Annotated in this window: 62 protein-coding genes, 11 tRNA genes and 4 riboswitches (1 of these 77 cut by a window edge); of the genes, 21 read left to right on the top strand and 52 right to left on the bottom strand. The window is 36.3% G+C overall.

Annotation, left to right across the window (positions count from 1 at the left end):
- The 3 genes from ACX5JI_RS06925 to ACX5JI_RS06915 all read left to right on the top strand — a co-directional run.
- Positions 1-1,054, top strand: the 3' portion of a protein-coding gene (locus tag ACX5JI_RS06925) for an ABC transporter permease (protein ID WP_459501044.1). Its footprint begins 104 nt before the window's first position; 1,054 of the gene's 1,158 nt are visible here — the last part of the coding sequence; its start codon lies beyond the left edge, outside the window; the stop codon is at positions 1,052-1,054.
- 265 nt (positions 1,055-1,319) lie between these two features.
- Entirely contained in the window at positions 1,320-1,691 is a 372-nt protein-coding gene (locus ACX5JI_RS06920) for a DUF1304 domain-containing protein (RefSeq protein WP_459500379.1), read from the top strand.
- 200 nt (positions 1,692-1,891) lie between these two features.
- Positions 1,892-2,602 (top strand): collagen-like protein, encoded by a 711-nt coding sequence (locus ACX5JI_RS06915; RefSeq protein ID WP_459500378.1) that lies wholly within the window; start codon positions 1,892-1,894, stop codon positions 2,600-2,602.
- A gap of 117 nt (positions 2,603-2,719) precedes the next feature.
- Here ACX5JI_RS06915 and ACX5JI_RS06910 read toward each other — a convergent pair whose 3' ends face one another.
- A complete protein-coding gene (locus tag ACX5JI_RS06910; protein WP_459500377.1) occupies positions 2,720-3,808 on the bottom strand; it encodes a DUF871 domain-containing protein in 1,089 nt (362 codons plus the stop codon).
- Between the two features lie 456 nt (positions 3,809-4,264).
- On the opposite strand from ACX5JI_RS06910, the gene ACX5JI_RS06905 reads away from it, so the two are divergent.
- Positions 4,265-5,467 (top strand): MFS transporter, encoded by a 1,203-nt coding sequence (locus ACX5JI_RS06905; protein ID WP_459500376.1) that lies wholly within the window; start codon positions 4,265-4,267, stop codon positions 5,465-5,467.
- A 151-nt stretch (positions 5,468-5,618) separates the two neighbouring features.
- Here ACX5JI_RS06905 and ACX5JI_RS06900 read toward each other — a convergent pair whose 3' ends face one another.
- Positions 5,619-6,050 (bottom strand): hypothetical protein, encoded by a 432-nt coding sequence (locus ACX5JI_RS06900; protein ID WP_459500375.1) that lies wholly within the window; start codon positions 6,048-6,050, stop codon positions 5,619-5,621.
- 343 nt (positions 6,051-6,393) lie between these two features.
- On the opposite strand from ACX5JI_RS06900, the gene ACX5JI_RS06895 reads away from it, so the two are divergent.
- Complete coding sequence (locus ACX5JI_RS06895; RefSeq protein WP_459500374.1) at positions 6,394-8,049, top strand: Na/Pi cotransporter family protein; 1,656 nt, start codon at positions 6,394-6,396, stop codon at positions 8,047-8,049.
- 298 nt (positions 8,050-8,347) lie between these two features.
- Here ACX5JI_RS06895 and ACX5JI_RS06890 read toward each other — a convergent pair whose 3' ends face one another.
- Positions 8,348-9,346 (bottom strand): YhdH/YhfP family quinone oxidoreductase, encoded by a 999-nt coding sequence (locus ACX5JI_RS06890; protein ID WP_459500373.1) that lies wholly within the window; start codon positions 9,344-9,346, stop codon positions 8,348-8,350.
- Positions 9,347-9,688: 342 nt separating this feature from the next.
- On the opposite strand from ACX5JI_RS06890, the gene ACX5JI_RS06885 reads away from it, so the two are divergent.
- Together ACX5JI_RS06885 and ACX5JI_RS06880 are read left to right on the top strand one after the other, a co-directional pair.
- Complete coding sequence (locus ACX5JI_RS06885; RefSeq protein ID WP_459500372.1) at positions 9,689-11,035, top strand: LCP family protein; 1,347 nt, start codon at positions 9,689-9,691, stop codon at positions 11,033-11,035.
- A gap of 401 nt (positions 11,036-11,436) precedes the next feature.
- Positions 11,437-11,877 (top strand): hypothetical protein, encoded by a 441-nt coding sequence (locus tag ACX5JI_RS06880; protein WP_459500371.1) that lies wholly within the window; start codon positions 11,437-11,439, stop codon positions 11,875-11,877.
- Between the two features lie 110 nt (positions 11,878-11,987).
- Here ACX5JI_RS06880 and ACX5JI_RS06875 read toward each other — a convergent pair whose 3' ends face one another.
- The 11 genes from ACX5JI_RS06875 to ACX5JI_RS06825 all read right to left on the bottom strand — a co-directional run bounded on the left by ACX5JI_RS06875 (position 11,988) and on the right by ACX5JI_RS06825 (position 20,358).
- Positions 11,988-12,767, bottom strand: a complete 780-nt coding sequence (locus ACX5JI_RS06875; RefSeq protein WP_459500370.1) for a sulfite exporter TauE/SafE family protein — start codon at positions 12,765-12,767, stop codon at positions 11,988-11,990.
- Between the two features lie 45 nt (positions 12,768-12,812).
- The gene (locus ACX5JI_RS06870) at positions 12,813-13,292 is read right to left on the bottom strand and encodes a DsrE/DsrF/DrsH-like family protein (protein WP_459500369.1); all 480 of its coding nucleotides are present in this window, start codon (positions 13,290-13,292) and stop codon (positions 12,813-12,815) included.
- 89 nt (positions 13,293-13,381) lie between these two features.
- Entirely contained in the window at positions 13,382-13,678 is a 297-nt protein-coding gene (locus ACX5JI_RS06865; RefSeq protein ID WP_459500368.1) for a rhodanese-like domain-containing protein, read from the bottom strand.
- Between the two features lie 13 nt (positions 13,679-13,691).
- Entirely contained in the window at positions 13,692-14,060 is a 369-nt protein-coding gene (locus ACX5JI_RS06860) for a rhodanese-like domain-containing protein (protein ID WP_459500367.1), read from the bottom strand.
- Positions 14,061-14,107: 47 nt separating this feature from the next.
- Positions 14,108-14,335: a sulfurtransferase TusA family protein gene (locus ACX5JI_RS06855; RefSeq protein WP_459500366.1), complete on the bottom strand. Its 228-nt coding sequence runs from the start codon at positions 14,333-14,335 to the stop codon at positions 14,108-14,110.
- A 27-nt stretch (positions 14,336-14,362) separates the two neighbouring features.
- Positions 14,363-15,493 (bottom strand): MBL fold metallo-hydrolase, encoded by a 1,131-nt coding sequence (locus ACX5JI_RS06850; protein WP_459500365.1) that lies wholly within the window; start codon positions 15,491-15,493, stop codon positions 14,363-14,365.
- A gap of 137 nt (positions 15,494-15,630) precedes the next feature.
- Positions 15,631-15,894 (bottom strand): metal-sensitive transcriptional regulator, encoded by a 264-nt coding sequence (locus tag ACX5JI_RS06845; protein ID WP_459500364.1) that lies wholly within the window; start codon positions 15,892-15,894, stop codon positions 15,631-15,633.
- Positions 15,895-16,047: 153 nt separating this feature from the next.
- Positions 16,048-17,715 (bottom strand): CoA-disulfide reductase, encoded by a 1,668-nt coding sequence (cdr, locus tag ACX5JI_RS06840; RefSeq protein ID WP_459500363.1) that lies wholly within the window; start codon positions 17,713-17,715, stop codon positions 16,048-16,050.
- A 189-nt stretch (positions 17,716-17,904) separates the two neighbouring features.
- Positions 17,905-19,320: a stage V sporulation protein SpoVR gene (gene spoVR, locus ACX5JI_RS06835; protein WP_459500362.1), complete on the bottom strand. Its 1,416-nt coding sequence runs from the start codon at positions 19,318-19,320 to the stop codon at positions 17,905-17,907.
- 76 nt (positions 19,321-19,396) lie between these two features.
- Positions 19,397-19,687 carry a hypothetical protein gene (locus tag ACX5JI_RS06830; RefSeq protein ID WP_459500361.1) on the bottom strand — a complete coding sequence of 97 codons (291 nt, stop codon included), beginning with the start codon at positions 19,685-19,687 and terminating at the stop codon, positions 19,397-19,399.
- 110 nt (positions 19,688-19,797) lie between these two features.
- Positions 19,798-20,358, bottom strand: coding sequence for a nitroreductase family protein (locus ACX5JI_RS06825; protein WP_459500360.1), 561 nt, complete (start codon positions 20,356-20,358; stop codon positions 19,798-19,800).
- 410 nt (positions 20,359-20,768) lie between these two features.
- On the opposite strand from ACX5JI_RS06825, the gene ACX5JI_RS06820 reads away from it, so the two are divergent.
- The 10 genes from ACX5JI_RS06820 to ACX5JI_RS06775 all read left to right on the top strand — a co-directional run bounded on the left by ACX5JI_RS06820 (position 20,769) and on the right by ACX5JI_RS06775 (position 29,086).
- Positions 20,769-21,353, top strand: coding sequence for a hypothetical protein (locus tag ACX5JI_RS06820; RefSeq protein ID WP_459500359.1), 585 nt, complete (start codon positions 20,769-20,771; stop codon positions 21,351-21,353).
- Between the two features lie 527 nt (positions 21,354-21,880).
- Positions 21,881-23,320, top strand: coding sequence for a spore germination protein (locus ACX5JI_RS06815; protein WP_459501043.1), 1,440 nt, complete (start codon positions 21,881-21,883; stop codon positions 23,318-23,320).
- Positions 23,317-24,399: a Ger(x)C family spore germination protein gene (locus tag ACX5JI_RS06810; RefSeq protein ID WP_459500358.1), complete on the top strand. Its 1,083-nt coding sequence runs from the start codon at positions 23,317-23,319 to the stop codon at positions 24,397-24,399. The genes ACX5JI_RS06815 and ACX5JI_RS06810 overlap by 4 nt, the downstream gene beginning before the upstream one ends.
- A 12-nt stretch (positions 24,400-24,411) precedes the next feature.
- On the top strand, positions 24,412-25,500 hold the full coding sequence (locus tag ACX5JI_RS06805; protein WP_459500357.1) for a GerAB/ArcD/ProY family transporter: 1,089 nt from the start codon (positions 24,412-24,414) through the stop codon (positions 25,498-25,500).
- 70 nt (positions 25,501-25,570) lie between these two features.
- Entirely contained in the window at positions 25,571-26,074 is a 504-nt protein-coding gene (locus ACX5JI_RS06800; RefSeq protein ID WP_459500356.1) for a PCYCGC motif-containing (lipo)protein, read from the top strand.
- Positions 26,075-26,196: 122 nt separating this feature from the next.
- Positions 26,197-26,445 (top strand): YhdB family protein, encoded by a 249-nt coding sequence (locus tag ACX5JI_RS06795; RefSeq protein ID WP_459500355.1) that lies wholly within the window; start codon positions 26,197-26,199, stop codon positions 26,443-26,445.
- A 435-nt stretch (positions 26,446-26,880) separates the two neighbouring features.
- Complete coding sequence (locus ACX5JI_RS06790; RefSeq protein ID WP_459500354.1) at positions 26,881-27,300, top strand: disulfide formation protein C; 420 nt, start codon at positions 26,881-26,883, stop codon at positions 27,298-27,300.
- A 12-nt stretch (positions 27,301-27,312) separates the two neighbouring features.
- A complete protein-coding gene (locus ACX5JI_RS06785; protein WP_459500352.1) occupies positions 27,313-27,720 on the top strand; it encodes a thioredoxin family protein in 408 nt (135 codons plus the stop codon).
- Between the two features lie 72 nt (positions 27,721-27,792).
- Entirely contained in the window at positions 27,793-28,008 is a 216-nt protein-coding gene (locus ACX5JI_RS06780) for a DUF1540 domain-containing protein (RefSeq protein ID WP_459500350.1), read from the top strand.
- A 136-nt stretch (positions 28,009-28,144) separates the two neighbouring features.
- Positions 28,145-29,086 (top strand): carbohydrate kinase family protein, encoded by a 942-nt coding sequence (locus ACX5JI_RS06775; RefSeq protein WP_459500348.1) that lies wholly within the window; start codon positions 28,145-28,147, stop codon positions 29,084-29,086.
- 10 nt (positions 29,087-29,096) lie between these two features.
- Here the strand turns inward: ACX5JI_RS06775 and ACX5JI_RS06770 are convergent, their stop codons facing one another.
- The 3 genes from ACX5JI_RS06770 to ACX5JI_RS06760 form a co-directional block, all read right to left on the bottom strand.
- The gene (locus ACX5JI_RS06770) at positions 29,097-29,366 is read right to left on the bottom strand and encodes a hypothetical protein (protein WP_459500347.1); all 270 of its coding nucleotides are present in this window, start codon (positions 29,364-29,366) and stop codon (positions 29,097-29,099) included.
- Between the two features lie 252 nt (positions 29,367-29,618).
- Positions 29,619-30,380, bottom strand: a complete 762-nt coding sequence (locus ACX5JI_RS06765; RefSeq protein ID WP_459500345.1) for a L,D-transpeptidase — start codon at positions 30,378-30,380, stop codon at positions 29,619-29,621.
- Between the two features lie 82 nt (positions 30,381-30,462).
- Complete coding sequence (locus tag ACX5JI_RS06760) at positions 30,463-31,329, bottom strand: SDR family oxidoreductase (RefSeq protein WP_459500343.1); 867 nt, start codon at positions 31,327-31,329, stop codon at positions 30,463-30,465.
- A 231-nt stretch (positions 31,330-31,560) separates the two neighbouring features.
- Here ACX5JI_RS06760 and ACX5JI_RS06755 point away from each other — a divergent pair, with 231 nt between their 5' ends.
- Positions 31,561-32,862, top strand: coding sequence for an NCS2 family permease (locus ACX5JI_RS06755; RefSeq protein ID WP_459500342.1), 1,302 nt, complete (start codon positions 31,561-31,563; stop codon positions 32,860-32,862).
- Positions 32,863-32,905: 43 nt separating this feature from the next.
- On the opposite strand, the gene ACX5JI_RS06750 is transcribed toward ACX5JI_RS06755, so the two are convergent.
- The 3 genes from ACX5JI_RS06750 to ACX5JI_RS06740 all read right to left on the bottom strand — a co-directional run bounded on the left by ACX5JI_RS06750 (position 32,906) and on the right by ACX5JI_RS06740 (position 35,136).
- Positions 32,906-33,109 carry a hypothetical protein gene (locus ACX5JI_RS06750; protein WP_459500341.1) on the bottom strand — a complete coding sequence of 68 codons (204 nt, stop codon included), beginning with the start codon at positions 33,107-33,109 and terminating at the stop codon, positions 32,906-32,908.
- A 283-nt stretch (positions 33,110-33,392) separates the two neighbouring features.
- A complete protein-coding gene (locus ACX5JI_RS06745; RefSeq protein ID WP_459500340.1) occupies positions 33,393-34,250 on the bottom strand; it encodes a patatin-like phospholipase family protein in 858 nt (285 codons plus the stop codon).
- A gap of 424 nt (positions 34,251-34,674) precedes the next feature.
- Positions 34,675-35,136 carry a MarR family transcriptional regulator gene (locus ACX5JI_RS06740; protein WP_459500339.1) on the bottom strand — a complete coding sequence of 154 codons (462 nt, stop codon included), beginning with the start codon at positions 35,134-35,136 and terminating at the stop codon, positions 34,675-34,677.
- 143 nt (positions 35,137-35,279) lie between these two features.
- On the opposite strand from ACX5JI_RS06740, the gene ACX5JI_RS06735 reads away from it, so the two are divergent.
- Positions 35,280-36,488 (top strand): MFS transporter, encoded by a 1,209-nt coding sequence (locus ACX5JI_RS06735; RefSeq protein ID WP_459500338.1) that lies wholly within the window; start codon positions 35,280-35,282, stop codon positions 36,486-36,488.
- Between the two features lie 124 nt (positions 36,489-36,612).
- On the opposite strand, the gene ACX5JI_RS06730 is transcribed toward ACX5JI_RS06735, so the two are convergent.
- The 19 genes from ACX5JI_RS06730 to tenA all read right to left on the bottom strand — a co-directional run bounded on the left by ACX5JI_RS06730 (position 36,613) and on the right by tenA (position 52,526).
- A complete protein-coding gene (locus tag ACX5JI_RS06730) occupies positions 36,613-37,185 on the bottom strand; it encodes a cupin domain-containing protein (protein WP_459500336.1) in 573 nt (190 codons plus the stop codon).
- A gap of 184 nt (positions 37,186-37,369) precedes the next feature.
- Positions 37,370-38,524 (bottom strand): KdpD-like non-kinase potassium sensor, encoded by a 1,155-nt coding sequence (gene kdpDN, locus ACX5JI_RS06725; protein ID WP_459500334.1) that lies wholly within the window; start codon positions 38,522-38,524, stop codon positions 37,370-37,372.
- Positions 38,525-38,579: 55 nt separating this feature from the next.
- Positions 38,580-39,161: a K(+)-transporting ATPase subunit C gene (gene kdpC / locus ACX5JI_RS06720; protein WP_459500332.1), complete on the bottom strand. Its 582-nt coding sequence runs from the start codon at positions 39,159-39,161 to the stop codon at positions 38,580-38,582.
- Positions 39,162-39,179: 18 nt separating this feature from the next.
- Positions 39,180-41,273, bottom strand: a complete 2,094-nt coding sequence (gene kdpB / locus ACX5JI_RS06715) for a potassium-transporting ATPase subunit KdpB (protein WP_459500331.1) — start codon at positions 41,271-41,273, stop codon at positions 39,180-39,182.
- Between the two features lie 13 nt (positions 41,274-41,286).
- Positions 41,287-42,954, bottom strand: a complete 1,668-nt coding sequence (gene kdpA / locus ACX5JI_RS06710) for a potassium-transporting ATPase subunit KdpA (RefSeq protein ID WP_459500329.1) — start codon at positions 42,952-42,954, stop codon at positions 41,287-41,289.
- Between the two features lie 19 nt (positions 42,955-42,973).
- Positions 42,974-43,054 carry a K(+)-transporting ATPase subunit F gene (kdpF, locus tag ACX5JI_RS06705; protein ID WP_000972376.1) on the bottom strand — a complete coding sequence of 27 codons (81 nt, stop codon included), beginning with the start codon at positions 43,052-43,054 and terminating at the stop codon, positions 42,974-42,976.
- A complete protein-coding gene (locus tag ACX5JI_RS06700) occupies positions 43,051-43,155 on the bottom strand; it encodes a signal peptide protein (RefSeq protein WP_459500328.1) in 105 nt (34 codons plus the stop codon). The genes kdpF and ACX5JI_RS06700 overlap by 4 nt, the downstream gene beginning before the upstream one ends.
- A 101-nt stretch (positions 43,156-43,256) precedes the next feature.
- A riboswitch (cyclic di-AMP (ydaO/yuaA leader) is annotated at positions 43,257-43,403 on the bottom strand.
- Between the two features lie 266 nt (positions 43,404-43,669).
- Positions 43,670-43,897, bottom strand: a complete 228-nt coding sequence (locus tag ACX5JI_RS06695) for a hypothetical protein (RefSeq protein WP_459500327.1) — start codon at positions 43,895-43,897, stop codon at positions 43,670-43,672.
- Positions 43,898-43,913: 16 nt separating this feature from the next.
- On the bottom strand, positions 43,914-44,312 hold the full coding sequence (locus tag ACX5JI_RS06690; RefSeq protein ID WP_459500325.1) for a hypothetical protein: 399 nt from the start codon (positions 44,310-44,312) through the stop codon (positions 43,914-43,916).
- Positions 44,313-44,408: 96 nt separating this feature from the next.
- Positions 44,409-44,555, bottom strand: a riboswitch (cyclic di-AMP (ydaO/yuaA leader).
- Between the two features lie 248 nt (positions 44,556-44,803).
- Entirely contained in the window at positions 44,804-45,625 is an 822-nt protein-coding gene (gene thiD, locus ACX5JI_RS06685) for a bifunctional hydroxymethylpyrimidine kinase/phosphomethylpyrimidine kinase (protein ID WP_459500324.1), read from the bottom strand.
- Positions 45,626-45,631: 6 nt separating this feature from the next.
- On the bottom strand, positions 45,632-46,648 hold the full coding sequence (locus ACX5JI_RS06680) for a thiazole biosynthesis adenylyltransferase ThiF (protein WP_459500322.1): 1,017 nt from the start codon (positions 46,646-46,648) through the stop codon (positions 45,632-45,634).
- Positions 46,641-47,411: a thiazole synthase gene (locus ACX5JI_RS06675; protein WP_459500321.1), complete on the bottom strand. Its 771-nt coding sequence runs from the start codon at positions 47,409-47,411 to the stop codon at positions 46,641-46,643. The genes ACX5JI_RS06680 and ACX5JI_RS06675 overlap by 8 nt, the downstream gene beginning before the upstream one ends.
- Before the next feature lie 2 nt (positions 47,412-47,413).
- On the bottom strand, positions 47,414-47,617 hold the full coding sequence (gene thiS, locus ACX5JI_RS06670) for a sulfur carrier protein ThiS (RefSeq protein WP_459500319.1): 204 nt from the start codon (positions 47,615-47,617) through the stop codon (positions 47,414-47,416).
- 15 nt (positions 47,618-47,632) lie between these two features.
- On the bottom strand, positions 47,633-48,742 hold the full coding sequence (gene thiO, locus ACX5JI_RS06665; protein ID WP_459500317.1) for a glycine oxidase ThiO: 1,110 nt from the start codon (positions 48,740-48,742) through the stop codon (positions 47,633-47,635).
- Positions 48,735-49,355, bottom strand: a complete 621-nt coding sequence (tenI, locus tag ACX5JI_RS06660; RefSeq protein WP_459500315.1) for a thiazole tautomerase TenI — start codon at positions 49,353-49,355, stop codon at positions 48,735-48,737. The genes thiO and tenI overlap by 8 nt, the downstream gene beginning before the upstream one ends.
- 10 nt (positions 49,356-49,365) lie before the next feature.
- Entirely contained in the window at positions 49,366-50,367 is a 1,002-nt protein-coding gene (locus ACX5JI_RS06655) for an ABC transporter substrate-binding protein (protein WP_459500314.1), read from the bottom strand.
- Positions 50,364-51,116, bottom strand: a complete 753-nt coding sequence (locus ACX5JI_RS06650) for an ABC transporter permease (RefSeq protein ID WP_459500313.1) — start codon at positions 51,114-51,116, stop codon at positions 50,364-50,366. The genes ACX5JI_RS06655 and ACX5JI_RS06650 overlap by 4 nt, the downstream gene beginning before the upstream one ends.
- Positions 51,113-51,862: an ABC transporter ATP-binding protein gene (locus ACX5JI_RS06645; protein WP_459500312.1), complete on the bottom strand. Its 750-nt coding sequence runs from the start codon at positions 51,860-51,862 to the stop codon at positions 51,113-51,115. The genes ACX5JI_RS06650 and ACX5JI_RS06645 overlap by 4 nt, the downstream gene beginning before the upstream one ends.
- A complete protein-coding gene (gene tenA / locus ACX5JI_RS06640; RefSeq protein WP_459500311.1) occupies positions 51,831-52,526 on the bottom strand; it encodes a thiaminase II in 696 nt (231 codons plus the stop codon). Before tenA ends, ACX5JI_RS06645 begins: the two co-directional genes overlap by 32 nt.
- Before the next feature lie 84 nt (positions 52,527-52,610).
- Positions 52,611-52,713: riboswitch (TPP riboswitch) on the bottom strand.
- Positions 52,714-52,774: 61 nt separating this feature from the next.
- Positions 52,775-52,886, bottom strand: a riboswitch (TPP riboswitch).
- 380 nt (positions 52,887-53,266) lie between these two features.
- On the opposite strand from tenA, the gene ACX5JI_RS06635 reads away from it, so the two are divergent.
- Both ACX5JI_RS06635 and ACX5JI_RS06630 read left to right on the top strand, forming a co-directional pair.
- On the top strand, positions 53,267-53,512 hold the full coding sequence (locus tag ACX5JI_RS06635; RefSeq protein WP_459500309.1) for a hypothetical protein: 246 nt from the start codon (positions 53,267-53,269) through the stop codon (positions 53,510-53,512).
- Positions 53,502-53,843, top strand: coding sequence for a hypothetical protein (locus ACX5JI_RS06630; RefSeq protein ID WP_459500307.1), 342 nt, complete (start codon positions 53,502-53,504; stop codon positions 53,841-53,843). Before ACX5JI_RS06635 ends, ACX5JI_RS06630 begins: the two co-directional genes overlap by 11 nt.
- Positions 53,844-53,903: 60 nt before the next feature.
- On the opposite strand, the gene ACX5JI_RS06625 is transcribed toward ACX5JI_RS06630, so the two are convergent.
- From ACX5JI_RS06625 to ACX5JI_RS06565, 13 genes are all read right to left on the bottom strand, one after another.
- A complete protein-coding gene (locus ACX5JI_RS06625) occupies positions 53,904-55,055 on the bottom strand; it encodes a DUF3965 domain-containing protein (RefSeq protein WP_459500305.1) in 1,152 nt (383 codons plus the stop codon).
- Between the two features lie 278 nt (positions 55,056-55,333).
- Complete coding sequence (locus ACX5JI_RS06620) at positions 55,334-55,753, bottom strand: CBS domain-containing protein (protein ID WP_459500304.1); 420 nt, start codon at positions 55,751-55,753, stop codon at positions 55,334-55,336.
- A gap of 310 nt (positions 55,754-56,063) precedes the next feature.
- Positions 56,064-56,135 (bottom strand) — tRNA-Glu (locus ACX5JI_RS06615).
- Between the two features lies 1 nt (position 56,136).
- Positions 56,137-56,211: transfer RNA gene (locus tag ACX5JI_RS06610), tRNA-Asn, on the bottom strand.
- 3 nt (positions 56,212-56,214) lie between these two features.
- Positions 56,215-56,291 (bottom strand) — tRNA-Ile (locus ACX5JI_RS06605).
- Positions 56,292-56,301: 10 nt separating this feature from the next.
- Positions 56,302-56,372: transfer RNA gene (locus ACX5JI_RS06600), tRNA-Trp, on the bottom strand.
- A 3-nt stretch (positions 56,373-56,375) separates the two neighbouring features.
- A tRNA-Thr gene (locus ACX5JI_RS06595) sits at positions 56,376-56,451 on the bottom strand.
- An 18-nt stretch (positions 56,452-56,469) separates the two neighbouring features.
- Positions 56,470-56,542, bottom strand: a tRNA-Phe gene (locus ACX5JI_RS06590).
- A gap of 9 nt (positions 56,543-56,551) precedes the next feature.
- Positions 56,552-56,627: transfer RNA gene (locus ACX5JI_RS06585), tRNA-Asp, on the bottom strand.
- A 3-nt stretch (positions 56,628-56,630) separates the two neighbouring features.
- Positions 56,631-56,707, bottom strand: a tRNA-Met gene (locus ACX5JI_RS06580).
- Positions 56,708-56,732: 25 nt separating this feature from the next.
- Positions 56,733-56,825: transfer RNA gene (locus tag ACX5JI_RS06575), tRNA-Ser, on the bottom strand.
- Between the two features lie 89 nt (positions 56,826-56,914).
- A tRNA-Ser gene (locus ACX5JI_RS06570) sits at positions 56,915-57,007 on the bottom strand.
- 12 nt (positions 57,008-57,019) lie between these two features.
- A tRNA-Ala gene (locus ACX5JI_RS06565) sits at positions 57,020-57,092 on the bottom strand.
- Positions 57,093-57,133 lie beyond the last annotated feature (41 nt).

The raw sequence follows: 57,133 nt of genomic DNA, 5'->3' as shown, positions 1-57,133 counted from the left end.
CGGAACAAACGCCAAGTTCCGTGAACAGATTGGGAAAGAAAAGAAAGATCAATTTTCCGTAAACTACACAACGGAAGATTATTCTGATATGGACGGAAAAATCTCCGCCAGCATGTATGACAATGTCTTAAAAATTTCTGGCGTTCAAGATGTATATCCAGACGTTAGAGGAAAAGAAAAAGTATATGCCGGAAAAAAAGAGTTAGATCTTGATATAATCGGCGCGAAAGGTGACTATTTTGAAGATACTTCTAGATTCCAGCTTGAGCACGGCAGATTTTTAACAGCGAATGATTTAGATAAGCCTGAACATACGATTGTCTTAAATAAAGATGCATTTAATAAATTATTCTCCTCATGGGAACCAAACTTATATATTGATATAAAAGGTACACCTTACAAAGTAGTCGGTGTCTATTCTATCAAAGCAATGATGAGTGGTATGGAGATGAAAGAAGGTATCATCTCTGCTGAGAACTGGCCTGTTCTCTTTGGAAAAAACAACTATGATGGGATAACAGTAAAAATTGCTTCAGGTCAAGATAAGGAATCGGTACAAACTGCTGTTGTTAACTCATTAAATGATGCGAAAAAACCAGAACACACAGGAAAATTCAAAGTACCAGACCCACAAGAAATGTTAAAAGAAGTTGATAGTTTCACAGGTATATTAAAAAGTGTATTCGGCGGTATCGCAGCCATTTCACTACTTGTTGGTGGCATTGGTGTTATGAATATCATGCTTGTATCTGTAACAGAACGTACACGAGAAATTGGTATCCGTAAAGCACTTGGTGCAACGCGCGGGAAAGTATTAATGCAATTCCTTATCGAATCTTGTATTTTAACAGCATTAGGCGGATTCATTGGATTTATGCTCGGTATCTTCTTCGCTTGGATCGTTGCCATATTTGCAGGATGGCCGCTCGTGGTTTCCGTAAAACTAGGTTTAATTTCAGTCGCATTATCTATGTTAATTGGTATTCTCTTCGGATTACTACCAGCTAACAAAGCGGCGAAACTTGATCCGATTGAATGTTTACGCTATGAATAAATAAGGCGCTCCAAATGAAATGATGCAAAAAGTGATTTCATTAAGCAATTCTTCAGGCATGAGCTCGGTATTGTACCGGGACTCATGCCTTTTCGTTTTCCCTTCCTACTTTTACCTCCTCACGTTGTCTCACATCATATAACGGAACTGCGCCATAATCACAAACAAATCCCTTGCCAAAAAAGCAAGTTGTCTATATATTATTGATATATCAACAATTGATATATCAAACGTTTTCCCAAAACAAAAAAGGAGCGAATGCTATATGGAAATATTAGCGGCGGTTTTAGTTGGAATCGTAGCATTAGAACATATATTTATTATGATTCTGGAGATGTTTTTTATTAATTCAAAGATAGCAAAACGAGCTTTCAAACTACCGAATCATTTAGAAGGAGATCCGAACGTAGCCGTTATGTTTGCAAATCAAGGTTTATATAATGGATTTTTAGCTGCCGGCCTTATTTGGGGACTTATACTCGGATTCAATCCAATCGGCTATATGATTCAATTGTTTTTCGTAATTTGTGTAGTGGTGGCAGCTATTTTTGGCGGTTTTACATCCAACAAGTCAATTATTGTGAAACAAGGACTTCCGGCTATTTTAGCACTGCTTGTTCTTTTGTTTGTAATATAGAACCCGATCCTTACTATAAAACCACATGATTTTAAATCATCCCCTAGGTGATGTTCCTTAATTAAATATGTTTAAACTGGTGAAATAAGGGCTCCCTTTTCATACCTATTGTAATTTTTGTTGGTTTTCCTCTTATACTTTGGTGTGTTTATTCATAGGTTATAAGGTATAAGCGTTCGATTAATAAGGGGGGACCAAAAATGAGTAAATTTAAAAATCAACCTGATATTCCGTTTCAATGTTTCATCCCTTCACCTGGAATTGGACCAATCGGACCAACTGGTGTAACTGGTTCAATCGGGCCAACTGGCTCAACCGGGTCAACTGGGCCAATAGGTCCAACTGGGCCTGTTGCACAGTCGTGTTGCCCATGTACTAATCTTCTTGACAATCCTGGTTTTGATGAACCAGCAGTAGTTGGAGAGCCCGTTCCAGGTTGGAATCCAATAGGAGCCGTTACACAAGTTGGTCCTCCGAACGCTCATAGTGGGCGTTATCTTCCAAATGGAGAACTTCGTCGTTTAGCTGTGGCGATTGGACCAAACGAGGGTATAAACCAGTCAGTTGATGTTGAGGCAGGTTGTTGTTATACATTTTCTTTTGCTGCGGATGTAAGGGCTATTACGAATCTTATAGCTTCTGTATCTTTTCCACAACTTAACCATGGATGTCCTCCTAGCCCTACAACTCTTGGTCCATTAGATATTCCACATATCGTACCAGTTAGGAACCAACCGCAATCTCTTTTCCAACATTATACCCTTGTTGTATGTATACCTCTTGGCGTGACTACAGCGTGTATTGCTTTCCAAAATACTGCTACAACCGGAGAAGGTGCAACAGCTTTTGTTGATAATGTTGTATTCCAAACTACTGGTGGCCCTTGTACTTCATGTATACAGAATTTTTAATGGACCGAGGTACTTACAGTTTTTATTGTAAAAGAACGGAGAAGAATTATAAAAACAATTAAAAAGGAAAACTACTAAAAGCAGTAGTTTTCCCTTCTCACCACATCTATAAAATAATTACTTCTTTAATGTAAATCCAAATTTATCCCAAGCTTGTAAATAATCTAATAAGAAAATTTCCTTTTCCGCAACACGGCCAACTACGTTTGTTTTCCCTGTGTTAACCATATCTTTTAATGCAATCTGTAATTCACCTTTATACTGACCATATTGTTCATTATCAATCAGTATATCACCACGTTTAATTGCTCTTGTGTTATGTGGCTTAAAGTCTTCTTTTTTATATTTCACACGACTTTGTGTAGAACGAATCATATATTCAGACACATCCCCGCGGTAAAAATGTGGTTCCTCTAATATAATTTTTCTTTCTAACTCTGTCGTTGTTTCACAAATCTCTATGTCAAATGTTTGCTTTTCTTTATTTATTTCTCCAAGTACCTTCAATTCTTCTTCTGATGCGTATGCATTCGCAATAATGACATCATCAATTAATTCTGTTGCAAATAAATGCTTTGCTTGCGTTGTCATTGGCAATTCACGATGTTGTTCAAGTGTACATAAACCTTCTGTTACCGGCCATGGACCGTATGTCGCATCAAATGATGTAATAAAAGCAGCCGTTCTCATCCCATAATCTTTAAATTGCTTTGAACATTTTATAAAATGTTCATAAGAAAGCCCAGAATAACGATGTGGGTAAAAATTATGACAGCCAATTAAGTTTTCACGGTTCGGACGATGGCTCATAATATTATCAACATATTTCGTACCATTACTCATATTAATCTCAATTTTCAATCCATATGGGTTATAAGTCATAATGGATTCTTCTAATCCTGAGAAACCAACATCTAGACGAATGCCATATGCACCTAACTCATGGAAGAATGATAGATCATTATACGAAATACCAAGCTGCTCAAAAACAGCTGGACTAATATCAACCAGCACTTGAAATCCTAACTCATTCGCATGCGAAATCGTTTCTTTAAACTCTTTCACAATCTGTTCTTTCTCGCCATCAACTGATAATAAACATGTGAATACACGTGTAAAACCATATTGATGTGCTAATGTTAAATATTCCTTATCTTTCTCTACTGTAGAATGTTCTGGATAAATAGAAATACCCAATCGTCTCATGCGTATGCGCCTCTTTCTTCATCATCATTTTGTAAACCCTTTCAAACAAATATAAAAAAATAGTAAAAACCCCCTACTACCTTACTATTCGTTTGAATTCGCTTTCTTTTATATAAATCCATTTTAATTTTTCGACATATGAGCAAACGATTCTCCACTTATGTTTTCACACATAGGGCTAGCCGTTTCTATACATGGCGGATGCTCTCGCCCACCTAAAAAGAGTTGTTTTTATTTGGATTTATATAAATAGAAATTATCTTATCATTCATAACAACTAGCAGACTATACATCTATACTTTACCTTTTTTAAGAACATTTGTGTAGTATTTACACAAATTTGTAAATTTTTTATCCAAAAAATTGTTATCCGCTTTCAATTCACCTTTCTTGACTGTTCGATTGGCCACTACATATACTCAAAAGAAAAGAGAAAAATATTTAGGGGATGAATATATGGAAGAAGCAGCACTTATCAAACATGAAGCATTATGGACGAAAGAATTTATTGCACTCATTTTTGCAAACTTGTGTATGTTTTTAGGATTTCAAATGTTAATTCCAACACTTCCTGTTTATGTGAAAGAAATTGGCGGTACAAGTTCAAATATTGGATTTGTTGTGGGAATGTTTACTGTAGCAGCGTTACTCATTCGACCGTTAACTGGGAATGCCCTACAAAAATATAGCAAAAAACTCATTTTAATGACAGGAACAGCCATTTGTCTACTTGCTATGGGTAGCTACTTGTTTGCCTCTACAATCTTCCTTCTACTTGCCGTTCGCATTTTACACGGGACTGGTTTTGGTATTACAACAACTACATATGGGACTGTAGTCTCTTACTTAATCCCAGCCGCGCGCCGTGGTGAAGGGATGGGATATTTCGGTCTCTCTGGAACTATGGCTATGGCACTTGGTCCTCTTATCGGACTATGGCTCATGCAAACTTACAACTTTACCATTCTTTTTGTATGCGCTCTATCTTGTACAATCATATCCTTACTATTAACAAAACTCCTGAAGATTCAAGCAACTGAGAAACCAATCGTGCAAACACACGAAACATTTTTAGATGGATTTGTCGAAAAGAAAGCTTTACTTCCTTCATTATTAATATTGTGTATTACATTAATGTACGGAGGGATTGGTAGCTTTATCACATTATTTGCTACGCAAGTTGGTATTACTGATATTAGCCTTTTCTTCTTATTTAATGCCCTTGCTATCGCTGTAACGCGTCCTTTCTCAGGAAAGATATACGATAAAAAAGGCCACACATTTGTTATTATTCCAGGTGTTATCTTAACATTTGCAGGGATTATCCTCCTATCGTATACAACAACAATACCAAGTTTAATTATTGCCGCTAGTTGCTACGGTAGCGGATTTGGTGCCATTCAACCCGCATTACAAGCTTGGATGATCGATCGTGTAGCCCCCCATCGTCGCGGTGTTGCTACGGCAACATTTTTCTCCGCATTTGACCTTGGTATTGGAGCTGGAGCCATTATTTTTGGCTTTATGGCACATTTTACAGACTACGCAACCGTATATCGCTACTCCTCTGTGTTACTGATCGCGTTTCTTTTTATTTACATTACAAATGTACGAAAGCAAAAACAACTCGATAAAAAACATGAAAAAGCTGTTGGATAATTCAGCAGCTTTTCATGTTATCTTTATTAACGGGCAGTAAGATCCCGATTGGTAAAGGCTAATAATCAGTGGGGGCTTCGTCTACCATTGATTATTAGCCTTCACTTTATCTATACACTGATTTCAAATGTACATATTCCAAAATAGTTGTTCAATCATTTACTCCCAATTCCAATACATACACTTTATTCTCCAATTCAAATATAAAATGCTCTGCACTAACGTACCAATCGTAATCACTTTGGACCTCATACGTAATTACGTGTCTACCATTAAAAAATGAGACTAATAACTCAAGAAATGTTTGAACCCTATTGTCTTTCTCTACCTCATGTAACATTTGATTATCATATTTTAAATAAAACTCTCTTTCAAAAAACCATCGATCTAATACTTCTTGTAACCGTTCTTCATAATTATTACATATTTCATGACTGTGATACTCTCTCTCAAAATATGTTTGAATAGTAGCAAGAATCGTACCTTGTTTTACTATTTCATGAAACTGAAAAGTATATCCATGATTCGTCATATGATTAACCTGTTCCATCGCTAATAAATAACCATTTATTTTATCTAACACAATTTTCCCCTCCAGTTATACATATATATTTATGTACTTACAGTTAAATCGCTTTTCTAAAATGAAATTTCTGGTTCTTTACATATCTACCGTTAAACTCCCACTTTTTTTGTTCAATGCATATTCTCATACATACAAATACTATGACTATTACAGGCAAATTGTACAGAATAACATTACATTTCATCCATAATTCCCCATAATGTAAACGGTCTTTTTTTAAGGTTACGTAAATTTTTTAAAGCTTTGTAAACTTAATGTAAAGTTTGCATTGATATCATTTACATCACCTCAAATTTTCGTTAATAATTACACCGTACATGAAATTTAAGGAGTGAAATGCGTGGAATTTAATGTTCAAGACATGATCTTCCAGTTTATTGGTGGATTAGGTATTTTCTTATTCGGGATTAAATACATGGGAGACGGACTGCAACAAGCAGCAGGGGATCGCCTCCGTGACATTCTCGACCGATTTACAACTAACCCACTTATGGGCGTACTAGCAGGTATGTTAGTTACTGTGCTCATTCAATCTAGCTCAGGAACAACCGCTTTAACAGTTGGACTTGTAAGTGCTGGATTTATGACACTAAGACAAGCTATTGGTGTTATTATGGGCGCTAACATTGGTACGACCGTTACAGCTTTTATTATCGGAATTAAAATCGGGGAATATGCTCTTCCAATTATGGCAGTTGGAGCAATCTTACTATTCTTCTTTAAAAATAAAAAAGTACAATCTCTCGGACAAGTTATTTTCGGATTTGGTATGTTATTCTTCGGTTTAGAATTAATGAGCACAGGCATGGAGCCGCTGCGTTCGTTACAATCATTCCAAGAATTAACTGTCAGCATGAGTAACAGTCCAATACTAGGAATTATCGTCGGGACAGTATTTACGTTAATTGTACAAAGCTCAAGTGCAACAATTGGGATCTTACAAGAATTATTCGGTCAAGGTGCAATCGATTTACAAGCTGCCCTACCAGTACTGTTTGGTGATAATATCGGAACAACAATTACAGCTGTATTAGCAGCAATCGGTACTTCTATTGCCGCAAGACGTGCAGCACTCGTTCACGTTATCTTTAATATTGTTGGTACCATTATCTTTACAATTTTCTTAGTACCATTTACAAATTTAATACAATATTTCCAAACATCATTAAACTTAAATCCAGAAATGACAATCGCTTTTGCGCACGGAACATTCAATGTAACGAATGCAATTATTCAGTTCCCGTTCATTGCAGTTCTAGCATGGATTGTAACAAAGATTATTCGCGGTGAAGATTCTTCTATTGACTTTAAACCGCAGCACTTGAATCCAATTTTTATTGAACAATCACCTGCCATCGCTTTAACAGAAGCTCAGAAAGAAGTAATTCGTATGGCAGAATTTTCATTACATGGTTTAAAAGAAGCAAACCAGTTTTTAAACACACAAGATAAAAAACATGCCAATACAGCAGCTCAATTAGAAGGTGCTATTAACAACTTAGATAGAAAAATTACGGAGTATTTAGTATTACTCTCTGAAAAACCACTCTCACCAATAGATTCAGAAAAACATTCTATTTTAGCATCTGTTGTTGGAGATATTGAACGCGTTGGAGACCATGTAGAAAACGTCGTAGAACTTGTGGATTCTCAAATTTCTAATCGCATCACACTATCAGATGAAGCGCTGGCAGAACTAAATGAAATGCTGGAACTAACAACGTCAACATTGCAAGATGCAATTGGTGCTTTAACAAACTTTGACACTGAACTTGCCCAAACAGTTATTACGAAAGAGCGTAAAATTGATCAAATGGAACGTGTATTGCGTAAACGCCATGTACTACGTCTAAATGAACGTAGTTGCTCAGGTGACGCAAGCATCATCTTTATCGATATGGTAAGTAACTTAGAGCGTATCGGTGATCACGCCGTAAATATTGCAGATGGCGTTTTAGGAGAGCAAGGAAAATTTTCATTAAAACAAACACTGTAGAAAAAAGACGATCTGGATAGGATCGTCTTTTTTCTACATATAGTGCTGGGAAACAGGAGTTAGGGGGCCTCCTGTTTTTTTGTCGTTTTTTGCTGGTTAGTCGATATCCTGTGTCGAATCGCTGATATATTTTAATTTGCGCCGATATATGATGAGAAACGATCGATATATTTGAAAAATCGTCGATAAAATTTCATTCACCACTTTATACGAACAACACTCGTCAGATCACCATGCTTCTGTTTATAATTTTGTAGCATTTCCCTTTCTCAGTCCCTATTCTTAAATGCATACGGTATTACAACATCTTCACAATCGTTCTTCCTTTTAACTTCCCTTGCAAAATAAGTTCAAACGTATCATTTAATTCTTCTAATGTGCATTCTGACGTATAAGATACTAAATCTAAATTCTTCCACTCATTCCCTAACATTGACCAAATCTTCTTTCTTAATGGCATTGGACATTGGACAGAGTCTATTCCAAGCAAGTTAATACCGCGCAGGATAAATGGATATACAGAAGTTTTAAATTCATGGCCTGCAACGTTACCACACGTCGTTACACTTCCTCCGTATTGAACAACTTTTAAAGCTGTTGCTAATGTATTTCCACCAACTGTGTCAATCACACCCGCATATATTCCTTTTAACATCGGTTTTCCCGATTGATCATTCATTTCATCACGATGAATAATCTCTTTCGCACCTAAATGAAATAGCATTTCTTTCTCTTCCGTTTTTCCAGTCGCAGCTACGACATCATATCCTAATCTTGCTAAAATACTAACTGCAACACTTCCAACTCCGCCTGTTGCTCCTGTAACAAGAATTTTCTCCATGTCAGGTGTAATCCCTGTTGTAATTAACTTGTGCACAGATAAAGCCGCCGTAAACCCCGCTGTTCCATACATCATACTTTCTGTCAATGACAACCCTTCTGGTAACGGTACAACCCACGATATAGGAACACGAATGCATTGACCAAATCCACCAGATGTATTCATCCCTAAATCATAACCTGTTACAATTACTTGATCCCCTTTCTTAAAGGAAGAATCTTGACTACTCATCACTTCTCCTGCCGCATCAATTCCTGGAGTATGTGGATACTTCCTTGTAACTCCCTTATTTCCAGTAGCTGAAAGTGCATCTTTATAATTTAATGAAGAATAATGAACACGAATTAACACTTCTCCTTCAGGTAAATCCTTTATTTCCCTCTTAATCAAGGTTCTTTCAAATTGATTTTCTCCCTTTTCATTTACAACAATTGCTCGAAATGATGTATGGTTCATTATGTCTATCTCCTTTACTCCTAACAAACAGTCTTTCTACTCTATATTATATAAGACCTATCGAACATGATATAATCACCCTCTTGAACATATTTCAACAAATCTTACTTCTTTATGATTTTTTCATAATATGTATTTCTATTTTTAATCCAACAAACTATACTTGTTCTATTGCTCACTCTTCTAAATTCCGATTTACAAAGGCGGAAAAATCTGACTTTTCATGAAATAAATTGAGTTTTTGCGAAATGTAAATGTTTTGTAATATTCTTTTGAACTAAATTTCTTTATAATTAGGTGATATGAGTGTCGTATTTCAATCCAAATGAAGGAGTATATGAAATGGATCAAAACCCATCTTTACAAGAAAATATACGAAATAATAAGAAAAAAGGAAAGAAGAAAACAAAAATTATTATAAGTGTCCTTTTATTATTTTTCATAATAGGAGGCAGTTATACTTGGTTTTTAGTAAATAAAGCATCCTCTGCAGTACGAAATGCCGCTCACGATTTAGCACGCGGCGATAAATCAGATTTACGTGATAGAGCTGTTAAACCTATTTCTAATAATGTATCTGTATTAATTATGGGCGTTGATGAAAGCGATATCCGTGGCAAAGAGTATGGTGCTGCTATAAGAACAGATGCACTGTTACTTGCAACTTTTAATAAAGATAGTAAAACTGTGAAACTTTTAAGTATTCCGCGAGATACATATACTTATATCCCAATAGAAAAGAAAATGGATAAGATTACACATGCACATGCATTTGGTTCTGCTAAAAATGGAAAAAATGGTGGACCGCAAGCTAGTATTGATGCGGTAGAAAAATTACTTCACGTTCCTGTTGATTATTTTGTAAAATTCAACTTTAAATCATTTATGAAAATTGTTAATGATTTAGGTGGCATTGAAGTAGACGTTCCTGTTGAATTTACTGAACAAGATAGCAACGATAATGCAGGTGCCATTCACTTAAAAAAAGGTGTCCAAAAATTAAATGGTGAAGAAGCTCTTGCGCTTGCTAGAACACGTCATATCGACAGTGATGCAATGCGTGGTCAACGTCAACAACTTGTTATTGAAGCGATTCTGAAAAAATTAACAAGCGTTGGTTCTGTCACAAAAGTAGGAGATATTATTGATGACATTAATGGACAATTCGTTACAAACTTAACGTTTGACGATATGTTATCATTTTATAAATACGGTTCAGATTCTTCAATTGAAAAGTTACAAATTAATGGTTCAGACTGTTACATGGCAAAAGGTGATGATACATGCAGTCGTTCTGGTGGCAATAACCGCACATATTACTATCAACCAGATGAAAAAGATTTAGCCGCTTTAACAAACCAACTTCGCGCGCATCTCGACTTATCTGCGTATAAAGAAGTGGATTCTGATGATAAAGAAGATCAGAAAAAAACAAGCTCTGAGAAATCAAAAAAAGATTCCGATATTCAGAACAAATCTAATAACAAAGATAACGAAGAAGATACAGCAACAAGCTCTGAGAAATCAAGAAAAGACTCGGATAATCAGAATAAGTCGACTAATGAAGACGACGAAGATAAAGAAAAAACAAGCTCTGAGAAATCAAAAAAAGATTCCGATATTCAGAATAAGTCTAATAACAAAGATAACGAAGAAGATACAGCAACAACATCAAATGAAAATGAATAACAAAACCCAGCTCTATGGAGGTAGAGCTGGGTTTTCCATGCCGTACAGAAAAGGAAACACTACAAAATTATAAAAAGAAGCATGGTAATCTAACGAAGTTTGTTCATATAAAATAGTGAATGAAATTTTATCAGCGATTTTTCAAATATATCGACCGTTTCTCACAATATATCAGCGCAAATTTGAATATATCAGCGATTCGACAAAGGATATCGATTAACCAACAAAAAGCGACATAAAACAGAAGCACCCCAGCTCTCCTTCTATAGAGCTAGGGTGCTTTATATTTTTATATGCACCTGTAAAATATGAAAAATTCCGACTTTTTAACTATTAATTCCTATATCTTTAAACTATAATAAAAGATAGATATATATTCCAATTCATAGGGGGCAAAATAGATGAAAGCCGCAGTAAAACATAATGTTTCAGATTTTAAAGATTATATAACATCCAATGAAATATATATGGAAGAAAACATAGATGAAAATGATGGCTCTGTATTTTTTTCAGTGAATTTAGAGACTGAGAGTGGTGCAAAAGTTCGACTTATCGCTGCCTTTCATAATGAGCATCCGACTGTCGATATACATTGCTTCAATGTCGCTCAAGTTCATGATTCGGCTAAGAAGAACGAAGTGTTGCATGTAATTAATGAACTAAATACTGCGTATCGATTCGCAAAATTTACACTGAGTAACAGCGATTCTATCGATATTTCGACTTCCCTTGTATTTACAGAACCATACTTTAACCCTGCCCTTGTATTTGAACATACGAGACTACTATATAAAGCTGCAAATGATGAATATGAAAAATTGATGAAAGTTATTTGGGCTTAATCATTGAACGCCACTGGAGAACCAGTGGCGTTCATGTTTTCTTTCTATACTAGCCTTCTTCATAAGATATCTACCCTGTAAAATTTGGTTATACATTTCAAAAAGTCATATTACAACGCGATATCCATCCAAATTTTAATAGATGTTGAAACAATCAATATCGCTAATATCCACTGTAATATTCTTTGATTTAATCTCTTTCCTACAATTGCTCCAAGGGGTGAAGCAATTAAACTTGCTATTGCGATCGCTATAGATGGTAGTACTACCACTTGTCCTGTAGTTACCTTTCCAATCGTAATCCCAATAGATGAAATAAAAGTAATTGCTAATGAAGTTGCAATCGTTATACGTGTAGGAACTTTAAGAATGACGAGCATGATTGGTACAAGTAGAAATGCACCGCCTGCTCCAACCACTCCCGAGAACATCCCGACCATAAATGCTAACATACTCGCTATCCCTTTGTTATACGTAAACGCTTCTACTTGCACATCACGATCATTCTTTTTCGGCATTAGCATCATAACAGCTGCCACTGTAGCTAAAAGGGCATACACAATATTCATTTGCCCTTCCTCTAATATTTTGGAACCTACACTCCCAACAAAGCTCCCAACTAAAATACTCGTTCCCATATATAGTACTAATGTTTTGTTTATATACCCACTTTTCCGATAAGCCCATCCCCCTGCAAATGTCGCAAAAAACACTTGAATAGCTGTAATGCCGCTTACCTCATGTGTCGTATAGCCAGTCATTCCTAATAGCACCGGAATATATAAAATCATCGGATAATTAATAATGGCACCGCCAATACCGACCATCCCTGAAATAAATGAACCAACAAAGCCAATAAGAAAGATTACAATCATAAAACTGAAGCTCATCTTTATTTTTCTCCCTTCTGAAGAGAAAGCTTCCTTTGATTCCCTTTAAATAAATAAATTCACATTTCCTTCAGAAGCATCTGCTAAATAAGCTGCTACCCCAGCAAACTCAACATCTTGCATAATTTCTTCCTCTTTTAGCCCTAATAAATCAACTGTCATTTGGCATGCTACAAGCTTAACATCTTGCTCTTTTGCCATATCAATTAAAGCTGGAAGCGGCATAGTGTTATGCTTTTTCATAACATGCTTAATCATTTTAGAACCCATACCCGCAAAGTTCATTTTAGACAATCCCATCTTATTTGCACCACGAGGCATCATCTTGCCAAATATTTTCTCCAAGAAGTTTTTCTTTACTGTCACATGTTCATCTTTCCGAAGCGCATTTAACCCCCAAAACGTATGAAAAATCGTCACTTCTTGATCATAGGCCGCTGCACCATTCGCAATAATATAAGCTGCCATCACCTTATCGTAATCTCCACTAAACAAAACGATTGTTGTTTTTTTCTTGTTCTCCATGTTAACTTCCCACCTCGTTATACCTATATGGGTATTTTATAAAATATACGAAACCCTTTATTTATAAAAGAACTCTTCATCGTACAGTATTATTCCGTTTTCCCTTCCCAATCTAACATGCCGCCAGTCATGTTTATAACCTGAAAACCATAGCCATCTAAAAACTGTGCAGCTCGTGAACTTCTCCCACCAGAGCGGCACACCATAATATATTCTTTGCTTTTATCTAATTCATGCATACGAAATTCCAATAAACCAAGTGGAATATGAAGAGCTCCTGGAATTTTCCCTTCCGCCACTTCTTCTACTTCACGAACATCAATAATGTTTAATTCTTCATCGTTCATTAATTTATTTTCTAATCCTTTAGCTGTTATTTCTTTCATTTTTAGTTCCTCCTTAATTCCAAGCATTCATGCCACCTGAAACATTTGTGATATGTTGAAATCCTAACTTCTTTAACATTTTTGTTGCCTGCTTACTTCTCATCCCACTTTGACAAATAACAATTACTTCTTTGTTTTTATCTAAATGAACCGCTTTTTGCACTAACTCATTTAAAGGGATATTTCGGAACCCTTGAATATGATTCCCTCTAAATTCACCTTGCGTGCGAACATCAACCAATTGTTTATTCTTTTTATGAAGTAAATCTTTTAGCTCTTTCCCACTTATATTTTTAATACCCTTAACCGGTAAAAAACGAGAAATGATTAACGAAACAATAAGTATAGTTAAAATGATATTGAATACTGTATTTGTATTCATCCACCAGCCCCTCCAATCCTTTTCTATGCAATTGGCCTCTTATTTTTTTACGCCTTTTTAATCCAGAACTTCAGAACACCATTTTCTTCTATTTGCTCTAATACTTCGTGTCCACCTGTTTTTGACCATGCTGGGATATCCTTTATCGCACCTTTATCTGTTAAATGAACTTCTAACACTTCTCCAGATTGTAAAGTGTCCATCGCTTTTTTTGTTCTTACGATTGGCATTGGGCATGCTAATCCTTTCACATCTAATACTTGTTTTGCATTCATATTCTATACCTCCAATATTTTTTATTATTAATCGTGCACCGCACAGCGGTTTGGACCAGTTTCCATTTCGCGCTCTTCTTCTACACTTGGATTCATTTTCCCCATATTCGTCTGACGAATATCTTGATATGCATTCGGCTGAGGCGGTAAATTTTCTGTAACTATTTTTCGAAACTCCAACTCATCTTCAATATTTAACCCCGCATTCTGTTCGAATAAATGTTTCAGTTGTGCCCGCACTACACCTTGTTCATCCATTTCACTAACTTTCGAATAATGCGCTGGTAAAACAATCAACTCTTGAGATAAATCCTTGTAACGTTTATATAAAGTGTTACGCAAATCACTTACCCAGTCTTCCGCCTTACCTGCGAGGTCTGGACGGCCGATGGAATCTACAAATAAAATGTCACCTGATAGAAGGTAAACATCGTCTACAATAAATGAGGTACTCCCAATTGTATGACCTGGTGAGTAAATTGCTTTCATTTCAATTTTTGTTTCCCCCACTGTAATTACCGTTCCTTCTACAAGTGGCTCATAAGAAAACACAACTTCTTCAGCATCTTTTGGCGGTAACCAATACGTGCCTTTCGCCTTTTCTGCTAGCTTACGACCACCAGAAATATGATCCGCATGTAAATGTGTATCCATAACGTTTGTAATCATAGCACCTTGCTCTTTTGCAAATTGCTCATATACTTCTATTGTTCGTGCCGGATCAATAACAGCAGCTTCACCGTTTGAAATAACCATATAGGACAAACACCCTTTTCCAATGCGGTTAAATTGATACATGCTTCCGCTGTTCTTTAAATCGCCAACTTTAATTGGCTTCACATATTCACTCCAAGCTTTCATGCCACCAGCTAAATAATAAACATTTTTCAAACCAGCCTCTATAAGCTCTTCAGCAACAAACTTGGAAGACCCCTCTTTCGCACATACAACAAGAATATTTTTTTCCTTTGGCAATTCATCAAAAATACTATCTACGCCTTCTAATAAATCGAAGTATGGTTTATTAATAGAATGAATTTGCCTCCCTTCAATCTTCCAATCCATATAATCCGTTTCATTACGGACATCTAAAATAAATAATTCTTCAAATAAAACTTTTTCAGCAACATCTTTTACTTGTAACCCTATGGCACTCACTACCTTACCCCCTATGGTATATTTTTATTTAAAAAAATTTTACTGTATTCTACGCTAATTGTTCCCTAAAGTCCCCACATACCCATATGGGTATGTGGTGGTGTTTTTAAAATCTGTCAACACATTCGTTTGACAGATCATCTACTTTTCACTAGTAATTGTACAGCCTCTTTAATCAAATCTTCATTTGATGCATCGCCTTTTTCAAATTGTTCCCGCAAACATTTTTCCAAATTTGTACCTACAATTAATCCAATTGTACGATCCATTGCAGAACGTGATGCCGTTAATTGTGTAATTACCTCTTTACAATCCTTCTCTTCTTCAATCATTCGAAGAACACCACGAATTTGGCCTTCAATTCGCTTCAGTCTATTTTTAATATCTTGATTGTATTCCAATGCCCGATCACCTCCATATTTTCTAACATACGCTTTATCTAAAGAAATACTTACTCTTATTTGTTTTTACAACTCCATCATATACCCTCGAGGGTATTTTGTAAAGCCCTATTTTCATTTCGCATAATCATAACGAATAGGGCTTCTTTAACCCTATTTATATACAATCCGGTCTGGTAAAGCCGTTGCATACAATTTAAAACCACCATCGACATTTCTCACCTTATACCCTTTTTCCATTAACATACGTGCCGCAACATAGCCCCTCATACCGAGCTGGCATGTAATATATATTTCTTGATTTACAGGGATTTCATCCAATCTTTCACGTAATTCATCTAATGGAATATTGATCGATCCCTTAACCATCCCTTGTTTCAACTCATTTGGCTCACGAACATCAATCAAATATCCACCGTGTTGGACAATATGGTCAATCTCATGCCACTGCACAGTATATACAAGCCCTTCAATTATATTACTTGCAGCATACCCTACCATGTTTACTGGATCTTTTGCAGAAGAATACGGCGGCGCGTATGCTAATTCTAAATCTGGTAAATCCATTACCTTTAGCTTCGCCTTCATTGCCGTTGCAATAACATCAATCCGTTTATCTACACCATCACGTCCAACAGCTTGCGCACCATACATTTCGCCTGACTCTTTATTAAAAATTAATTTTAATAAAACCGGATAGGCATTCGGATAATAACCCGCATGGGAATTTGCTTGTACATGTACTACCTCATAGGGTATGTTTAAGCGCTGCAATACCTTTTCATTTACTCCTGTTGAAGCAACTGTTAATTCAAATACTTTCGCAATTGATGTTCCCATCGTTCCTTTATATACAGATTCCGCATGTCCATGAATCATATCTGCTAACAGACGTCCTTGTCGATTTGCTGGCCATGCTAACGGAATCATTGTCTCTGTTTCTGTTACAAAATCTTTTACCTCAATCGCATCACCAATCGCATAAATAGACGAATCTGAAGTTTGTAGTTTTTCATTTACTTTAATTGTTCCTCTTACTCCAAGTTCTAACCCTGCTTCTTTTGCTAAATGACTCTCTGGCTGAACGCCGATTGAAAGAATAATCATATCTGTACTGATTTTCGAACCACTTTTTAAACGTACAACTGCTCCATCTTCTTCAAAAGCTTCTACCCCATCTTCTAAAATAAGCTGAACGCCATGCTTTTCCATATGTTCATGTACATATGCTGCCATTTCATAATCAATTGGTGGTATCACTTGATTATTCATCTCAACAAGCGTCACATCAATCCCTTTTTCTCTCAAGTTTTCTGCCATTTCAATCCCAATAAATCCCCCACCAACGACAGTCGCATGGCGTGGTTTCTTCTCATCAATATACCCTTTCATACGATCTGTATCTGGTACATTCCGTAATGTAAACAACGCCTGTACGGTTTCAATTCCTGGGATAGGTGGCACAATTGGCTTCGATCCCGGTGAAAGAATTAAAACGTCATAAGATTCTTCGTACGTTTCATTTGTCATTACATTGTTCACTACAATTGTTTTTTCTTCTTTATTAATCTTTATCACTTCACTTAAGACGCGAATATCTAAGTGAAATCGCTTTGACATCTTTTCAACTGTTTGCACTAACAACTTCTGTCTCTCTTGAATCACACCGCCAATGTAATATGGCAACCCACAGTTTGCAAACGAAATATATTCTCCTCGCTCAAACATAATAATCTCATCCTCTTCACTCAAACGACGAAGACGTGCCGCTACTGATGCTCCGCCGGCAACTCCACCGACTACGACGATTTTTCTGCTCATATTTCCCTAACCTCCACAACTATTTTTGCTTACTGCTACGGATATATAAAATATAAATTACATATACCTGTATAGGTATATGATAATCATAAAAAAATATAATGACAATATATAAAGCTCAAACTTTATACTTGTTCACTAAATTGAAACAAACTGGACTAAAAAAAGCCACTGATCCCAGCGGCTTCCTCACACATACTTCCTATGCACCATCTTCCCGTCATAAGAAAACACAACGCCTTTATTCTCCACAAACGACTCCATATGCACCGTTCTTCCCCATAACTGATGAATATACGGCAACACTTTCTCTAAGTATTTTAAATCGAGCTCAATTCCTTCATAGCAATGTTTAATATAGAGTTCGCCGTTCTTTAAATGGTCTCCATCTTCCACTACTAAGTACGGGAACCCACCATTTGTACGCATATTTACGAGTTGATCACGCACATGTTCCCATTCTTTATCAACGATTTTATAGTCTTTCCCTTGGCGCTGGAATAAGTACATATCCTCTCTCATTACGAGCTCTTTATTTAAGTAGTTTCTAAGGAACGATACGTCCCATTCAATCTCCCGCACTTCAAAGATTTTATCACGACCAGATCCTGGTTTCACACCGCGCCGCTTCATCTCTTCCGTTGGATTATTATAACGTTCTTCAATATCTTCAAAGATCTTAATGCCAAGGTAGTATGGATTAATACTTGTTTTAGACGGCTGCACAACCCCTGCATTTAGCTTCGCAAATTCGATTGCTTCATCAGATGTTAAGTCCATTTCGCGGAGGATACGTTGGTGCCAATACGACGCCCAGCCTTCGTTCATGATTTTCGTTTCTAATTGCGGCCAGAAATACAACATCTCTTCACGCATCATCGTTAAAATATCTCGCTGCCACTCCTCTAATTCTCTACTATATTCTTCGATAAAGAGCAGTAAATCTTTCTCTGGTTGTGGCGGGATTTTTTTCTTTTTTCGCATATTAGGAAGCTCTCGTTTTTTATTTCGATCATCTAAATTCCATAAATCATCATACTGTGATGCCCGTTTTCTTTCTACTTCTTCCTCTTCTAAGTCATCGATACTCCAAGCAAGCTTCGGCCGCATGAGCGATGGATCAATATGTTCTTGAATCGCCAATACAGCGTCTAAAAACGTTTCTACTTCCGCTTTTCCATATTTATGTTCATACGCTTTAATTCGCTCTGCCGTTGCTGCCATACTTTCGACCATATCGCGCTTCGTATTTGAGAAGCGGATATTATTTTTAAAGAAATCACAGTGTGCCAATACATGTGCGACAATCAATTTATTTTGAATCAGTGCATTTGTATCAAGTAAAAACGCATAGCATGGGTCAGAGTTAATAACAAGCTCATATATTTTACTCAACCCCAAATCATAATGCAGCTTCATTTTGAAAAACTGTTTCCCAAAACTCCAATGTGAAAACCGCGTTGGCATTCCATATGCACCAAACGTATAAATAATTTCCGCGGGGCATACTTCATAACGCATCGGATAAAAATCTAGCCCAAACCCTGTTGCAATTTCCGTAATTTCAGCAATTGCATACTCTAGTGCTTTATCATCACTTCTCATCTCGTTTCCCTCCTTACACTTTCCCTTAAAACAGTGTATGAAGAGAAACAAGCTTTCATGAAAAATAGATAGTCTGTTACCAATAATCTTCTTCATAATTATATGAGCGGTACTGCTTTTCATAACAACACCGACACATGTTATGGGGATAATCCCATGGCATATGCGTTTGACAGTATTTACATTTTTTTCGATGTTTAATTAAATGTTTCCTTAAGTATTCATCAATTTGCTCTGCCATTTTTGTTCGTTCACGTTCCCATATTTGTGCCAATGTTCGTTGGTTACTGCGATATAAGAAAATAACGTGCAGTCCCATGCTTTTATACGACAGTTCCATATCATGTAACGAATTGGTTTTCTGCATAGGCTCTGGCCATGCTTCCTTTCTTACTATCGCATGCAAAATTGCAAGATAATTCAATAAAATAAAAAAGCTAGATACAAATTTTGTATCTAGCTTCTCAAGCCTATCTATTAGCCCTCAATAACTTCAAGTTTCTCCACAATCGGCGTACGCTCTTTTCCTTCTGGCTTCTTATCAAAATAGCCAATATGAAGAATACCGACAATGCGTTGTCCTTTTACTAAGCCTAGCCCATTTATAAATAAAGGATTATAATTCAGTCCACCTGATTTCCAAACACAGCCTAAACCGCGCTCCCAAGCTAACAATTGGAAGTTTTGCATAAATGCACATACTGCTGCGTAATCTTCATCACGTTGGATTTGGCGTGGGTCTTCATCCATATACACAACAATTTGAGCTGGTGTACTTAAAAAACGATCGGATAAAATTTTACCTCTTTTTGCTCTTTCTTCTTCTGTAAAAGAATTTAACACAGCGTCCACTAACGTTTTTCGGCCTTCTCCAATAAATAATTTACATTTCCATGGTTCACGATGTTGATGGTTCGGTGCCCACGTTGCATCATTTAATAATTCGATTAACAACTCTTTTTCTACTGCTTTATCTGTAAATGTACGAATAGAACGTCTTTCTTTAATGATATTTGCAATGGAAGTATATGTCGTCATATGTGTCTCTCCCTTATTTTCATCTATATGTTTGCATCTATTGTTAATATTGATATTGATTTTCAATTTCGATTATAACGCAGTTTTCTACTATTAATCAATGTTTTTAAAATTGTATACATTCATTTTGATTTCTCGACATATTAGCTGTGGCGCTGAAATCAAAAATAGTTCTTCACTTATTCCCCCTTTTTATTTTCATACAGCATGAGATTAAAAAAGCACTGCTCGCTTCTATACATGTCCTGACACTTTTGCCCACCTAAAAAAATGATTTAATGTTGGTTTTTAATTTAGATTTATATAACAAAAAACTTACAATGTTCACATGTTTTTCACAACTTCTCCACAACTTCGGGACACTCTATAGATAAAGTTTCCAGTTTATTTAATTAGGAGGAATATATGGTATGTATAAAAAAATGATGGCAAGTATTTTAGCAACAGGACTTTTATGTGGAATGGCAGTATTCCCTGCTTCTGCCGCTACACAGCAAAAAATCATCGTACATTATCACTTACCCATCTCAAATGAACAACTACAATCTTTAGAAAAACAAGGCTATCAAAAACGTGAAATTTGGAAAACCGCACGCATTGCAAAAATAAGTAAAAAAGATATCAATGACGTTTTATCCTACTATAAACAAAATAAATCTTGGGAAGAAACAGCGAAACATTTCGGGGTAGATCAAAAGAAACTTCATAAACATCATATGAGTAAAGAAATGAAAGCAGCATTGTTGCAAAAAGTAGCTGACATGCAAAAATCCACTCCAGAACAACTGAAAAAAACAATGGAAGAGAACCATATTCACTTGCATCATCTTGCCGTTTTAACTATCATTTCCCAAAAAAGTAATACACCATTAGACGATGTATTAAAAATGAAAAAAGGTGGCATGCATGTGAAACAAATCGCTGAAAAATTAAATGTGAAAAAAGAAGAGATAAAAACTGAAATGAGAAAATTAGTGCAGTCTGTAAAAGGCTAAATATAAGGAAGGAAAAACGGGAGCTAAGGGGCTCCTGTTTTTTGTCATTTTTTGTTGGTTAGTCGATATCCTTTGTCGAATCGCTGATATATTTTAATTTGCGCCGATATATGATGAGAAACGATCGATATATTTGAAAAATCGTCGATAAAATTTCATTTACCATTTTATCCCGCATTAACGAGCAGTAAGACTCCCACCTCAAAATTCAGCGACAGCAAAGAAGTTAGGTGGGAGATCAACTGCTCGTAAAAGCCCGATTGGTTCAACTAATAATCAGTGGGGGATGAAGAAAACCCCCACTGATTAAAGTTTCACTTTATTCGAACCCATCTCGTCAGATCGCCTCACTATGTTTCTTTTTATAATTTTGTAGCATTTCCTTTTTTATATTTTTTGTATAATTTTTCGCCTTTCCCAGAAACTAACAAGAGCATCCTGCATGATGGAAAGAGGTGAAAATAGTGTTCCGCTCGCTACTTGGAAAACAAAAAAAGAATTGCTCTATTCCAGAATTTGTTCATACGATGAAAGAATCTACTGATTTTGTATCTTACAACATAACAGAAGATGGAAACCTCTGTATGTTTTATTATAAATCTGTCGTAGAAGAACTCATAGTTAAAAGATTTATTTTAACACCTATTAAAAGGCAATTAGAACAAATCCAAAACATTGCGGATTTAGCTAACATCGTCTCTATTGAAGATATTATTCCCGCACCCTCTATTGATGATGTTCGTGAAAAGTTACTGGGGGGATATGTACTCATTAAATTACAAAATTCAGCACATGCAACTGAGTATGCTTTAATTCGAGCAGAGAGCACTGTTCTTGGTAAACGTTTATATAATGATACAGAAAATGAATATAGCGTAATTGGACCAAAAGTTGGTTTTGTGGAAAGTATTGATACGAATCTCCATTTATTACGGCGCTCTATCGTAACAGAGCAATTAGTTTTTAAAAAAATTGTTGTTGGATCTATATCAAAAACAACCGTTGTAGTGGCCTATATAGAAGGAATCACGAATGAACAATTTATTAATACTACGACACAGCGTCTAAAGGATATTGATTTCGACGTCCCCTTCGATGCAACAATGATTGAACAATTTATTAGTGATAATAGCAACTCACCTTTTCCGTTACTCTTACCAACAGAACGGGTTGATCGGGCTGTATTTGCTTTAATTAATGGAGAAGTTTTAATTTTAACAGATGGCTCCCCCTACGCATTAGCTGGACCGGCCACTCTATTAGACTTTTTCGTTTCACCTGAAGATTATTATTTACCGTGGCTTATCGGCTCTTTCTTTCGGATCATTCGTTTTTTTGGAGCTATATTTTCTTTATTTTCTTCTGCTATCTATACGGCCATATTAACTTTTCACTATCAAATGATCCCGGCTGATTTATTAGGGCCTATTATTTTTTCGAGGGCAAATGTACCATTTCCACCGGTTCTAGAAGCGCTGTTTTTGGAAATTACAATTGAATTATTACGTGAAGCTGGCGCTCGCTTACCTACAAAAGTTGGACAAACGATCGGGATTGTTGGTGGGATTGTAATTGGACAGGCTTCTGTTGAAGCCGCTTTAACGAGTACCATTTTATTAATTGCGGTAGCTTTATCTGCACTTGCTTCTTTCACAACACCAACTGTAAAAATGTCCACTACTATTCGGTTGCTCCGATTCCCACTTATCCTTTTAGCAGGTGCATTCGGAGGTCTTGGTCTTATTGTAGGATTCATATTCATATTAGCTCATCTCGTTCAATTAAAATCACTTGGGTCGCCTTACTTATTACCACTATATCCATTTCGAGGCTTAAGTAGCACAGATGGCTTCATTCGCTGGCCATTTAGTCAAACAGCTCAGCGTCCTTCTTTTTTACGGCCAAAATCAAATTGGCGCTATAGTCCAAACAAAGCGAAACAAAAGCGTGATGGTGGGGAAACATGAGAAACATTCTATTGTTCTTTGCAATTGCTTTTTTATACTTCCAATTTGGATGCACACAAACATATATAGTAGATACACAACGAATTATTCATGTAGCTGGATTCGATTTAACCAAAGATAAAAAATTTCAAGGTACTATTTTATATCCTGACTACACGCATGGTGTAAAAACAAACCCAAAAACGCAGTCAACCGCTGCTAGATCCCTTGAAACGATTGCTTCTCATTTGGATGCAAAATCACCTCACAATGTTGTCGTAGGACAAATGCGTGTCGTATTATTTGGAAAATCTTTTAGTTCATATGGAATTGATGAAATCATCAGCAATTTACAACGCGATCCTAATGTTGGACGTGATGTGCAAATAGCAATTGTAGATGGATCAGCAGAAGAACTTCTAAAATATGTAACACCAAACGGTTCATTGTATTTATCTGACTTACTTGAACAAAATATACAGAATGAAAATATCCCTCAGACAGCTTTAAATATTTTTTTATATAATTATTATTCATTTGTATGCGATCCATTTCTTCCTTACATTCAAATCACTGATGATCACGCGGTTTCCGTAAAAGGGCTTGCCTTTTTAAAAGGGGACAAAGTGGTGATGTATACCGATAAAAAAGACTCTTTTTTAGTAAAATTACTTCTTAATCCGACTAAAAATGGGCGTTACGAAGCAAAAATAAAAAAAGATCATCATGCAGGGCTTGTCGTCACACAAAATTTATCTGGAGAAAGTGTCTATCACGTTGATCAAACCGGTAATATCCCTAAAGTAACGATCCATTTGAAATTAAATGGATTAATAAAAAACGCCCCTAGTTGGATTGATTTAACCAAAAGAGAAAATACAAAATATGTAAAAAAACAAATAGAACAACAGCTTAAAAATCAATCTCAAAAATTAATTCAACAATTTCAGCATCAAAAAATAGATCCTTTAGGAATACGCGACCAAATTAGAAGTCGATCAAGAAAATGGAGCATACAACAAATTCAAGCACTATATCCATCTGTAGACGTTCATGTTGAAGTTGATGTTAATCTTGTGCAATCTGGTATCGGAGAATAGTGAGGTGATAAGATGGGTATGAACAGTAAAGAGCGAACTGTCTCCCCTTACTTTGCATTTATTTTAGTTCACTCCCTTCAAATCGGAGTGGGAATTTTAGGTTATCAACGCCTGATTATTAAAAATGCTGGTTATGACGCCTGGATTTCCCTTATTCTCGCTGGCATTGCGACTCATATTGTATTATTTTGCATGTTAAAAATGCTAACGAAAGATAACGACCTAATCAATATTCATATAACATGCTTTGGAAAATGGATCGGCTCCTTCTGTTCTTTGCTTTTCACGATTTATTTGTTATTATTTTGTCTCACTGTCCTTCGTACATATATGGAAGTCATTCAAGTTTGGGTATTCCCTACCATTAAATTGTGGAAGCTAACTTTACTATTTTTATTAGTCACTTACTATATTATAAAAGGTGGATTTCGTTCTGTAACGGGAATGTGTTTTTGGGGCATCGTACTACCTTTTTTCGTATTGTTCTTTTTTATTTTCCCAATGAAATATGCACACTTTCGTAATATTTTACCGGTTTTCACTCATTCACCTTTAGACATTGTAAAATCTACGAAAGACTCTACGTTAGAATTTCTTGGATTTGAGGCTCTCCTTGTCTTTTATCCACTTATTGAGAAAGGAAAATCTTTAAAAAAATGGGCACATGGTGGTATCGCTTTTACGACGATTATGTATGTAATTTTAGCGCTTATTTCTTTTATGTACTATAGTGAAGGCTTATTAAAACATACAATTTGGCCTACGTTAACAATGTTAAAAATTATTAAAATTCCTTTTATTCAGCGGTTTGAATATATTATTATTTTTGTATGGCTTCTTATCATTTTACCTAATCTCTGTTTAACAATATGGTCCTCTTGTCAGTCTATGAAGCGTTCATTCCATATTTCATTTAAAATCACACTACCTTTTTTTATTTTTGTCATATATGTCGCTTCTTTATTTTTTACAAATCGCGAAAGTATCAACATGTTAAATACTGTTTTATCCCAAGTGGGTATGTATATCGTATATGTCTATATCCCCCTTCTCTTTCTATGGCATTCCATTCGCTGGCGGTTGAAAAATAAACAAAATTAAACTTCACCATAGGAAAGTATTAGCGAGTTTGGTACAATTTTACTAACATAAAAGCAAAGGGGAAAAGCAGATGAAAAAATATCTATTCTCTTTACTTATAATAAGCAGTCTCATACTTTCTGGATGTGGTGCAGAGGACAAAAAACAATCGTCCGAACCTAAAGCGAAAGAAGAACACGCTTCTCATTCTCAGCAAGGTGACCTGCAAGAAACCACAAAAGGAATCGAGACACTTCCTACATTTTTGGACAAACTAGATCCACAAATGAAAGATATCTATGCAGTCGCAGGAAAAAATGCTGAATTATTAAATTGGATCCCTTGTTACTGTGGATGCGGCGAAAGCGTGGGGCATAAAAACAATAAAAACTGTTTTATTCGTGAAATTAAGAAAAATGGCGAAGTTGTTTGGGATTCGCATGCTACAACTTGTGTAAACTGTTTAGAAATTGCAGTAGAATCTGCATCGATGCATAAAAAAGGAAAATCCACTCTCGAAATTCGAAACTACATCGATGATAAATATAAAGAAGGCTATGCAAAACCAACGCCTACTCCAATGCCAAAAGCATAAAAAGCGAGGAATTTCCTCGTTTTTTATTTTTCACTCAACATTTTCCTTAGCAAATTCTTTCAAGTGTATTTCCGCCCTCTTGTCATACACTATATGTAACTCCTCGGTAAGGAGGGTACACAATGCACACATATAACGACTACGATAAAGCTCTCTATTACACCTATTGTTGTAATTGGGATAAGTTGCTCGTTTTAATGGTCCAAACTAATGATCAATTATTTTCTAAACGAATCGAGCATTTTTTACATGCTTACAAATATGGAAAAGAACTATCAGACGTAGACAAACAACTTCAGCTTCTATTTCAATATATCGACCATGCTTCACAAAAGTCACACATAGAAGAAATAGACCAACTACAAATGTAATTGAACTCCTCCACCTACCTCTACACGAGGTAGATGGGGGATTCTCTCGTTTATGCTAAGGAAAAAACCGTTCCCCTCGGTAAAGTTTAATCTATAGGTGGTGTACTCACTTTACCGATAATAGCACACGAAATTTCTCCATCTATGGAAACAATACAAATTCCAATTGAGAAAAAATATGAAACCGCTCTCACTAAACACACTGATCCCGCTTTAAAAACAAATCTAGAACCAAATAAAGAAGCCATTCAAAATTTTTTTAGTGTGATAAAAGCTGTAAATCAGCCGTAAAAACAAGGTTTATGTACCTTGTTTTTTTCATTTCCAAGTTTTCCTGTTATAAAACTTCCCTTGATAAAAATATTTTCTCTTTATTTTCTTATCCTCTTCATACTATAATTTAGTATGTAACTATTATAAGAGAGGTAAAAAAACATGAAACGTGAGAAAAAACAAGAATATGCTTTGTTTACTGCTTGGGGAGCTTCGTTTATTGCTACACTTGGAAGCTTATATTTTTCTGAGATCATGAAGTTTGAACCTTGTGTACTTTGTTGGTATCAACGTATTTTTATGTACCCATTTGTTTTATGGCTTGGCATTGCAGTTGTAAAAAAAGACTACCATATCGCTACATACTCTTTACCAATTGCAAGTATTGGTGCTTGTATTTCGCTATACCATTATGCAATTCAAAAAGTTTCTGCATTCTCAGCAGCAGGCGCAGCTTGCGGGCGTGTGCCTTGTACAGGAGAATATATAAACTGGTTTGGATTTATCACAATCCCATTTTTAGCATTAATCGGCTTTATCACGATTGCGATTTGCAGCTTTATTGTAATAAAAAACAAATAAGGAGATAAAAAAATGAAAAAAATGCTTATCTTTGGCGGTATTATTATCGTCTTATTTGCAGCTATTTTTGCAGTAACACAAATGGAATCAAAGAAGGAAGAAAGTTACTATACAAACAAAATTTCTTCTGATGAGATTCGTAAAAATAATGAAGAAAAGAAAGAACAAACCATTTACTTCTATCAAACAGGTTGTGTACACTGTGAAAAAGTTACCCCTATTGTTTCTCCAATGGCAAAAGACATGAACATTGATATGAAAGTCATTGATATTTTAAATGATAATCCAACTTGGGATGAATATAAAATTACAGGAACACCAACCATTATTCATTTTAAAGATGGAAAAGAAGTAAGTCGTATTAGCGGCGAACAATCAAAAGATGCTTTTGAAAAATGGTTTAAGGACAGCAAAAAATAATAAGAAAAGGAAACTCCTTCTATACATGAAACGTGCGCAAAATCCCACACTAATGTATAAGGAGGGGATTTTATGCCAGAAGTACGCTGCTCCGTTTCCAATTGTTCATTTTGGGGACAAGGAAACTTTTGTCAGGCGAACGAAATTATTGTTCAACCTGATGCTCAAAATGCAGTACAATCAGGTAATGATTCTTATACAAATGCCGTTTTAACTGGCGAAACATTAGAAAGTTCAGCAGTGACAAGTGTTGAAACATGTTGCCAAACATTTAAACCGAAATATTAATACATGAACCCCCATCCCTTTTGAGATGGGGATTTTTCTTTCTTTTCTCTCCTATGTCTTTCATAATATGTATATAATCAGTGAAGGTCTTCATCCCCCACTGATTATATACATATTATTTGAGGAGCGAACAAAAATGAGACATGTTTTTTGTATCGGAGAATTACTAATCGACTTTGTATGCCTTGATCGTCATTCATCATTAACAGATGGTAACCTGTTTGAAAAGAAAGCTGGCGGAGCTCCGGCAAATGTCGCAGCTGCTATTACAAAACTTGGTGGCTCTTCCTCCTTCATGGGACAAGTTGGAAAGGATCCATTTGGTGATTTCCTTGAAAAAACATTACAAGATGCACGTGTAAATACCTCGATGCTTATCAAAGAAAAGCAAACAACACTTGCTTTTGTATCCATTGATCGTGAAGGAGAACGTGATTTTACCTTTATGAGAGGAGCTGATGGTGAATATACATTTGAAGACATTGACCTTGCTACCATCAAGAATGATGACATACTCCACTTTGGATCAGCAACTGCATTACTACCAGGAAATTTAAAAGAAACATACATCAAACTTTTACACCATGCCAAACAGCACAACATGTTCATTTCCTTCGATCCAAATTATCGTGATGCATTAATTAAAGACATCCCGCAATTTCGAAAAGATTGCCTAATCTTCATTTCAAATGCCCACTTTGTGAAAGTAAGCGATGAAGAAGCGATATTATTAACTATGGAAACAGATCTATATAAAGCTGCACAATTATTGTTATCCTATGGAGCAAAATGTGTTGCCATCACACTTGGAAAAAACGGGACACTTCTTGCAACGAAAGAAAAACAAATCATTATCGCTTCTATTACCGTTCAGCAAATAGACACGACAGGTGCAGGCGATGCTTTCGTCGGAGCAATGTTATATCAATTTTCAAACAAAGAATATACATCTCCACCAAATTTTTCAACTTTACGTCATTTTGTTTCATTCGCAAATAAAGTAGGTGCCTTAACTTGTACAAATTATGGGGCAATCGCTTCTCTTCCAACGCTTAAAGATGTAGAAGCATACTGCTAAAGGTATGCTTCTACATCACAATCCCATATTTCCAAGCATCATGCATCAGTATCATATATACGATCACTATAAAAACGCTTCCAAATAATGTTACCTTGCGATATATCCCATCTTCTCCTTCTCTCGCTTCCACAAAGGACCAAATATAGCCAACTAGAAGCACTAAATCGATAAAGGTAATGTAAAAATCAAACATATATAATACATACAAATAAATAATAAATAAGCAATTCGTCAATAAAAAGATTTTAAATGCAAACTGGCTATTCCCTTTCCTCATAACATACCGCCCCCAATCTGTACTGTATTATATTCACAAAAACATAATAGTTGCGATTGAATATACTTCTTGAAGCGGCATTATGAAAACCATTCACCTCTTATTTCCTCTTTATTGTTTTAACATGAAATGAAGTTAAAAACGGCACTAACTGCCTCTATCCACAGGCGGCCCCCCTCTTCCTACCTAAAAAGTATTTTTGTCAATTTATATATAAACAACAAATAAGCTATCGTCTCCTTACGATAGCTCTTACGGTACATCATACTTTCGCTTATATATATTACTTAAAATAGAATGAGGTATTTCTTCATATCGAACTTTCTCACCTGTTTCATCCATAATATACATATTATTTCCTATATAATAGTCTCCGTTCTTACCAAGATAATATACAGCATATCGTTCATTTGGCAATACTGTTTTTACTTTCGTAAATTGACCATTTGGTTCTTGCCAATATATATTCATACGATCTACAAGTGTCAATATTCCAATTTGCTCTTCTTCTATTATACGCCCATTCCAGCTTGTCACACGATATCCGAGCTTATGTGCTGCATATTCCGGAGATGTGTAAAACTGAGAAATAATTACTTTTGTTTGTAACGGTACCCGGTCATATAACCATTGTATATCCCGGTCGTGCATACGAACGCAGCCATTTGATTCTCTGCTTCCAATCGTCCATTCCCGGCTCGTACCATGAATTGCATACTCTTTCTCATTTAAACCGAGCCATCTTGTTCCAAGCGGATTATTCGGCGCACCACCTGGAATCTTCTTACGGTGATATTCTTTATTTTTATATTTGTTAATAATACAAAATGTCCCCTCAGGAGTTGGTGTATTAATTCTTCCAGTTGTAACAGGAAACGTTCTTACATAGTTCCCATTTTCAAAAAAAGATAATTGGTTCGTCTTAAGATTAATAAGTATTAAATGATCTGTACTAGCAAAGATGTTAATTGGTAGACAGAAAAAGAGTATTACAACGAAATATACTTTTTTCATTCCTATTCCCCCAAAATCCCATCAGCTTTTACTATGTGTTCTAGTCTTATGAACAAAAGCGGAGAGCTGCTTTAAATTTAACTTATCCATTCACCATTACACCACCATTTACATGAAGCATTTGCCCAGTAACATACGTAGAATCCTCTGAAGCTAAATATACATACGCAGGTGCTAATTCATATGGCTGCCCCGGCCTTTTCATCGGCACATTACTTCCAAATTCAGATACCTTCTTCTTATCAAAACTTGATGGAATGAGTGGCGTCCAAATTGGTCCTGGTGCCACGCCATTTACGCGAATATCTTTTTGAACTAACGATTTTGCAAGTGAACGTGTAAAAGCAACAATTGCTCCTTTTGTTGCAGCATAATCAATCAGCTGTTCATTTCCTTCATACGCAACAACTGATGCTGTATTGATAATGACATCCCCTTGTTTTAAATGTGCGAGTGCAGCTTTTGTAACGTGAAAATAGGAAAAAATGTTAATGCGGAATGTTGTTTCAAGTTGCTGCGCTGTAATATATTCTAAACTTTGCTGCGGATATTGCTGAGCCACATTATTGACAACGATATTTAAGCCACCTAACTGAGACACAGCTTCTTTCACAACTTGCTGACAATGTTGTTCACTACTTAAATCCCCTGGTAGTAATATGCATGTTTGCCCTTGTTTCTCAACAAGCCGTTTTGTCTCGTTTGCATCTTCTGTTTCATCTAAGTAAGCAATCGCAACATTTGCCCCTTCTTTTGCAAACGCAATGGATACCGCCCTTCCAATTCCGCTGTCTCCCCCTGTAATCAGTACATTTTTCCCTTTTAATTTTGCACTCCCGTGATAATTAGTATCTTCGTACTTCGGGAGAGGATTCATCATCGATTCAATTCCTGGCTGCCTATTTTGATGCTGCGGTGGCAACGTTATAAATTTTTTTTGTTCTGGCATACATCATTCAACTCCTTTACAGTTCTCTTTCTTATCATGTACACAATGATAAAAAGTACTTATATAAGAAAAAACGAAATATAGAAACGATTATTTGATTAACATTCGAAATTAAAACATAAAATATGAATTGTTATAAACTTTTTGTGTAAAACTCTTGCAATACATTCTAAAAACGAATATTATATATAACTGTCGTGAAAATTATTCGTAAACAGAAAGGATGTTTATATGTTTAACCTTTCAAAACATAAAACTTCTATAAAAACTGAAATTATGGCAGGTATCATTACTTTCTTAACAATGGCATATATTATTGTCGTAAACCCTGTTATCCTTGGTGATGCAGGTGTTCCATTTGAACAAGCATTTACAGCGACGATTATTGCAGCTGTTGCTGGAACATTATTTATGGCAATCTTTACAAACTTACCAATTGCAATCGCACCAGGTATGGGACTAAATGCTTATTTCTCTTACTCTGTTGTAAAAGCTCATGAAGGTATGACATTCGCAATTGCATTCTCTGCTGTATTTGTAGCAGGTATGATTTTAATTTTGTTATCATTCACTTCTTTCCGTACAAAATTAATGGAAGCTATTCCTGAAAACTTAAAACATGCAATTACTGCTGGTATCGGCTTATTTATCGCCTTTATCGGTTTACGTATGACAGGCATTGTAACAAAACATGAAACGAACTTAGTTGGACTTGGAGATCTTCACTCTGCTCCAGTATTACTCGCATTAGCTGGTCTTGGGATTACACTTGTTCTTATGTCTTTAAATGTAAATGGCGCACTATTCTTCGGCATGTTATTAACAGGAATCATCGCTTATTTCACAGGACAATTAACATTCTCAAATGGGATTACATCCATGCCGGGATTACCGGAAGGAATCATCGTTTCTAACCCAATTACAGCTGTTTCCGATGTTATTAATTATGGATTATACGGCGTTGTATTCTCTTTCTTCCTTGTTACGCTATTCGATACAACAGGTACACTACTTGGCGTTGCTCAGCAAGGTGGATTTATGAAAGACGGAAAACTTCCAAAAGCGGGACGAGCTCTTCTATCTGATTCGTTCTCAGCAACGATTGGATCTATGTTCGGAACAACACCGTCAACAGCATACATTGAATCATCTGCAGGTGTAGCAGCTGGTGGACGTACTGGCTTAACAACAATTACAGTAGCTGTACTATTTGGTGTTGCTGCATTCTTCGGTCCTCTAGTAGGAGCTGTTTCTGGCGTTTCAGCAATTACATCGCCATCATTAATTATTGTCGGCAGTCTTATGATGGGTGCTGTACGTCACATTGATTGGGATACATTTGACGAAGCGTTCCCTGCATTCTTAGTAATCTTGAGTATGCCGCTTACATCAAGTATCGCAACAGGTATTGCACTTGGATTTATTTCATATCCACTGATGAAAATGGCAAAAGGACAATTTCGCGCTGTCCATCCACTTGTATATGTATTTGGTATTTTGTTCGCTTATCAATTAATTTTCTTACCGCATTAATATAAAAGCCTCGGCTCACAAAATTTGTGAGCCGAGGCTTTTTTTAATATTTCTCATTTATTTGTAGTTCTTTACTATATTTTTGAATCAAAAACGAAGAAATAAACATCACCATCCCTACACTAAAACCAATGAGTTGATCTAACAACAGTTCATCATGAATCAGAAAGCGCAGTAAAAAGACTCCTCCAAAAATGAACATTGCCATACGTCCAGTAAATCTAAGTCCCTTGTATACATTTTCCATATGTATCATTCCTTCAAATGTTATATCCATATTATACCATGAAAACCCCAAAAAACTTTATATTCAGTTTTTTACAGACCATTAATGCGGGATAAAGTGGTGAATGAAATTTTATCGACGATATTTCAAATATATCGATCGTTTCTCATCATATATCGCCGTAAATTAAAATATATCAGCGATTCGACAAAGGATATCGACTAACCAACAAAAAACGACAAAAAACAGGAGCACCTAGCTCCTGTTTCCCAACACTCTGAAAAAAAACTCCTAAAGAGTTTTTTCATTCATTTTGTAAAAACGCCTGTAAATCTGCAAATTGTCTCGCAGCATCTTTATATCCTTGTTCATATAAATTTTGCAGTTTTTGCGGGTCTTTTTCCATTCGGTCTACTTGAAGCGGTACTTCTGGACGAATGACAAATAGATTACCAGCTTGCTCTTCTTTCTCAATATAATGTAGCGTCTCATTGTATACTTCATAACGAGAAAGCATCGTATTTACAAGCTCCGGATATTTTTTATAAGCCTTTGCCGCAATCCATCCAAATTTTGATTTTTTCTTCATGTATCCATGATTTCTCGTTAAAATGACAACCGATTTCTTATAGCCATCTTGCTGTGCTTTTCGAACTGGAATCGGATCTGAAATTCCGCCATCTAATAGTTGTTTACCACGATAATTCACAATAGGTGCAATAAATGGTAATGAACTAGAAGCTTGTAATAATGTTAATGCCTCTTCATTTGTACCTTCTTTTTCAAAATACATCGGTTCTCCAGTTACACAATTTGTCGTTCCTACAAGAAAACGCTCTGGCCCATTAAAATATGTGTCAAAATCGAATGGTACATGCTTTTCTGGAATCTCATGAAAAATAAAATCCATATCAAATAACTGACGTTTTCTCCATAAATTTTTGTAAGATAAATATTTCGGATGCGTTGCATAATCAATATTCACTGTTTTATTTCGATTTCTTTGTCTCGAAAGATACGACGCCGCATGGCACGCCCCCGCTGAAACACCAATAACATACGGAAAATATAAATCCTGTTCCATAAAGTATTCCAGTATTCCACCTGTATATACGCCGCGCATACCGCCGCCTTCTAATACTAAACCCGTATTTTCAAGCATCGCTTTCTCTCCTCTTTATATAAATTCATTTCGATTTTCCAGTATATAAGTCGTGGCTATAGCAATTAAAAATCCACGAGCGGATCCTCTCTACCATTCCAAAAACTAGTTTTATCATTTTATATAAATCCAATTTGATTTTCTAACAGATACATTATGGTTATGAGGAACAGACAGAGACCTGCACTCATTTTCTCCGTCTGTTTTCACATGAAATGGGGCTAAAAAAGGCACTGACCGCTTCTATCCATGGCCGGATCCTCTCATCCATCTGAAAAAAATGGTTTGATGGTAGTTTTTTAATTTGGACTTATATACATAGACTCTTTAACTATTCACATCATTAAGTATCTCTCTCTATTATATAAAACTCTTTACAAAAACCATATTCAGAAGGCTTGTAGAGAAGAAAAAACTCTTCTCTTTACCTTTTTAAATGATTTGCTATGTCCTTTACAAACCTTTGAATGAAAGCTAGTTCCTCTTCTGTATACTTACTTAACAGTAACAACCATTCTTCTTCGGCCTGTTGATGTAATGTTTCATGCGCCACATAAATTTCATTTCCACTCTCGGTTAAACGAAAAAATATTTCCTTTTGATTATCTACCATCTTCATCTTTTCAACGAATTGTTTCTGAAACAACTTTGTACAAATTTTAGAAATAGCTCCCTTTGTCATTCCCATCTCTTCCGTAATCGCTGTTACATTTATTAAACCTTTTCTTCCTATACACTGGATTACGTGTAGTTCTGATAAAGACATACCACTTACACCTGTCTCACGAAGAAAACAATCACCTTTTTCCTTCATATACTCTTCTTTTTTATGAAAAAGCGTACGAATTTCCGCTAATATTTCCCTTTGCTCATTTGTTCGTTCCACTTAAATGCCCCCCTTAGTTTCTTAAGAAACAATTATATTTTATAACATTTTGTAGTGAAAACAAAAAAATCACACCTATTTACAAAAAAGAAAATAATGGTATCATTAAAATAGTTTCCTAGGAAACAAAAGGAGGTTTTACAATGAAAAAGACACTCTCTTCATCTCAATTACAATCTATTTTATACATTGTTTGCACGAGTGCATTGTTAGGTTCGTTCGCTCAAAATATTTACTCACCAATCTTGCCAATCGTTCAACGTTCTTTTCACACTTCTCTTTATCTTACAAATTTAACCGTTTCTATTTTTACGTTTGTTCTTGCAATTATGCAGCTCATTTACGGGCCATTAATTGATGCAAAGGGACGTAAATATATTTTAATTCCTAGTCTATTTATTAGTACAATCGGTGCCATTGGCTGCGCTTTTACAACAAATATTTATATATTTCTTATTTTCAGGGCCTTTCAAGCAGTAGGAATAGCAGCCATCCCTGTTGTAGCGGCTACTATTATCGGTGACTTATTTGAAGGAAATGAGCGCGGAAAAGCAATGAGCCTTTATCAAATGATACTTGCTCTTGCGCCTGCAGTAGCTCCTCTCATGGGCGGCTACCTTGGCAGTATAAACGGTCACGTATCTATTTTTCTTTTTTTATCTACGGTTGGTGTGATCTTATTACTTATCAATATTATATTGCTTCCCGAGACAAAACCATCTACATCTAAAAAAGCCAAAACAACACATAATTATTGGCGCATCTTACAAAACAGAATTGGTTTTACTATTGCAATTATTGGCTTTATGCAGTTTTGTATTTATTTTTGTTTTCTCGTTTTTTTACCCGATTTATTAACAAATCTATTTCATCTAAACGCAGGTGAAATTGGAATGATGTTTGTGCCAATGTCCCTATTCATTATGCTAGGAAGTTATTGCTACAAGTTTTCACAAAGATTTCTTACTACAAAACAAGCCTTACTGATTACTAGCTTTTTCAATATCATATGTATCATTCTATTCTCTTTCACATACCATCTAAGTATTCCCATGGTTCTCCTTGTCACATCCTTATACGGTTTTAGCATGGGGTTATCCATGCCGACACATACCACTTTATTGACAGAAGAATTCATAGAAGCAAGAGCAACTGCCATTGGAATTTATAACTTTATTCGTTATATTGGCATGGGTACAGGGCCCATTGTAGGTGGTTTTCTATTATTTAATCAAAATTACTTTTGGATTTTCTTTACAGGGGCAGTTCTTTTTCTAATCGTGGTCTTATATACAATGAAAAATTTAACTTGTTATCACACAAGAAAAAACGAGATTAAAAAGGTTAAATAACATGTAAAACAGAGAATGTCCAAAAACAGTTCCTTTACTGCACTTGGACTCTCTCTTTAGATCGTTTTGGAATGGTAATCCAAAACACCTTTCAAATAATAATTTTCACTCGATTAACTATTAATTAGTAATAGCGATGTTCTTCGGTAGACATGGCAATTGCTTTCGTTTCATGAACTGTACCATATGGATGCTCTGGCGGTGCATAGATAGAATAAATTTTAAGTGGTTTATTCCCCAGATTGGTTACATTGTGCCATTTTCCAGCAGGTATCATAATCGCATAGTCATCATAGGCCATTTCTTGAAAATCTAATTTATCTTTGCTATCACCCATTTGAACAAGTCCATGCCCTTCTTCAATACGTATAAATTGATCAGTTGTTGGATGGACCTCTAAACCTATGTCATCTCCAACATTAATACTCATCAGAGTAACCTGTAAGTTTTCCCCTGTCCATAAAGCAGTACGGTAAGTATTATTTTGTTTAGTAACTTGGTCAATATTCACTACAAATGGTTTTGATCCATAATCTTTCACTATAATATTTCTGCAATAAGGATTCCAGTTATTATTCCAATAGTTATTGTTCCTATTGTAATAATAAGGATTCCAATTATAGATCCAATTGTTGTGATTCCAGTTGTTATACATGGGATTTTGCCATTGATAGCATGATTTAAGGTACATATGCATACTCCTCTCATGATTTCATTATTTTCCTTTTATCCTATGCAGTTGCCTATTTATAGGGGTGCAAAATAGGAAAAAATGGGCAGTAGTAAAACAATAACAATACAAAATTATAAACAATTTCCCCCTTAACATTTTATAGTTATTGAAGATAACCGCCCCGTTAACTTAACAAAAGAGAAACACTTTATCCTCTCTGATCTGCCACAATATGAATATCAATATGTTTCGTCTGTCTCATAATTTCATTTACAATTGAGCCTTTTCGAATTTCTTCCCATCTTGTTCTAGCTGATTGACCAAGTAAAATTTGTGTAGCCTGTAATCGTTCCGCTACTTCAATAATGACGTCAGCTGGCTTTCTTCCTTTTGCTTCTTCTAATAAAAAAGTAGCATGAAATTGACTCGTCAAAGCTTGCCATTCATCAATCGTTTGTCGTTTCCCTGCCGATAACGATTCTATATTCTCTCTTTCAACATTTAACACATATAATGCAGCATTTAATCGATTGGCCATACGCCATCCACGTCTTATTAATTTCTCTGCTGTTGAACTATATTGCACACAAACGAGAATTTTTTCTTTTACACCAATTGGTTCCGCTACTGCTTGACTAATCTTCTCATCCATATCATCGGCCACTTCACGAAGTGATAACTCTCGTAAAGCCCCTAAATTATTAATCGTAAAAAAGTTTTGTAAGCTACGCTGAATTTTTTCTTCCTTATATACCTTTCCATCTATTAATCTTTTTCGCAATACTTCAGGGGTAACATCCACAAGCTGAATTTCATTTGCTTTTTGTAAAACAAAATCCGGTATGCGCTCCCTTACTTTCACATTTGTAATTTGTTCCACAATATCATGAACACTTTCTAAATGCTGAATATTAAACGCTGATAATACCGAGATTCCGGCCTCCAACAGTTCTTCTACATCCATATGACGTTTTTTATGTTTAGACCCTGGTATATTACTATGTGCTAATTCATCAACTACTACTACTTGCGGTGCTCGCTTTATAATTCCCTCTACATCAAGCTCATAAAATAACTTCCCTTTATAATCTATTTCTTTTAAAGGAACCTTTTCTAAATCCGAGATTGCTTCTTCTGTTTCTTTTCTCCCGTGTGTTTCAATTAAACCAATTACAATATCAATACCTTCTTTTTGCATTTCCCGTGCATCAAACAACATTTTATAGCTTTTCCCTACTCCTGGAGCGGCACCTACATATAGCTTTAATGTCCCGCGACTTTGCTGCCTGATATATTCTAAATATTCCTCTGGCGTTCGCCTTTGAAATGCTGGTTTATAATCATCTGCATACACGATGCACACACCCTTCCTAGGAAACAGTTCTACCTCAATCCATGAGATTGAGGTAGGAACGTTATTATTTCATTAATTTCTGTAATTCTACATTTAATTTTAAAACATTCACACGATCTTCCCCAAATATTCCCAATGCAGCACCTTCTGTTTGTTCTTTTATAATTTGATTCAATTTCTCTTTTGGAATATTTGTTAATTTCGAAATGCGATCGACTTGTACGTAAGCCGCTTTCGGACTAATATCCGGATCGAGTCCTGAACCTGAATTCGTCACTAAATCCATCGGTACTTCTGTAATCGGAACACCCGGATTTTTAGCTTTCCAATTTGCTACACTTTCTTCTACACGTTTTGCTAAATCAGGATTAGATGGTGCATAGTTATTTGATCCCGATGCTTCAGCTTTATATTCTATACTAGAGACGCGTCCATGAAAATAACGAGGGTCTTTAAAATTTTGTCCGATTAATTTTGAACCAACTACTTCATTTTTTTCATTATATAAAAGACTACCATCCGCATTATCCTTCATAACCGCTTGTGCAATTCCAGTTACAAGCAGTGGGTATAAAAGCCCGCATAGGACAAGAAATGTAAAAGTAACACGAATGACTGGTGAAAGTATACTTTGTTTTTTCTCCATTTTCTTTTCCCCTCTTCCTTATATAAACAATCCTACCATTATATCAATTACTTTAATCCCAATAAACGGAACAATGACTCCTCCAAGCCCGTAAATCAATAAGTTACGACCAAGTAATGCATTGGAACTCATCGGTTTATACGCAATCCCCTTCATTGCCAAAGGAATGAGTAATGGGATAATAATTGCATTAAAGATTAACGCTGATAAAATTGCTGAAATCGGCGAATTGAGTTTCATTATATTTAGTGCTTCCATTTGCGGAATCGCTAATGTAAACATCGCTGGAATAATCGCAAAATATTTCGCAATATCATTCGCGATACTAAATGTTGTTAACGCACCACGTGTCATTAATAATTGTTTACCAATCCCTACAACCTCAATAATTTTCGTTGGATTGGAATCTAAATCAATCATATTCGCTGCTTCTTTCGCTGCTGTTGTTCCGCTATTCATCGCTAAACCTACATCAGCTTGCGCTAGCGCTGGTGCATCGTTCGTACCATCGCCCGTCATTGCTACAAGTTTCCCTTTGTCTTGTTCTGCTTTAATTACAGCAATTTTGTCTTCTGGCTTACATTCTGCAACAAACTCATCTACGCCTGCTTCTTTCGCAATCGTTGCTGCTGTTAATGGATTATCTCCTGTACACATCACTGTTTTAATTCCCATATGGCGAAGTTGTTCAAAACGTTCACGCATACCAGGTTTTACTGTATCTTTTAAATAGATTAATCCATAAATACGATTATCCACTGCAACTACAAGCGGTGTTCCGCCCTCTTTGGAAATGAAATCTGCTTTTTGATTCACATCTTTTGGCACCGTCCCACCTTGCGCTTGTACCCACTCAATAACCGCACTAACTGCTCCTTTTCTTACTTTTGTTCCATCAGGTAAGTCCACACCACTCATTCTTGTTTCTGCTTTAAATGGAATAAATTCTCCTTGTTCTGCGAGTTCTCTATTGTAAGAAAAAGTTTTTGAATCTACATACTCTATAACAGATCGCCCTTCTGGTGTTTCATCTAAAACCGATCCTAGTGCTGCCCATTTCCCTAATTGTTCAATTGTTTCATTTCCTACAGGAAGCAATGTATGTGCCATCCGATTCCCGAACGTAATTGTACCTGTTTTATCTAAAATAATTGTGTTAATATCACCAGCAGCTTCTACAGCCTTCCCTGACATTGCTAATACATTAAACTTTGTTACACGGTCCATTCCAGCAATCCCGATAGCTGATAATAAACCACCAATTGTTGTTGGAATTAAACAAACGAGAAGCGCAACAAGTATAGCTGTATCAATTTTAAACCCTAAGTAATTTGTAAAGATCGGCAGTGTTACAACAACAATTAAGAAAATAAGTGTTAAACTTGTTAATACTGTATTTAAAGCAATTTCATTCGGCGTTTTTTGACGAGCGGCTCCTTCTACTAAAGAAATCATTTTATCTATAAATGATTCACCTGGGTTGCTTGTAATCGAAATTGTAATCTCATCACTAACAACCATTGTGCCACCTGTTACGGAACAAAAATCACCACCTGCTTCTTTAATAACAGGCGCAGATTCACCTGTAATTGCTGATTCATCCACTGATGCCAAACCTTTAATGACTTCACCATCACTTGGAATCATTTCCCCTTGCTTTACAATGACAACGTCACCTTTTCTCAGCTCAGTCGCTGAAACTTGAACGATTTTTCCATTTTCTTTTACGACATTTGCAAATACGTCTTTCTTCGATTGTTTCAAAGAGTCAGCTTGCGCTTTTCCGCGCCCTTCAGCCAGTGCCTCTGCAAAATTAGCAAATAGAACTGTAAATAATAGAATGAGGGACACTGTTATATTAAACCACCCTGGTATCGTACTAGATACACTTGGAAGAAATGATAAAATGAACGTAATTATAAAACCGATTTCCACTACGAACATAATTGGATTTTTCACCATTACTTTCGGATTCAACTTCACAAGTGATTGCTTCATCGCATGGGTAACAATATCACGATCCATTGTTTTTGCTCGTCTAACTTCATTTTCTATAGCATGTATTGACGATGGAATTGACTGTTGTTTCTCTTTTACCACTACAGGTCTCATCATTTACCCTCCATTACTTCAATGTAAGAAATTCTGCAATTGGTCCTAACACTAACATCGGGAAGAATGTTAATGCCCCAACAATTACAATTGTTCCAATGAAAATCCCACCAAATAAACCGTTATCTGTTCGGAATGTTCCGACTGTTTCTGGTACTACTGTTTTCTCTTTCAATGAATTTGCAACAGCTAACATTGTAATTAAGCTGAAATAACGTCCTAAAAACATAACTAAACCCGTTGTAATATTCCAAAATGGTGTATTATCCCCTAGTCCTTCAAATCCTGATCCGTTATTAGCAGCAGAAGAGGTATACTCATATACAACTTGGGTTAAACCATGAAAACCTGAATGAGAAATTGCATCTGTTCCTAAAGGCGTTGAAAGGGCCAATGCTGAAAACCCTAAAATGAGCAATGGATGGAATAATATTGTTACCGCGATTAACTTCATTTCTTTCCCTTCAATTTTTTTACCCAGAAACTCTGGTGTCCGTCCAACCATTAATCCAGATATAAAGACTGCTATAATTGCATACATAATAATATTGACAAAGCCGGCTCCAACCCCACCAAACACTGTATTTAACATCATATTTACAAGTGGCACTGCCCCGCCAAGCGGCGTTAACGTGTCATGCATTGTATCAACCGCGCCTGTTTCAGCTGCTGTTGTCACTGTCGCATACAGGGAAGAAAAGACTGTTCCAAATCGTACTTCTTTTCCTTCTGTACTACCTTGTACGTTTTCCATACCCATTTGATTTAATGCTGGATTCCCATTTAATTCAGATGAAACAATCGTTGTAAAACCAACTAAAAATACCATGAATAATGAAACGAAAAGGATACGTCCTTGTTTTTTATTCCCTACCATTCGTCCATACGTAAACGGCAGGGCTGTTGGTAATAGCATCATAAGCATCATTTGCAAAATGTTACTGATTTGCCCTGGATTTTCAAATGGATGTGTGGAGTTTGCACCAAAGAATCCACCACCATTATTACCAAGTTCCTTAATTGCAACAAATGAAGCTACGGGACCGCGTAAAATACTTTGTTTTACCCCTTCAATTGTATGTGCTGTAACCGCCTCGCCTAAAGTTTGCGGTACACCAAGTGCAACAAAAATCAGAGCTGCAACAAATGCAATCGGAAGAAAAACTCTTGTTAAAGCTCGAGTAAAATCAACGAAAAAGTTCCCTAGTTCCTTACCTGCTAACCCTCTTATAAAAGCCATTACAAGTGCTAGTGTTGTTGCCGGTGCAGCAAACATTAAAAATGTAATTCCAATTAACTGTGATAAATAAGATAATCCATTTTCACCGCTATAATGCTGTAAGTTCGTATCTGCCATAAAGCTGATTGCTGTATTAAAAGCAAGCGTTGGCTCCATTCCCTCAATATGTGCTGGGTTTAACGGTAATACCCCTTGCAATCTGAAAATGAAATATACAACAACAATCATAAAACCATTCAGTGCAACTAATGATAATGCATACTGCTTCCAAGTTTGATTGTACGGCTTAATCCCCGTGATTTTAAAAATAAGATTTTCAAAGGGTCCAAACACTTTATCTAGTTTTCTACTACCTTGGAACGCTTTTTCTAAATAAATTCCAGTTGGCTTTGCAACGAGAATGAATAATAGCATTGTGATAACAACTGCAACCCAAATCATAATAAACGATTCCCCCTAATTAAAACTTTTCTGGATTTAATAACGCATAAACTAAATACACCGTAATCGCTGCAACAATAATTGATAAGGCAATCATCATTTCGATTTCCCTTCTTTCACCACTTTATCTGACCAGCTCGCAAGCCCTATCATAGATGCTACCAATACAACACAGATTCCGATCATCACAACATCAAGCATTATAATCCCCCTTATTCTAGTGTAAAATTTTACCATTTAAGCATCAAAAAAAGAACACCGAGGATCTACTCAGTGTTCAAAAATGAACAACACAAAAGTAAACCTCCTCTCCAAACGCTTACGAGGTTAGCTGTCGGATTCGGGCCTAAAGAGTAGCCCTACTTTCACAGTGAAAGATTCACCCCAAGTGACAATGCACAAAATTGGTTCCCCCGCTCCAAATAAATTGGACTCAGCGATATCAGGTTGTTTTTGGAAATTTTTATGAAACAATTTATGAATGTAAATATACTCCTCTATATTTGACTTGTAAAGGGTTTAATTACCTCAAATAATAAAATATTCCACCATTTTAACGCTTACATTCACTAATATTAATCTTGTATCATCTATTTTCTTAGCTTTTCTTTCATTTTCCTTGAAATGAACTTTTAATATGAAACAAAAAAGAAGAGAATGAACCTGAATACGTTTTATATCGTACCCTGGGTTCATTCTCTTCTTCATGATAAATCTATTCATTTCGTAAAAACAACCGCAAATTTCTCCCACGAATGTAGACCTGTGTTAGTTCCACATGCAGCATTTCATACGTAATAATATCTGTTTCTAAATATAACTTCTCTTCTGATGGCAATATCATATACGGCTTTGGAAACATAGGATCTCTTGCTAATTCTTGCATGCGCTCCTTCGATACGGCCCAACGATTCGCTATATCCTGATCTAATAACACCTTCATCTCCGCTTCCTCCACCCTATTCAAAAAATAAAAAGGAAATATTATCACAATTTGTAAATACTACAAATTTAGCTCCAATTGTTTGATAGAGCTTTACTGGATAATTTTTATTTCTTGTGACAACCGTAATAGGTGCTTGAAAAGAAAAACGAATACGTTCGGTGAAAAAGCTCACCGTTGGCAGTTCATCTCCTAGTAAAATTACTTTTTTTATTCCGCTACAAATGCTAGATAAATCTTGCTCCTCATTACAGCAATATGTTGCTTCAAATCCATATGCTCGTACTTCAGCAGCTACGCGTTCACTTACTGTAAAAATGACCATATGACTTTGAAAAGGTACTAAATTTCGCAAACTATTTACCTTTTCCTCTTCGCCTACACAAATGAGTGTTACTTCGTTTTTCTCATCCATGCATCTCATCCTCCTTAGTATAAAAGAATTTCAATATAGTAATTTACTATTCTTTTATACTAATCAGACCGGTGAAGCGATGTATCCATCCGTGCACCATCCTCTCTCAATACGCTTACGAAGTTAGCTGTCGGATTCGGACTTTGAGAGTAGCCCTACTTTCATAATGAAAGATTCACCCCTAGTGACAATGCACAATTTGGTTCCTCCGCTCCATAAACTTGGACTCAGCGCTGTCAAAAAGTTAATTCTGGATGATATATTACTCCTACATTTGGTAAAAGTAAACAATAAAAAAGAAACATGGTAATCTGACGAAATTTATTCGTATAAAGTGGTGAATGAAATTTTATCAGCGATTTTTCAAATATATCAACCGTTTCTCACAATATATTAGCGATTCGACAAAGGATATCGACTAGCCAACAAAAAACGACAAGAAAAACAGGAACCCATAGCCCCTGTTTCCCAACAAACTGAAAAATAAATATTTATACGTTCATTTTTCGTTGTTTATATGCAAAATGATTCGTTGGCCCATGACCACTTCCAATATGTAATTGCTGCTCAATTGCTATAGTAATAAACTGTTTAGCTTCTTGCACTGCCTCTTTAATTTCATACCCCTTTGCAAGACTTGCCGTTACAGCAGACGCGAATGTACAACCGCTACCATGCGTTTGTTTTGAATCGATTCGTTCACTTCTATACTCTGTAAATTTCTCACCGTCAAATAATAAATCGATCACTTCGTCCCCTTGATACGCAGCATGTCCCCCTTTCATAAGCACATACTTCGCCCCTAGTTCATGCAATATCTTTGCAGCTTTTTTACTATCTGCTATATTATGAATCTCCATCCCAGTTAACACTTCTGCTTCTGGTACATTCGGCGTCACAACTGTTGCAAGAGGTAGCAAATGTTCTTTCAACGCTTGCACTGCCTCTTGCTGTAATAACGATGCACCGCCCTTTGCGATCATAACAGGATCTAGTACAATATTATTCCAGCCAAATTTTTTAATATGCTCTACAACGACCTGAATAATTTCACTACTAAACAACATACCAAGCTTAACCGCATCAGGTGTTAAATCAGCACCAATAGAGTTTAACTGCTCCTTAATCCCTTCTAGTGCAACAGGGTATACCCCTTGCACGCCAAGTGTATTTTGGGCTGTAATAGCTGTAATAGCTGTCATTCCGTACACACCTAACTCTTGAAATGTTTTTAAATCAGCTTGAATACCTGCACCACCGCCACTATCTGATCCAGCAATTGTTAAAGCTTTATTCACTTTCATCTCACTCATCCTTTTCTATCCAAAATAACGATGATAAATCGTTTTTGCCTCTACTATATCTTTCGTTCCATGTACAAGTACACGCCCATCTTGAAACGCAACGAGCCTCTTTCCTTCGATCGAAAATGATAATAAATATGGATTCACTGTTAGATCAACTACACGGTCACGCAGCAGCTCTTTATATCGTTCAAAATCTAGCTCTCCATAAGGCGGTCTAATTTGAACCGTATTTCTCCCGCATAAAACTGCTGTTTTCGATGTGTTCTCTTTACTTAAGTACGGATAGATTGCCTCCGCACTACAAGATGGACAATTATGTTTTCGAAGCTTTTGCACATTCATACATGAATATTCATTTTTCCATACATCAAACGATAGAAGTCCATCCCGAAGTGAGTCATAATCCTCTACTAAAAGTTTAAGAGTTTCCGTTACTTGATGAGAAACAACGAGAGATACAGCAGGTGAAATGATTCCTGCTGTATCACATGTTGCTCCGCCAAGCGGGATAGATTGTAATAGACAAGATAGGCACGGAGTCTGCCTTGGTAAAATCGTATAAGAAAGACCGTAGCTTCCTACACATGCTCCGTAAATCCATGGAATCGAGTATTTTTGTGATATATCATTTACAATAAAACGTGTTTCAAAATTATCAGTCGCATCAATCATCACATCGACATTTGTAACAAGCTGCTCTAATTCCTCTGCTGTCACATCTTGCACATATGCTTCCACAACTACATTGCTATTAATCGCTTGTAAACGTCTTTGTGCGGCTATCGCTTTCGGAAGATTATGTTTCACATCCTCCTCACTATACAACTGCTGCCGTTGTAAATTGCTCCAATCAATATAATCGCGATCTACAATTGTTACATGTCCAACTCCCGCTCTTACAAGCATTTCTGCATTTGCACTACCAAGTGCTCCAGCTCCGATGATTAGAACATGTTTTTCTCCTATCTTTTGCTGTCCCTTTCCTCCAATTGGTGAAAATAACTCTTGGCGGGAATAACGACTATTCAACTAGACTCATTCCTTCTAACGGGCTACTTGCTGTCGCGCAGCGCTTACGTACAATACGCCCTGCTTCAAATCCTAGACGTCCTGCATGAATACCTAACTTCATTGCTTCCGCCATTTTAATAGGGTCCTTCGCTCCGGAGACAGCTGTATTTAATAACACACCATCTGCCCCAAGCTCCATTGCAAATGCTGCATCAGCTGGGCTACCAACGCCAGCATCAACAATAACCGGTACATTTGCTTGTTCAATAATAAAGCTTAAGTTTAATGGATTTACAATACCAAGTCCTGAACCAATTGGTGATGCACCAGGCATAATCGCATGTACGCCTAGCTCTTGTAATTTACGAGCTAATACAACATCATCAGATGTATAAGGAAGAACGATAAATCCTTCTTCTAGCAACATTTCAGAAGCTTTTAAAGTCTCCACTGGATCTGGTAATAACGTTTTGTCATCACCAATGACCTCTACTTTTACCATGTCGCACAGCCCTGAAGCTTTTGCTAATTTCGCAATTCGAACTGCTTCTTCAGCCGTTTTTGCTCCTGCTGTATTTGGTAGTAATGTATATTTTTTTACATCAATTTTTTCTAACAAATTGGGTTGGTCCGCATCAAAGATATCCATACGGCGTACTGCAAATGTTAAAATTTCTGCCTCTGATACTTCAATTGCTTTCCGTTGTACATCATAATCAGAAAATTTACCTGTGCCTAATAAAAGTCTAGAATTGAATGTAAATGGTCCAATCTTTAACATAATCAACCGCCTCCTACGAAAGTTACAATCTCAATTTGGTCTCCATCAAAAACAGATGCGCTTTGATGATCTTCTTTTTGCAAAATATCTTGGTTCCGTTCTACTACAACAATTTTTGTATCTAATCCTAAATGTGTAAGCAATTGTGCTACTGTCTTAATATGTTCTGGTACTTCTATTTGCCTACCATTAATTTTTAAGTTCAAGCTTCCATCTCCTTTCTAAACCGTTTTTGAAAGCAATGAATCTAGTAAATGATTCCCTTGCTTCCCCTCTATTACATCCGCCATATATTGACCAGAAACAGGACTTAATAAAATTCCGTTTCGGTAATGACCCGTACAAGCATACAGCCCTTTTATTTCCTCATGTTCTCCCATATAAGGAACTCCATGATTAGATTGTGGGCGTAATCCTGCCCACGTACTTTCCCACTCCGCTTCTTTTAAAGCCGGCAAAATGGTATACGCACGCTCTAATATCGAAGTGATACTTTCTGGTTGTACAAACTTGTTAAACGTATGAGGTTTCATTGTTGCGCCAATGACATACCGTCCCCCACGCTTTGGTGCGATATAAAATCGCTCTTGAAAAATAGGAGATCGCAGTAATAGTTTATGGCTCTTTATGGCAACAACTTCTCCTTTTACAGGATATGTACCCCAATCTTTATGAAAATAATGAAGAAGTTTCGTACTCCATGCCCCACCAGCAATAACTACTTTTTCACATGCGATCATACCTTCATTCGTAACAATTCCTTCTACTCGGTTGTTTTCTATTTTGATATCTAATACTTCTGTTTGTTCGTATATATCAGCACCAGAAATAGCCGCAGAGTGTGCGAATGCCTTTGTAAGTTCCGGTGCAATGACATGACCATCTTTCGGATAATACACAGCACCTATAATGGACGGAGAGAGATATGGCTCTTTTTCACGAAGCTGATCCCCTGATATAAAATACGATTCTTCACCCGTTTTCTGTTGCCAATTCATGATATTTAGTATTCTTATCTTCTCTTCTTCATTTTGGGCAATGCGATATATCCCTCTCTCTTCATACCCAATATCAATACCTGTTTTTTCACGTAACGCTTCTGCAAGTTGCGGAAATATTGTGCGGCTTTCTCTAGCAAGCTCAAATAGCGGGTCGTACGCATCCCACTCCGCCTGTACACCAAGTAAACCTGCCGCTGCCTGAGAAGCTTCAGACGCAATTCTTTGTTTCTCAACAATCGCAACTTGGTATCCTCTTTCTGCTAGAAAATGTGCAACGGCACTCCCAATTACACCGCCACCAATAATAGCTACATCATATTTCTTACTCATGATTTTCCGCCCACTTTCTTATTGTTTCCTTGTACAACTTCGCTTTCTCATATGGGTTACAATCATTTACAATTCCAGACATAACAGCAATGCCGCTCACACCTGACCGAAGTACTTCTCCTGTATTTTGAGGTGTTATCCCTCCAATAGCTGTAATCGGTATCGTTAATCGTCTTGCCATGTCTGAAATTTCTTCTAATCCTCTTGCCGGAACATCCTTCTTACAATTTGTCGGAAATACATGACCATAAACAAGAGAATCTGCACCATTTTTGAAAGCTGTTATCGCTTCTTCTAAGGAATGTACAGAATAGCCAACATGCAAATAAGAAAACTTTTCTTTCACAGACTTAACATCAGCACTTCGGTACCCCAATTGTACGCGAGGGATATGTAATAAAATTGCAATATCAATCCGGTCATTCATCACAAGCTTAGATGCCGGAAAGCCCCTCCTTAAGAGACTTTCCACACCTTCATATAATTCTTTCGTACTTTTTTCCCGCTCACGAATATGCAAATAGTCAATCTCACTCTCAATTTGCATCGCTACATTTGCTAACTCATCGAACTTCATTTGACCATTGGAGATCACATGGAACTCAGCTTTCATATTCATTCGCCTACTTTAAAATATTTTCAAATAATTCATTGGCAGGAACAATTTCTTTCGTCATCCCTTTTTCTTTCAACCATTTATTTTGCTTTTCCCATGACTCTTTCGTATCTGATAAAAATGGCTCATCTTTCGTTTCCATTTTCTCTAATAAAATTTTCATACTTTCTTTTTCAACTTCCGGAACAAGTGGGAAATTTTCCTTTTCTTGATGGTCTAATAAGATATGAAGCGCCTCATCTGGATTTTTCTTCATGAAGTCATATCCTTTTTGTGCACCACGTAAAAATGCTTGTAACGCGTATTTATCTTTTTTCAATGTTTTATCACCTGTTACAAAAACGAGCTCATGATAATTTGGTACGCCATAATCAGCTGGGTTAAAGTACGCTGGTTCATGTCCTTGATGACGCATAACAGGAACTTCATGGTTAATATAAGCGCCTGTTACAGCATCCACTTTTTTTGTAATTAGCGCTGGTACTAAATCAAATCCTACATCTACTACTTTTACGTTATCTGGATTCCCACCAGCTTCTTTTACCATCGTTTTTAAATACGCTTCACTTAAAGGGGTTCCAGAATAACCAACTGTCTTACCTTCTAAATCTTTTGGCGAGGCAATACCAGCTGATTTTAACGATACGACATGGTTTAATGGTGAACGAACCACAGCTCCAATTGATTTTACTGGAATTTGCTCATTTGCTTTTGCCATAACAACATCTGGTTGATAATATAAACCAACCGTTACTTTTCCAGCGGCAGCTAACGTTAATGGATCGGTTGGATTAGACGGGAATTTTATGTTCACCTTTACCCCTTCTTCTTTAAAGTATCCTTTTTCCATTGCTGCATAGATAAAACTATGAACTGCATTTGGATACCAATCGAGCATCACTGTAATTTCTTTCTCTTTCTTTTTCTTATCTGATGCTGAATTACTAGAACATCCTGCAATTAGGGCAACTAATAATGTAAATACAAAGATGCGTTTCAGTACCTTCATGAATGTTTCCTCCAACTAATAAGTTTCTTTTCTAATATAGAAACAAGTAATACAAAGAAAATAGCTAATAATGATAAGAGTACAATCGGTGCAAATACGCCTGCCCCATCTAATTGCGTCATCATTCGTTTACTAAAGTATCCTAAGCCGGCTTGTGCACCAAGCCACTCACCAATTGCCGCACCAATGACACTAAGTGGAACGGCAATTTTCAAAGCAGAGAAAAAGTACGGAAGTGCAGATGGCAACTTTAACTTTAGAAAAATATCTTTTTTCGTCGCGCCGTATGTTACCAAAAGCTCCTCCCATTCTTTTTTCGTGCTCCGCAGTCCATCATACGTATTTACTGCAATTGGGAAGAATGTAATCAAAACTGTAACGATTACTTTGCTCCAAATGGAATATCCAAACCATAAGACGAATAATGGCGCTAGCGCCGTTATTGGAATCGTTTGTGAAGCAACTAGTAACGGGTAAAATGCTCGTTCCATCCATATGCTAGCATTCATTAATATCGCTAAGCCAACACCCAGTACGACAGAAATAACAACTCCAATTAAGACTACATATAAAGTTGCCGGCAAATGAACAGTAAATAATATTTCACGCAGCGCCCACATTTTAACTAAAATTGCAGTAGGAGATGGCAAAATGTACATCTCGTCTACAATTCTAGCCCCCACTTCCCAGGCTACGAGCAGTATGCTACTCAAAATCAGCGCAGGCAATAACTCCGTCACTCGTTTCATACGAGCACCTGCCTTTTTAGCATACTAAGTAGCTCATCCTTTAAGGCTAATATTTCGGGCCTATGCAAATCTTTTCTTGAACGATCCATTCCAAGCGGTACGATTCGCTCGGTCAAAGTTGTAATAGGTTGCTCAGTCACAACTAAAATTCGGTTAGAAAGAAAAAGCGCTTCCTCTACATCGTGTGTAATAAATAAAATTGTTTTTTGCCACTGTTCCCATTGTTCAAACAACCATTCTTGCAGCGTTGCTTTCGTTAATGCGTCTAGTGCACTAAACGGTTCATCTAACAATAAAATATCCCCACCCGTTAATAAAGTTCGAATAAAAGATACTCGTTGCCGCATACCACCTGATAAATCTTTCGGATATTTGTTCTCGTATCCTTGTAAACCAAATTGTTGTAACAGTTCCTTTGCTTTTACATGTGCTTCTTTTTTCTTTGCACCTTGACATTCTAATGGCAAGGCCGCATTTTCGATAATTGTTCTCCACGGCAAAAGCATATCTTTTTGCGGCATATATCCTACAGGGTGACTCTTTGTTTCTGTCAGCTGAATCGTTCCAGCCGCCGCATCTTCTAACCCTGTAATTAAACGAAATAATGTACTTTTGCCACAGCCACTCGGTCCAATGATGCTAACAAACTCTTTTTCTTGTATAGAAACATTTAGCCCATTAAGAATTGGCTTTTCATCATAATGAAATAAAACATTATGAAACTGTAGTATGCTCTTGCTCCTCAAAACCCCACATCTCCTTACGATATGCCATATCCCAGAATAAATATTCAAATCGGCTGGAATATAAGAAAATCTCTTCTAATCGAGCTAACTCTTGTTCAGATTTCCCATCAGCTAGTTCATTTAACAAGTCCATTAACCAAATGCAGAGGTTTCCGTATTCTTCGGAGCTATACCCTTGAATCCACTCCCCAAAAAATTCGTGATCCCTCGCGGATGGAATATCATTTAAACGCTTTCCAATTTCCCAATAGCTCCACATACACGGGAGAAGTGCTGCAATTAATTCCGCAAGTGTACCATTTTGAGATACTGACATCATATAGTTTGTATACGCTAAATTTTTAGCAGATGGCTTTGCTTCTTCCATCTCTTGTACAGAAATACCAAGACGCTTTGCATACTGTTTATGAATTGTCATTTCTCCATTTAGAATGCCATCTATTTGCTCTGCAAATTTCGCCATCACTTGTGGATTATTTGCTTTCACAACACCAATTGCATATAATTTTGCATAGTCTAGCAAATATAAATAATCTTGTATGATGTAATATTGAAATCTATCTTTTTCTAACGTACCATCCCCCATTCCAGTTACAAACGGATGATTATGACTTTTCTCCCAAACCGGCTGCACCGTTTCAAACAATCTCTCACAAAACTTCATTTCTATTTCCCCTTCCTTATATGTATTTATCCAAATAAAAAACCACTTCTATATAAGAAGTGGTTACAGCAAATAAAAATACATTTATTCGTTGTTCCACTTCCCTTCGCTAGTATTATCTAGATCAGGTCCGTAAGGGTTAAGGATTATTCCTCTCTCAGCCTATAAAGCACCCCTAGTGGTTTTCATTATTAAATTATGAAATAAAAAAGCCCCGTTTCTTTACGCAAAGAAACGGGGACCTACTACTCAAGTCCGAATTGCTTCCCTACGCTAGCATAATCTAGATCAGGTAGTTAAAGGATCAAAGACTTCCGGTCTTACTCTCAACTGGCAACACCAGCTCTCCTAGCATAATATGAAATTACCATAGTCAGTATAACACTGTCATAGGTCATCAGCAACTGTTTTACCTTCGTACATTCTTATTTATATATAAATCCATTTTGATTTTCTAACAGATACATTATGGTTATGAAAAACAGACAGAGATCCTCTCTCCCATCTAAAAAGAAATGGTTTTTATGTCAGTTTTTCAATTTGTATTTATATATAATTGGCATATTGTCCATATTCTAATAGTTATTTATCTATTATTCTTGTCATATATTTCAATTTCATTAAAAAATAGTTTTTTGTTCTTATTTCCTATTACAGTTATGTGAACTATGCACAAAGCATTATATCTTTATACTATAATAAAAAACATATGAATACATCTATGGGAGGGCTAATATTAGATGAAACAGAAAGCTCCAGCTTTAACTACAGTCGCATCTCTACTTCCACCTATAAATCAAGTAGATACACGTACTGTAACAGCTCAACAATTGTCTGCACAAAACACTCAATCTATAAAAACCAATCCAAAAACATTATATTCTAATAATGAAATAAATACAAGAGCTAATAACTCTTTAACAAAACATAACCGCAGTAAGTCCACTTCATTATTTAGTTCGGTGGTAATACTATATGCCGCGTAATATCCCTTTAATCATTGAATATTTGGCTTTTCTCGGATTAATCTGTTGCTTAATAATTTACAATACGAACATTGTGTTTTTAAGTATTATTATCGCTTTTGTTGCCCTCGAAGCTTTAATGGAAGCATTCAAAATCCGACTAAAAAAGCAAATTTCTCATATATATACTGCACTTTTCATTATAAGCGGTTTAATTGTAAATATTATTTATAGTGGGTTCCATATCGCTGCTATACTCCCTGTATTTTTTATTGGAGTGCTCCTTTTTATTTCCCAATATATTTATATTCCTGATCACCGTAAGAAGCAACAAGAAAGAGCTGAAGCTTAAACTACAAAAGGGGACCTCAATCGAAGTGAGATCCCCTTTTGTATATATAACAACTTCTCTTTATCCACACGCATACCGTTCATAAATAAAGCTTAAATTATACTTCTTCTCTAAGCTCATTCGTTGTTCATCATCACACCAGTAAAATAAAATATCATGAATCGTTGCATAACGCTTATTTTTTAAAAATTGTTTAATAAATGATGGCAAACAATCATGTAATTGTATAAAAATATAATTCCGCAAAATTTCTTCCTTATATTCAATTCCTTTACACACATACATTAGCTCTTCACAATAATATGCATGTTGTGGAACTTGAATCATTTCAAAAAATGGCACATAAGATAATAGTTTTCCGATAAAGTGCTCATATCGATTCATAAACTCAAATGACATATGCTCCATCATTTCCTTCATTACATAAAGATAATCATCCACATGTGTAGTCTTTAACGGATTCAGGCGATCGGAAATTTGAGCAATTACAGCCTTTTGACATGCAACAACAGGACGACTCGGTCCATAATACGTTAAAAAATCCGTACACTTACGATATTTTTTTAACAAATCATATATGTATAAGTCATAAACGTACGTGTTACAGTATATTGCTAAATTCATCATCTCTCGATCTAATTCTTCTTTAGACAATCGTTTTGCTTGTTTGCAAATATAAAAGAATGTAAGTTCCATTACTTCCTTATGAGACAATAAATGTTTATATTTTTCAATACACTCTTCATTAAATTTAATTCTTTCCCATATCAATATATCTTCATTTTCTAATTTTCCAATTCGATACTTTACAATTAAGTAATTCCAAGCCACAACTTCAGTTAACATGTCCCACGTTTCGTATTCCATAGATGTATGTACAAATTCCTCTAATTTATGGTCCACCATAAATGTATAAGCTTCCTTATACCAGCCAATTTTATGGCATAAATGAACAATACGAACTAAAGTTGGTATTTCATCCTTATGAAACTGTGGTAAACTCTTTACTTGATTCATTCCATATAAAATAAATGGAGCCAAGTTCTCTTGTTTATAAAATTCTTTTTTCTTCCAAGCTAAAATTGTCCGCTCTTTCCCCTCGCCCTTCGGCTGCCTCGGTATAAGTAAAGACAATAAATCCGCAAAGTTATCAGGGGCCACGTAGACATCTGTAACTAAATTCCAGTTCGGATTATGTTGTACATCCTCCATCATTTCCCCTCCTTTTCTATTTATTTTATATAATTTTTGGTAGTTTAGTAAGTGACCAGAATATTGTTAATATATTTTTAAAAATTTATGAAACTTATTATCTATTATATCATTTTTTATCCTAGCAAAAGTTAATAATACACATTGTTCATTAAAATTCAGGGAAATTAACATTATGGATACGTTTTAATAATATTTTGTATAAAACGTATCCATTGCAATTTACAGAAGGTATTCAAATATACTATTTGCAAGTGGCAAAATCATTTATATAATCTTCATTCTGTATGCTCAGAAATCTCACTTAAAGCAAACCCTGCTTGGTCATCAGCCTTTTCTGTTACAGCTAAATCTCCTAGCGATAACATTCCCACAAATTGACCATTCTCAACTACTGGTAACCTTCTCACTTGATAACGAGCCATTAATTCTGTAGCCTTTTCGATAGCATCATCAGGAGATACCGAAACAATTTCTGTTGTCATCACATTTGTAATTTTATTAGATCCCGGATGCTTATCAGCAATTCCACGAACAACTAAATCACGATCTGTAACAAGACCAATCACCTGATTGTTCTCTACAATTGGAATTACTCCAATTTTCTCTTCTTTCATTTTTACAGCAGCTTCATATACATTATCTAGTGGTGTACACTGTACAACATTGGTACTCATAAATTCTCTAACTGTTGACATGCGGTTCTATTCCCTCCTTTTTATACATACTATAGCTTTTCCAAATCCCCTTTATTTCATGTGGTATATCAGGAAGGAATTAACCATTCTTTCCTTGCAATCTTTATTAGAGCATCCACCCAAGAGCACACCTAACCCCCTAGTAACAGTGCAACTGAAGCTTTAACAATCATGCCTCAAAGGGCCGGTTGCTATAGAAGTAACCACACATAATATCCAGATAGAGGTCACCACAGTTCCAACTATCGATACAACAAAAAAGGTCATCAGAAATGTTAATTTCATAACATTTCTGATGACCTTAAAATAATGACCCGTACGGGATTCGAACCCGTGTTACCGCCGTGAAAGGGCGGTGTCTTAACCACTTGACCAACGGGCCATGGCTCCGCAGGTAGGACTCGAACCTACGACCGATCGGTTAACAGCCGATAGCTCTACCACTGAGCTACTGCGGAATATGGTGGGCCTAAATGGACTCGAACCATCGACCTCACGCTTATCAGGCGTGCGCTCTAACCAGCTGAGCTATAGGCCCATATTTTCTACAGGGGCAGTAGGAATCGAACCCACACTGGAGGTTTTGGAGACCTCAGTTCTACCTTTAAACTATGCCCCTAAGTGGTGCCGGCTAGAGGACTTGAACCCCCAACCTACTGATTACAAGTCAGTTGCTCTACCAATTGAGCTAAGCCGGCTTTTCAGACAAAAAAAGATGGCTCGGGACGGAATCGAACCGCCGACACGAGGATTTTCAGTCCTCTGCTCTACCGACTGAGCTACCGAGCCAAAAATAAATGGCGGTCCCGACCGGGGTCGAACCGGCGATCTCCTGCGTGACAGGCAGGCATGTTAACCACTACACCACGGGACCATTTGGTTGCGGGGACAGGATTTGAACCTGCGACCTTCGGGTTATGAGCCCGACGAGCTACCAGACTGCTCCACCCCGCGATGATATAATACTTTTCAAGAAAAATGGAGGAGGTAGAGGGATTCGAACCCCCGCGCGATTCTCACCGCCTGTCGGTTTTCAAGACCGATCCCTTCAGCCAGACTTGGGTATACCTCCATGAAGTAAATATCAATCATATTCTTATTATCTTTTATATCTAATAGTTTTAATTAACTATTAAATCATTCCATTTTAGTTATAAAAAATGGAGGAGGTAGAGGGATTCGAACCCCCGCGCGACTCTCGCCGCCTGTCGGTTTTCAAGACCGATCCCTTCAGCCAGACTTGGGTATACCTCCATATAACTAAAGTGGAGCCTAGCGGGATCGAACCGCTGACCTCCTGCGTGCAAGGCAGGCGCTCTCCCAGCTGAGCTAAGGCCCCAAAACAAATATCGGGAAGACAGGATTTGAACCTGCGACCCC

This window comes from Bacillus sp. C1, from assembly GCF_054570475.1.
The sequence above is the reverse complement of the archived record's forward strand: the minus strand, read 5'-3'. Positions and strand labels throughout refer to the sequence as shown.

Excerpts from the sequence above, each read along its gene's own strand:
- kdpC (WP_459500332.1), bottom strand. The coding sequence starts at position 39,161 with ATGGAGAAAAAACAAAGTATACTTTCACCAGTCATTCGTGTTACTTTT.
- ACX5JI_RS06650 (WP_459500313.1), bottom strand. The coding sequence starts at position 51,116 with ATGAAACGAGTGACGGAGTTATTGCCTGCGCTGATTTTGAGTAGCATA.
- kdpA (WP_459500329.1), bottom strand. The coding sequence starts at position 42,954 with ATGATTTGGGTTGCAGTTGTTATCACAATGCTATTATTCATTCTCGTT.
- ACX5JI_RS06690 (WP_459500325.1), bottom strand. The coding sequence starts at position 44,312 with ATGGATGAGAAAAACGAAGTAACACTCATTTGTGTAGGCGAAGAGGAA.
- ACX5JI_RS06890 (WP_459500373.1), bottom strand. The coding sequence starts at position 9,346 with ATGAACCATACATCATTTCGAGCAATTGTTGTAAATGAAAAGGGAGAA.
- ACX5JI_RS06635 (WP_459500309.1), top strand. The coding sequence starts at position 53,267 with ATGAAACAGAAAGCTCCAGCTTTAACTACAGTCGCATCTCTACTTCCA.
- tenI (WP_459500315.1), bottom strand. The coding sequence starts at position 49,355 with ATGAAAGCTGAGTTCCATGTGATCTCCAATGGTCAAATGAAGTTCGAT.
- ACX5JI_RS06910 (WP_459500377.1), bottom strand. The coding sequence starts at position 3,808 with ATGAGACGATTGGGTATTTCTATTTATCCAGAACATTCTACAGTAGAG.
- ACX5JI_RS06885 (WP_459500372.1), top strand. The coding sequence starts at position 9,689 with ATGGATCAAAACCCATCTTTACAAGAAAATATACGAAATAATAAGAAA.
- ACX5JI_RS06810 (WP_459500358.1), top strand. The coding sequence starts at position 23,317 with ATGAGAAACATTCTATTGTTCTTTGCAATTGCTTTTTTATACTTCCAA.
- ACX5JI_RS06905 (WP_459500376.1), top strand. The coding sequence starts at position 4,265 with ATGGAAGAAGCAGCACTTATCAAACATGAAGCATTATGGACGAAAGAA.
- thiO (WP_459500317.1), bottom strand. The coding sequence starts at position 48,742 with ATGAGTAAGAAATATGATGTAGCTATTATTGGTGGCGGTGTAATTGGG.
- ACX5JI_RS06795 (WP_459500355.1), top strand. The coding sequence starts at position 26,197 with ATGCACACATATAACGACTACGATAAAGCTCTCTATTACACCTATTGT.
- ACX5JI_RS06825 (WP_459500360.1), bottom strand. The coding sequence starts at position 20,358 with ATGACGACATATACTTCCATTGCAAATATCATTAAAGAAAGACGTTCT.
- ACX5JI_RS06755 (WP_459500342.1), top strand. The coding sequence starts at position 31,561 with ATGTTTAACCTTTCAAAACATAAAACTTCTATAAAAACTGAAATTATG.
- ACX5JI_RS06675 (WP_459500321.1), bottom strand. The coding sequence starts at position 47,411 with ATGTTAAAGATTGGACCATTTACATTCAATTCTAGACTTTTATTAGGC.
- ACX5JI_RS06920 (WP_459500379.1), top strand. The coding sequence starts at position 1,320 with ATGGAAATATTAGCGGCGGTTTTAGTTGGAATCGTAGCATTAGAACAT.
- ACX5JI_RS06915 (WP_459500378.1), top strand. The coding sequence starts at position 1,892 with ATGAGTAAATTTAAAAATCAACCTGATATTCCGTTTCAATGTTTCATC.
- ACX5JI_RS06625 (WP_459500305.1), bottom strand. The coding sequence starts at position 55,055 with ATGGAGGATGTACAACATAATCCGAACTGGAATTTAGTTACAGATGTC.
- ACX5JI_RS06700 (WP_459500328.1), bottom strand. The coding sequence starts at position 43,155 with ATGCTTGATGTTGTGATGATCGGAATCTGTGTTGTATTGGTAGCATCT.
- spoVR (WP_459500362.1), bottom strand. The coding sequence starts at position 19,320 with ATGAGAAGTGATGATAAAGCACTAGAGTATGCAATTGCTGAAATTACG.
- ACX5JI_RS06630 (WP_459500307.1), top strand. The coding sequence starts at position 53,502 with ATGCCGCGTAATATCCCTTTAATCATTGAATATTTGGCTTTTCTCGGA.
- ACX5JI_RS06770 (WP_459500347.1), bottom strand. The coding sequence starts at position 29,366 with ATGAGGAAAGGGAATAGCCAGTTTGCATTTAAAATCTTTTTATTGACG.
- ACX5JI_RS06855 (WP_459500366.1), bottom strand. The coding sequence starts at position 14,335 with ATGAATGCAAAACAAGTATTAGATGTGAAAGGATTAGCATGCCCAATG.
- ACX5JI_RS06865 (WP_459500368.1), bottom strand. The coding sequence starts at position 13,678 with ATGAAAGAAATAACAGCTAAAGGATTAGAAAATAAATTAATGAACGAT.
- ACX5JI_RS06830 (WP_459500361.1), bottom strand. The coding sequence starts at position 19,687 with ATGCAGAAAACCAATTCGTTACATGATATGGAACTGTCGTATAAAAGC.
- cdr (WP_459500363.1), bottom strand. The coding sequence starts at position 17,715 with ATGAGCAGAAAAATCGTCGTAGTCGGTGGAGTTGCCGGCGGAGCATCA.
- ACX5JI_RS06875 (WP_459500370.1), bottom strand. The coding sequence starts at position 12,767 with ATGAGCTTCAGTTTTATGATTGTAATCTTTCTTATTGGCTTTGTTGGT.
- ACX5JI_RS06620 (WP_459500304.1), bottom strand. The coding sequence starts at position 55,753 with ATGTCAACAGTTAGAGAATTTATGAGTACCAATGTTGTACAGTGTACA.
- ACX5JI_RS06780 (WP_459500350.1), top strand. The coding sequence starts at position 27,793 with ATGCCAGAAGTACGCTGCTCCGTTTCCAATTGTTCATTTTGGGGACAA.
- thiD (WP_459500324.1), bottom strand. The coding sequence starts at position 45,625 with ATGAGTGAGATGAAAGTGAATAAAGCTTTAACAATTGCTGGATCAGAT.
- ACX5JI_RS06790 (WP_459500354.1), top strand. The coding sequence starts at position 26,881 with ATGAAACGTGAGAAAAAACAAGAATATGCTTTGTTTACTGCTTGGGGA.
- ACX5JI_RS06775 (WP_459500348.1), top strand. The coding sequence starts at position 28,145 with ATGAGACATGTTTTTTGTATCGGAGAATTACTAATCGACTTTGTATGC.
- ACX5JI_RS06730 (WP_459500336.1), bottom strand. The coding sequence starts at position 37,185 with ATGCATATGTACCTTAAATCATGCTATCAATGGCAAAATCCCATGTAT.
- ACX5JI_RS06880 (WP_459500371.1), top strand. The coding sequence starts at position 11,437 with ATGAAAGCCGCAGTAAAACATAATGTTTCAGATTTTAAAGATTATATA.
- ACX5JI_RS06745 (WP_459500340.1), bottom strand. The coding sequence starts at position 34,250 with ATGCTTGAAAATACGGGTTTAGTATTAGAAGGCGGCGGTATGCGCGGC.
- ACX5JI_RS06655 (WP_459500314.1), bottom strand. The coding sequence starts at position 50,367 with ATGAAGGTACTGAAACGCATCTTTGTATTTACATTATTAGTTGCCCTA.
- ACX5JI_RS06785 (WP_459500352.1), top strand. The coding sequence starts at position 27,313 with ATGAAAAAAATGCTTATCTTTGGCGGTATTATTATCGTCTTATTTGCA.
- ACX5JI_RS06695 (WP_459500327.1), bottom strand. The coding sequence starts at position 43,897 with ATGAAGGTGTTATTAGATCAGGATATAGCGAATCGTTGGGCCGTATCG.
- ACX5JI_RS06735 (WP_459500338.1), top strand. The coding sequence starts at position 35,280 with ATGAAAAAGACACTCTCTTCATCTCAATTACAATCTATTTTATACATT.
- kdpB (WP_459500331.1), bottom strand. The coding sequence starts at position 41,273 with ATGAGACCTGTAGTGGTAAAAGAGAAACAACAGTCAATTCCATCGTCA.
- ACX5JI_RS06765 (WP_459500345.1), bottom strand. The coding sequence starts at position 30,380 with ATGAAAAAAGTATATTTCGTTGTAATACTCTTTTTCTGTCTACCAATT.
- ACX5JI_RS06805 (WP_459500357.1), top strand. The coding sequence starts at position 24,412 with ATGGGTATGAACAGTAAAGAGCGAACTGTCTCCCCTTACTTTGCATTT.
- ACX5JI_RS06815 (WP_459501043.1), top strand. The coding sequence starts at position 21,881 with ATGAAAGAATCTACTGATTTTGTATCTTACAACATAACAGAAGATGGA.
- ACX5JI_RS06800 (WP_459500356.1), top strand. The coding sequence starts at position 25,571 with ATGAAAAAATATCTATTCTCTTTACTTATAATAAGCAGTCTCATACTT.
- ACX5JI_RS06750 (WP_459500341.1), bottom strand. The coding sequence starts at position 33,109 with ATGGAAAATGTATACAAGGGACTTAGATTTACTGGACGTATGGCAATG.
- tenA (WP_459500311.1), bottom strand. The coding sequence starts at position 52,526 with ATGAAGTTTTGTGAGAGATTGTTTGAAACGGTGCAGCCGGTTTGGGAG.
- ACX5JI_RS06860 (WP_459500367.1), bottom strand. The coding sequence starts at position 14,060 with ATGAATACAAATACAGTATTCAATATCATTTTAACTATACTTATTGTT.
- kdpF (WP_000972376.1), bottom strand. The coding sequence starts at position 43,054 with ATGATGATTGCCTTATCAATTATTGTTGCAGCGATTACGGTGTATTTA.
- ACX5JI_RS06870 (WP_459500369.1), bottom strand. The coding sequence starts at position 13,292 with ATGGAGAACAAGAAAAAAACAACAATCGTTTTGTTTAGTGGAGATTAC.
- ACX5JI_RS06820 (WP_459500359.1), top strand. The coding sequence starts at position 20,769 with ATGTATAAAAAAATGATGGCAAGTATTTTAGCAACAGGACTTTTATGT.
- ACX5JI_RS06760 (WP_459500343.1), bottom strand. The coding sequence starts at position 31,329 with ATGCCAGAACAAAAAAAATTTATAACGTTGCCACCGCAGCATCAAAAT.